The following is a 57671-nucleotide window of genomic DNA, read 5'->3' on the forward strand; positions in this document are numbered from 1 at the left end:
GTGTGAGTCCCCTTGTGTGGTGGGGTTTGAGGCCCGGCATGTCGTGAGGACGTGAAGGGGCCATCGGCGGGATCTTCGGTGTGTACGGCCAAGTACTCATCGAAGAGGAGCCACACCGATGGCCTTGCCCCAGTCTGCCCTGTCCGAGCTGCTCGAGGCGTTCCGCACCGGGGAGGGGGTGAACCTGATCCAGGACGCCGTGAAGCTGGCGCTGCAGGAGCTGATCGAGGCCGAGGCCACGCAGGTGATCGGCGCCGGCCGCTACGAACGCACCGAGGAACGCCGGACCGAACGCAACGGCACCCGGCCGAAGGTGTTGACCACCACGGCCGGGGACGTGCAGCTACGGATCCCGAAGCTGCGCAAGGGCAGCTACTTCCCGAGCATCCTGAACCCGCGCCGGCGGATCGACCAGGCCTTGTACGCGGTGGTGATGGAGGCCTACGTCCACGGGGTCTCGACCCGGGCGGTCGACGAGCTGGTCGCGGCGATGGGCAGCGACACCGGAATCTCCAAGAGCGAGGTCTCGCGGATCTGCGCCGGCCTGGACGAGATGGTCGCCGCGTTCCGGACCCGCACCCTCGGGCACACCCGGTTCCCGTACGTCTTCCTCGACGCGACCTACCTGCACGTGCGCGAGGCCTCCCGCGGGCAGGTCGTCTCCCAGGCCGTCGTGGTCGCCACCGGCGTCACCGAGGACGGCGCCCGGGAGATCCTCGGGCTGGACGTCGGCGACAGCGAGGACGAGACGTTCTGGCGGGCGTTCCTGACCTCGTTGCGCAGCCGTGGGCTCGGCGGGGTGCAGCTGGTCATCTCCGACCAGCACGCCGGCCTGGTCAAGGCCCTGACCCGCTGCTTCGCCGGCGCGGCCCACCAGCGCTGCCGGGTCCACTTCGCCCGCAACCTGCTCGCACTCGTGCCCAAGTCGCACAAGGACATGGTCGCCGCGGTGTTCCGCACCATCTTCGCCCAGCCCGACGCCGACGCGGTCGCCGCCACCTGGGACCACGTCCGCGACGAGCTGGCCGCTCGGTTCCCGAAGATCGGCCCGCTGATGGACGAAGCGAAGACCGAGGTCCTCGCGTTCACGGCGTTTCCCCGGGCGCACTGGACCAAGATCTGGTCCAACAACCCCATCGAACGGCTCAACCGCGAGATCAAGAGACGCGCCCGGGTCGTGGGGATCTTCCCCAACACGGCGGCCGTCGTGCGCCTCGTCGGGGCCGTTCTGGCCGACGCCCACGACGAATGGCAAGTCGCGGACCGCCGCTACCTATCTGAGGCGTCCATGGCGCTGCTGTACAAGACCAGCGATACTGACACCGCCGCCATCACCAGCGGCCCGTGAGCACCGAGGAACTACCCCTCAAAGCCCACCACCCACCGGGACGCTGTCCGACCGATCAACGGTCGCTCGCGGCCAGTCAGGGATTACGAGGCACGGGACAGGTCCGGCGAGTCGACCAATGCCGCAGGGCCGCGCGTCCCAGCGCGATCCCGATGGCCGCGGAAAGGAATCCGATCGACGAGGTGGCCGTCGATGTGCTGCATGGAGCCGAGTATGCCGCACGGCACCGACGTCCTTGACGACGCGGACGAGTTCTTCCGTCGTTGGCGCGCGCGAGCGTCCCAACAGATGTACGTTTCGTCCGGCGTGGCAGTAAATGGGGGATAAGTACCCCTTTCGGACTCGATGCAAGGGGCATCAAGGCGACTGCGCCACGCGAGGAGGATGTGTGCACAGCAATTCTCTGGGCCCGCGGCGACGCCGCGGGCTCCTCGGTTCCGTCGTCGGTGCAGGCGCCGTCACGGCTCTGGTCGCCGCCACGTTGGGGGCATCACCGGCCTCGGCGGCTGACCCCCACCCGTCCCTGAAGCATCGCAAGGACGCCTCGGTCCCCGCCGGCGTCAGGGGGACCGGCTCCGTCGGTCTGGGCACGCAGCGGGTGGCCGGCGACAAGGTCGACACCAGTCTGCGCAAGGCCACCGGGCCCGTCGACGTCATGGTCGAGCTCGACGTCGCACCTGCGACGACGGCCTTCGGCCAGGCACGCGGACGTGGACTCGCGGCAGCCAAGAGCGCCGCGCGGAGCCAGACCTCAGCCGTCAAGGCCGCCCAGTCGAGCGTCGAGGCGCGGTTCGGCGCCGCAGCGACGAGGGCACACACGCTCTACAGGCTCCACGCGGCATACGCCGGTATCGCGGTGCGCACCGACGCGAGCCGTCTCTCGGCTCTCGCCGCCGTCCCCGGGGTCAAGGCGATCCACCGCCTGACCCCCAAGGCCCCGAGCAACAGCTCGTCGGTGCCGCTCATCGGTGCACCAAAGGTGTGGCAGGCCAAGGGCCAGACCGGCATGGGCGTACGCGTCGGCATCATCGACACGGGCATCGACTACACCCACGCCGACTTCGGTGGCCCCGGGACGCCACAGGCCTTCCAGGACGCGAAGGCCAGCAACAGCTTCAACCCGACCGGCAAGGTCGTCGGCGGCTACGACTTCGCGGGCGACGCCTACGACGGTGCTGATCCCACGTCGGTTCCGGTGCCCGACGCCAACCCGCTCGACTGCAACGGCCACGGTTCGCACGTTGCGGGCACGACGGCCGGTCTCGGCGTCGCCGCGGACGGCTCTACCTGGAGCGGTGGCTACTCCTCACCCATCGACCCGAAGGCGCTTGCCATCGGTCCCGGTGTGGCGCCTGAGGCGAGCCTCTACGCCCTCAAGGTCTTCGGCTGCCAGGGCTCGACCAATGTCGTGGGCCAGGCGCTCGACTGGGCCGCGGACCCGAACGGTGACGGCGACCTCTCCGACCACCTCGACGTGGTCAACATGTCGCTCGGCAGCTCGTACGGTTCGCCGCAGGACCCTGACGCCGTCGCGGCCAACAACCTCGCGGCTCTCGGCACGGTCGTCGTTGCCTCGATGGGCAACTCCGGCGACGTCTACGAGGTCGGCGGTTCGCCCGGCAACGCCGCACGGGTCCTCGCCGTGGCGGCCAGCGACGACGGCAACGACGTCGTCGACGGCCTCAAGGTCAACGCGCCGTCGGGCATCGAGCCGGCCGACACGGTCGACGGGCAGCAGGACAACGTCTTCGCAGCCCTCAAGTCGGTCGCGTACGACTGGACGGACAAGCCGGGAGTCAGCGACACCCCGGTCGCTGTGGTCGGCGACTGGTCCGCGCCGCCGACCGCGACCAACAACACGGATGGCTGCTCGCCCTACTCTTCGGCCGACACCGCAAAGGTGGTCGGCAAGGTCGTGCTGCAGATGTGGCTCGACGGGAACGGCCGCCGCTGCGGGTCCGTCGCGCGCGCTGCTCAGGCCAAGGCCGCCGGCGCGATCGGTGTCATCTTCGGCAGCGACAAGAACGCCTTCTCCGCGGGTGTCACCGGTGACACGGACATCCCCGCCATGCTGACGGTCAACCAGGCGACCACGGCCATCAAGGCGCAGCTCGACGCCTCCGCGGAGGTGCGCGTCACGATGACCAACGCCCTGCGCAACAGCGTCAGCATCAAGAATGCCGGCGCCATCGACCAGCTCGCGGGTTTCTCGTCGCGCGGGGTCGGAGTCGCCGGAGGCGTGAAGCCCGACGTCGCCGCCCCCGGGGTGACGACGTTCTCCGTCGCCGTCGGCACAGGCAACGAGGGTGTTGCCGAGAGCGGCACCTCGATGGCCTCGCCCCACGTCACCGGTGAGGCTGCGCTCGTGCGCGGTGCGCATCCGTCGTGGTCCGTCGAGGAGGTGAAGGCCGCCATCATGAACACCGCCACCCAGGACGTCTACGTGGGTCCCAACCACACGGGCGACGTCTACGGTCCGGAGCGGGTCGGAGCGGGCCGCGTCGTGGCCGACGCGGCGGTCGACACCGCCACGTTGGCCTACGTCACGGACGACAAGGGCGCCGTGAGCGTCTCGTTCGGTCCGGTCGCGGTCACGGGGGCCACCCAGACGCTGACGAAGACGGTCCGGATCGTGAACAAGCGTCCGGTCACGTCCGCCTCCTACGTGCTGTCCTACGACGCCGCGCATCCGGCTCCGGGTGTCACGTACTCGTTCAGCCCGTCGCAGGTGCGAGTTCCGCCCAACGGCAGTGTCGACGTCCAGGTGACGGCGACGTTCACCCGGTCAGCACTACGCGCCGTGGCCGACCCGACCACCTCGCCCGACCCGCTCGCCAAGGGCTTCCAGCGCAACTACCGCGCCGACGCAAGTGGACGCATCGTCCTCTCCCCGGTCCGGGGCACGTCAGGTGGCGCCCTCCGGGTGCCGATCTGGTCCGCGCCGCGCGCGGCGTCGTCCATGGCGGCTCCGTCGAGCACGACCGTCAGCGGCGCCGGTGCTGTCAAGACCTCGTCGCTGCCCCTGACGGGCACCGGCATCCACACCGGTGACAGCTCGACGGACTACCTCTCGACCGTCTCGACGTTCCAGCTCCAGGGCACCAGCCCTGCCATCGTCGCGTGCAGCGCTACGCAGGTCCTCGACTGCATCGACACACCCGACGACCGGGGCGCCGACCTGCGGTACGTGGGCGCGGGCTCGGACTACTTCGGATGGCAGGACCCGCAGAGGGCGACGCTGTCGTTCGGCGTCAGCACGCACGGCCCCTGGCGCACCCCAGCCAGCTCGACCGAGTTCGACGTGTTCCTCGACACCAACCAGGACGGCACGGCCGACGCGGTCGTCTACAACACCCGCGCGGGCACGGCCACTGACGACTTCGACTACTTCCTGTCGGAGCTTGTCGACCTGCGTGGAGCCAAGCCCGCGGTCGTGGACGACCAACTGGTGAACGGCAGCGACGGCTCGTTCGACACGAACGTGTTCAACAGCGACTCGCTCGCACTCCCGGTCAGCGTGGGCGCCCTGCTCAAGGCCGGCCTCGTCTCGGGATCGTCGCCGAGGGTCAACTACTGGGTGAGCTCGTACAGCCAGAACGGCAAGATCGACGCCGTCGGTTCGGCGACCTCGCCGATGACCATCAGCGTCGCATCCCCGGGCCTGTCGGCCTTCGGTGACTCGGGCACCCTCCTCAACACCGACCTCCCGGGCCAGAACCTCGAGGTCCGGCGCGACGGGGCCACCGCCAAGGTCGACCACCCGCAGGGTCTGCTCCTGCTGCACCACCTCAACACCGACGGCTCACGGGCCCAGGTCGTCACGGTGCGCTCGGCGTCGACCACGAAGCTCACGGCCAGCCCGACGAGCTTCACGCAGGGCGGCAAGACCGTCCTCACGGCAACCGTCGACCCGTCGGACGTGACCGGCACGGTGACGTTCCGTCGCAACGGCGCCATCCTGACGACGGTCACGCTCTCCGGTGGCAGGGCGGCCACGACCGTGGCCGGACTGCCGCGAGGCAGCGCGTCGTTCACCGCCACGTACAACGGTGACACCGACACCGTCGGCAGCACCTCGCCTACGGTCACGGTCACCGTCCAGGGCGTGGTGTCCGCGACGTCACTCAAGGCGAGCAGCACGAGCTACCGCTACGGCGGCCGGCCGACGCTGACCGCCACGATCTCGCCGTCCGACGTCACCGGCACCGTCACCTTCCGTGACGGCACCCGCGTCCTCGGCACGTCCACCGTCTCGAGGGGCAAGGCGACGCTTTACGCGCCCGTCCTCCTTCGCGGGACGCACTCGGTGACAGCGACGTACAACGGGTCGATGCGCTACAACCCGTCGGCCTCCTCGAGGGTGACGCTCCGGGTGAGCTGAGCGATCGCCCGCACCACCCCGACGACGTATGCCGTCCGGCCGCCTTCCGGCCGGACGGCATACGTCTGCCAGTTGCACGGCGAAATCCGACCACTCGAGGCATCACGTTCACCTTGCCGGGGGCATGCCGGTTCTGACGATCCTCCTCGACACGCCACCCGGAGGGGGACCCGGGACTTGGCACCGTCATGGACGTCGACGAGGCCGAGCGGATCCATCACACTCCGCTGATGACACGCTCCGCCCGGGGCCCGTTCAGCACCAATGGATGAGGCAGCGGGCTCGCCCTCGCTCGATCCATTCGCGAGGCTCACGAAGGTCGGCTGACGCTCACCAGCGCTCAACCGGCAAGGTTCACTCTCGGGTTCCCGACCGTGGGTCCGCGGCGAGGGTCTGCTGACAGGGCGAGGGTCTGCTGACGCGCAGTGAGGATGCAGACGAAATCTCCTGAGCGGACGATCCGCAGGGTGCCGAAATCGCACTTCGGGTCGAAACGCCGCATTTTTCTCAGCGTGGGCTCAGCACCGATCCGTCATCGTCGTGTCGCCGGAAGGCTCCTTCCGGCGGCTCTGATGCACATCCTCGAGCGCCGGACGGTGAGCCTCCCCGGAGGATCCGACGGGCTGGAGAGGAAGTGCGTGATGCCCCAACCGCACGACGTGCGGCGTCGGTCGCAGACTCAGGGGCGCCGTGAGCGACACAGCCATCGACTGACCTCTCCCAAAGGAAATCTGCATGCCTGATGCCCAAACATCGACCTCGACCGGGACCCCGCCCGGTGTGGCACGTCATCCTGCCGCCACCCGGCTGCTCAACAAGGTGCCTGCCATCACGGCGACCTTCTGGCTCATCAAGGTCCTCTCCACGACCATCGGCGAGACGTTCGCCGATTACCTTTCCGTTCAGGTCGGGCTCGGGCCGCTCGTCACAGACGGCGCCATGGTGACCTTGCTGGTGATCGCTCTGGTCGCCCAGCTACGCACCCGACGGCTCGTGCCCTGGCTGTACTGGCTGACCGTTGTCCTGGTGAGCATCGTCGGCACCCAGATCACCGACTTCTTCACCGATGTCCTCGGCGTCAGCCTCTACGTCAGCACCGCGGTTTTCGCCGCGGTCCTCGCTGTGGTCTTCACCGTGTGGTGGCGTCAGGAGCGGACCCTCGCGATCACCGCGATCGACACGCCTCGGCGCGAGCGCTTCTACTGGGGCGCGATCCTCACGACCTTCGCCCTCGGCACCGCTGGTGGCGACCTCGCCACCGAGGCGCTCTCGCTCGGATTCCGCAACGGTGCCCTGATCTTCGGTGGCCTCATCCTCGCGGTCTGGGCCGCCCGTCGCTTCAGGCTCAACGCGGTCCTGGCGTTCTGGATCGCCTACGTCCTGACCCGGCCGCTCGGCGCCTCGCTCGGCGACCTGCTGACCCAGAGTCATGACTTCGGGGGCTTCGGTCTGGGCGCGAGCCTGACGAGCCTCATCTTCCTCGCCGTCATCGTGATCCTCGTGATCCGCGAGCAGGTCAACGTGAACCGTCACGGCATCCGCGCCAAGGGACAGGCTCCTGCGGTCAGCCCGAAGCACGACTACGCCTGGGCGGCCGCGGGTGCCGTCGCCGTCGTCGCTGCTGCGGCGGTCCTGGCGCCGTCACCCACCCCGGCGGTGGCCTCGCCCGTCACGGCGTCGGGAGGCGCCCACGGGAACCCGTTGGAGTCGGATGCCACCTCCCCGATCGGCGACCTGCGACCGATGGCGGTCATCGTCGACGACGTCGCTGCCAAGACGAAGGCAGGCGACCTGCCGGCTGCGACCGCTCGCGTCAAGGACCTCGAGGTGGCCTGGGACGACGGGGAAGCCGCGATGAAACCGGCGTCCCCGGATGACTGGCACACCATGGACTCGGCGATCGACGGCGTACTGACCGCGCTGAGGGCCACACCGCCGTCGAAGTCGGCGAGTGAAGCGGCGTTGACCACGCTTCAGACCACGATCGGCACGCTGGAGAAGAAGAAGTAATGACCCGATCGGGCAGAATCTGAGGCCGCAGCCCACGTTTGTAGCCATCATCGGAAGGAGCCGCATGAAGGCCCGCTTCCGACTGCCCACCGGCGTTCGAGGGCAGGCGACGGCCGCCGCTGCAGCGGTGGTGGCCGTCGCACTGCTCGTCGGCGGAGCCGTCCTGGTCCTCGTGCTTCAGGGTGCGCTGACACAGACACTGCAGGACAGCGTGACCTCCGTCGTGGACGAGGACGCGAGCGTCCTGTCCGTGCAGGGAACGGCCGGACTGGCCAGGAGCGAACGTAACGAGGGACCCGACAACGTCCTGGTTCAGGTGATCAGCCACGAGGACGGAACGGCGCACGTCGTCTTCTCCTCAAAGGCGTCCCGAACCCAGCCCGTGACGGACGTTCAGCCGGTCATCGGGCAGACGAAGGTCAGCGGTCGGTCGTGGTTCCCCCTTCCGATGGACCTACAGGACCCCCTCGTGGTGGCCCGCGCCATTGACCACGCCGGGATCACCTACGTGCTGGCCGCGCAGGCATCGCAGGAGGCGCGCGAGCAAGCGGTGCGCACGACCGCGATCCTCCTCGCGGTGGCACTGCCCTTCCTCGTGGCCCTCACGGCGATGATCACGTGGTGGCGCGTCGGCCGAGCACTGGGTTCTGTCGAGGCCGTCCGCAGTCACGTCGAACGCACGAGCGCTGCACGGCTGCAGGACCGGGTACCTGTCCCGGCCACCCATGACGAAATCGCCCACTTGGCGGTCACGATGAACTCCATGCTCGCCCGGCTTGAGGCGTCCCAGCGCGCCCAGCGTCGGTTCATCTCCGACGCCAGCCATGAGCTGAGGTCCCCTCTCGCGACGATCCGGGCCTCGCTCGAGGTGATCAGCCCGGGCGACCCGGAGACCTCGTGGGAGCAGCTCGACCCGATCCTGCGGGCCGAGACCGAACGGATGAGCCAGCTCGTCGACAACCTCCTGCTGCTCTCACAGGCGGACGATCACGCCCTGACGGTCAGTCGCCGCGACGTCGACCTCGACGACCTGGTCGACCGAGAGGCCCGCCGTCTGCGCCGGCTGACATCGTTGACGGTGCACGTCCGCACCGCTCCTGTCCGGGTCGAGGGTGACGAGCACCAGCTCCAGCGGGTGCTGCGCAACCTGCTCGACAACGCCGCACGGCATGCCGCCGACGCCGTGGTGATCACGCTTGCGCAGTCTGCTGGCCGCGCCGTCGTCCTGGTCGAGGATGACGGAACCGGCATACCACCGGGGGATCGGGAACGCGTGTTCGAGCGGTTCGTCCGGCTCGACGCGAGCCGGTCACGCCACGCCGGGGGAGCAGGACTCGGTCTCGCGATCGCCCGCGAGCTGGCCGTGGCAAACGGGGGGCAGCTCGTGGTCCGAGAGTCGAGGTCGGGGGGCGCGTGCTTCGCTCTGAGCCTGCCGTTGCCCGGTCCGTCGGACTAGCGGCTGTTCTGCGGCGACGGTCAGGCACTCTCGGACTCCAGCATTCGGTAACCCACGCCACGTACCGTCTCGATGCTGACAACGGCGAACGGCGTGTCGATCTTGCGGCGCAGATAGCCCACGTAGACCTCGACGATGTTGACGTCGCCGTCGTAGGCCGGATCCCAAACGGCATCGAGGATGGTGGCCTTCGTGACCACCTCGCCCACGTGCATCATCAGGAAGGTCAGCAGCGCGAACTCCTTTGGTGTCAGGGAGATCTCGGACCCGTGGCGCAGCACCCGGCGGCGTACGGGGTCGAGCGACAAGGAGCCGTTCGTCATGACCACGGGACGCTCGGGTGCTCCGCGTCGGATCAGTGCCCGCAACCGGGCGACGAGCACGAGGAAGCTGAACGGCTTCGTGAGGTAGTCGTCGGCGCCGAGGTTGAAGGCTTCAGCCTGGTCATGCTCGCCGTCGACGGCGGTCAGCATCAGCACGGGCGTCCAGACGCCGGCCTCGCGCAGCCGAGCAATCACCTGGTAACCGTCGAGGTTGGGCAGCATGATGTCGAGGACGATGACGTCGTATGCCGTCTCGCTGGCGGCCCAAAGGCCGTCCGGCCCATCGTGCATCACGTCGACGACGAAGCCCTCGCGGTTCAGCCCGCGACGGACGACCTCGGCGAGGGACACCTCGTCTTCCACCACCAACACGCGCACGTCAGCCCGCTCGTCCTGGCCGCGGGCAGAGCATCGGGGTCTCGGGCGTGGGAGCCATGCTTCGAAGGGTACGGCTCAATGCCTGAGTCTGGGCTGAGCGCGAAACTCAGCGTCCTCTCAGGGGGTAGGCACCACGATGAGGGCCACAGGACGCCTGGAGGAAACACGCATGGGTGGGATTGCTGGCCACTTCGGCCTGAAGATGGACCGTGGGTCGCTTGACCGGGTGTCGGCTGACCGACGACGCCGTCAACCGTGTCGCCAAAGGTCTGCGCATTCGAGCTGGTGCCGCCAGTTCGTGCTGTTTGAAGGAGACCACTCCAAGCATCAGCCGCAGCCTGAACTCCCTGAGGGGGCGCCCGCAGCCGCGTCGGCGCGTGTAGGCGGCACCGTCGAGGGACGCGCATGACGGGCGTACCCACACGTGAGGCAGGCCGAAACGAGGCCCGTTCGCACCGGATCGGTAGCGCCTTGGTCGGAATTGCCGTACTGGCCGTCGCTCTCGCCCTCGGTCTCACAGTCACGAAGGTCGGGGCCACGCGGACCGGGGAGCTCGCGCTCGATGAATCCATCGCGCAGCACCGCGACGCCGTCCTGACTGCCGTCGCAATGGTCATCAATGTCGGATTCGGCACACTCGTCGCACCGCTTCTGCTCCTCGTGACCTGCGGGACACTCTGGTTCCGAAACAGGTTCGCAGCACTGGCCATCGGCGTCCTGACCATCATCGGATGGTTCTCTGTCGAGGTGGGCAAAGTCCTGGTCCACCGGCCCCGGCCCCCAGCCGCGGCGGTCCACGCTCTCGTCAGCGAGACTGCCCCAGACAGCTATCCCAGCGGGCACACGGCGTTCGCGGCCTCTGCGTTGTTCGCCGTCGTCGCGGTCCTCGTGCTCACCCGACGTCCCACGAGAATCGCATGGATCGTCGGTGCGCCCCTCGTGGGAGCCGTGGCTGTCTCGCGGCTCTACCTCGGGGTGCACTACCTCACGGACGTCATGGCGTCTGTCGTCTTCGCCGCGGCATCCGTGCTGCTCGCGACAACCCTCGCTCTGCCCTGGCTGACACGCCTCAGGGACAGCGATTTGCGCAGGGCACAGCGCCCCCCAGCCTCACGGGACATAGGGCTTCGGCGATCGTGATCGCGCACCGTCCGATACGTCTGCTCACCGCGGATGCCAGGCGGCGTCTCATGACGGAGCCGATACTGCGCTCGAAGAAGGCAAGGGACACATCCCAGCGGTGCGTGCCTCTACCCGCTTGATGCCCGACGGCTGTATGCCGTTCCGGGGCTGACGGAGGCTCTCGTGCCACGGAAGGACGATACTCATGGCAGCACCGAGGAACCGGGAGGAGCTTCGGGGGCGAGCGATCAGAATGGCAATATGCCCGGCGTGACCCGGGCACGCGGTCCGGGGTGCCGAAGCGTTTCGTGATCGGCTCGGATCAACGAGGAGACGGTGCGCAACTGGGTCCAGCAGGCTGAGGTCGACGAGACCCACCGACCGGTTCGGGGCGAGTTTGATCTGCGCGGCCCTGTTGGGGCCACGACGCAGGTCGCCCCGAGGACGTACTGGCCGGCCAAATCCCGCGCGCCGTTGACGCAGTCCGTGCGCGAGGCGGCGACCCTGGCGCCGATCCACGCCATGCACTACGGCGTGTACGGCGTCCGCAAGTTCCATGCTCGAGCTGCGCCCGTCATGGTCGTCTGTGGCTGGCCGCCCACCCGCCGGCTCATGCAGAGGGTCGGGCGTGCCGAGCCGCGCAGAGGGGCCGCGCACGAGGATGCCCGGGCAGCGGACCGGGCACCCGCCCGGAACTGGTGCAGCGCGCGTTCACCGCCACGGCGCCATACCAGCTGTGGGTCGCCGCCATGACCTACCGCCGCACCTGGCCGGCTGGGTGCACGCCGAGTTTGTCATCGGCGTCTTTCCGAAGCGTCCTCGGAAGGCTGCTGGCGACGAACTTGCGCGTCGACATTGCGCTGAGCGCCCTGGAATTGCGTGTGGGACCGGGCCCGCGCCGGTGGGGCAGCACTGGCCTGGTTCACCACTCCGACAAGGGAGTTCCGTACGTCGCCCTGCCGTATACACACAGCGGCTGGTCGACGTGGGCGCTATCGCCGTGGTCGGCTCGACCGGCGACTCGCACGACCACGCCCTGGCGGGGGGCGTTCAACTCGCTGTTCAAGGCCGAGCTGATGCGCAGCCGTGGGCCGTGGCGATCCATCGTTGACATCGAGATCACGCGGTCGCGCAGTACGTCAACTGGTTCAACCATCGACGATTCCACGGCGAGATCGGGCTCATCCCACCCGTGGAGTTCGAAGACCAGGACTACCGCCGCGACCCCGGTGCTTACCCCGTCGCGTCGGTTCCGAGCCTCCATTAACCGGAACGGGACAGATAACCCATGTCGAGTTCGTGGCCAGCGGCTGGGTGTCGTAGTTCAACACCACCCGGCTCCACTTGAACACCGGGTGGTGCAGGCCGAGAAGTACGAGCACACCTGCTACCAAAGCCAGAACAAGCAGACGCAGCCGCAGCACGACGGCCACGACGCCCAGCCTCGTCACCTCAGAGACAGGGCACTCTGGGTCTGGTCTCACTGCGCGAGGTCGACCACTTTGTCTGCTGACTGGGGTCCGGGACGCGGGTAGCGTGGACTGGCAGGCGGCATTCGTTCGGCTCGCCCTCACTTGGTGAAACCGATCATCGATCCGGTTCATCGGCCGAGCCACCTTGGGGATACCAGCTGGCGCAGCGCTCACGTCTGCTCGCGCTGCATCGAAACCGTGGAGGTGGATCATGTCGGCGATTGACAGCGGCACAGTGACGGAACTGGCAACACAGCTACCCGGCAGGGTGTGGACGGCGACGGATGACGCGTTCGAGACAACGCTCGCTTCGGCTGTCTGGAACGGTGCAATTCGGCGGCAACCCGGGGTGATCGCACAACCCACGACCACAGCCGAGGTGGCGGAGGTGGTGAAGACATGCCGGCGAAACTCCGCGGATCTCACCGTCCGTGGTGGTGGGCACGGGTTCGCCGGTCATGCCGTGGCCGACGGCAGTGCGATGCTCGACCTTCGCCATCTGGACCAGATCGTCGTGGACGAGGAGGCGCGACGTGTGCGGTGCGGCGCGGGCACGACGTGGGCCGCCTTGGATGCTGCCACGGCCGAGCATGGGCTCGCGGTCCCAGGTGGTTTCATCAGCCACACCGGTGTCTCCGGGTTGACGTTGGGGGGAGGGATGGGATGGCTGAGCCGGTGGGGAGGCCTGAGCTGCGACAACCTGCTCGCGGTCGAGATGGTGACCGCCGACGGTCAAGTCGTCACGGCGTCGGCGGAGGAGCACCCGGACCTGTTCTGGGCCGTGCGCGGTGGCGGAGGCAACTTCGGTGTCGTCACACGTTTTGAGTTCGCAGCTCACGAGCTGAACCCCATGGCCAACCTCGGCCTCTTCTTCTGGCGCCCGGAGGACGCGAAAGACCCACTGAGGCGTGCCCGCGACCTCATCCCCGACCTTTCCGATGAGTTCAGTGGATTCATCGCCGGCCTCAGTGCCCCGCCGGCACCCTTCGTGCCGCCCGAGCATCACGGAACCCCGGGTTTCGCGGTCGCCCTGGTGAACTGGGGATCGAACGAGGAGCACGCCGAGCTGGTGGCGCCGTTCCAGGAGATGTCGCCGCTGTTCGAGTTGGTGACACCGATCCCACACGTCGCTCTGCAGCAGATGTTCGACGAGAGCTCCCCGTGGGGCGTCCTCGGCTACGAAAAGGCGATCTATCTCGAGACCCTGACCGACAGCGTCATCGACATCTTGATCGAACGCCTCCCCCAGAAGGAATCGCCGCTGAGCTTCGTACCGATCTTCTCCTTGGGTGGCGCGTACGCTCGCGTCCCGGAAGAGGAGACCGCCTTCGGTGGGGCCCGGTCCGTGCGATGGACGGTCAACGTCGTCGCCCTCGACACCGACGACGACATGCTGGTGCGCGACCGTGCTTGGGCGCGCGACTTCTGGGCGGCCCTGCGACCGCACTCGGACAGTTCGGGGGCCTACATCAACTTCCTCGCCGACGACGACGAGGATCGTGTCAGGGCCGCTTACGGGGCGAAGTACGGGCGACTCGCAGCCATCAAGACGGACTGGGACCCCGACAACTTCTTCCACCACAACGCCAACATCAGGCCCGTTGCTCATACCGCTGTTTGAAGGATCGCGTTCCCTCGTCGCAGCTCGCGTCCCCCCCGCTCCAGTGCGGCAATCCGGGCCTTGTCCTGCGTGGCGCCTGGCTGCTTGCTGGCATCGACCCAAGCCTGCTTGACCCAGGTGCGAAGCGTGTCGCCGTTGGCGCCGATCTGCTCACCGACGCGCAGGCACGTTCCGTTGATGCTCGGACCGTTCGGCTGCTCGACCAGGCCCATCAGCAGCCGGATCGCGCGCTCACACTGCTCGTCCGGATACTTCCTCGGTGCTGGCATGACCCCACCCTTTCGCGGGTTCGAGTCTCCCGGCATTCCGGGAGGCCTCTGTTTCTGTCAACGTGGTCGTGCCAAGGTGCGCGGCCGTCAGGGTCCGGTACAGCTGTCGGGTGATGTAGCGCATGAGCGTTCGCATGATCTCCTTCGTGGTGCGTCTCTCGGCACGGCGGCGGGCGACGCAGGAGCGGGTTCCGGGATCGACGCGCATCCGGACGATGACGATGGTCGTCAACGAACGGTTCAGGCGTCGGTCGCCGCCGCGGGTTTAGGCGGTCTCGGATCGTGTTTCCGGAAGAGGTGGGGATGGGCAGGTCCCCGCGAGTGAGCCCTCGGTCGCCTCGGACCGGACCCTGACGGGATGGGACCAGGCGATCACTACTGAAGCCGCGACGACGGGCCCGGCGCCGGTCAGCTGCAACAGCTCGGGTGCGTTCGTCGGTCATCTGGTCGCGGGCAATGACCAAGACTCGCAACGCCACACGTGAACCGCTCGAAGGGTCCGTCCCCGCGGAAAGGATTCGGGGAGAGCGAAGTTCGTGCTCGTGTAGCGCGAGCGCAGCTCGAGCGATTCGTGTCTTATCCAGCGCGTCGCTCTTACCGAGCCCGCGACGGTCCCCCGCCGGCATGCGCGTGGCTTCGACCATCCAGTAGCCAGGCGTGCTCGGCCCGCTCGGTGAAGATCGCACTGTAGGAGCCGCTTCCCTCGACGACAAGCAGGACGCCGGCGTCGGCGGGGCCACCGGTACGTCGAGCAACCCACACCACGGCCCGGTCCAGGCCTGGGTTCGTGGCGAGAGACGTGCCGGTGTCGACGGCCGCACTGGTGGCCGCAGTGACAACGGCGAAGGTGTGGGTGCGGCGGCACCGCAGAACCGCGAGCACCGCCGCGATCTGAGCCGGCGAGACCCCTGACGAGCCTGTCCGGCGTTCTTGCGAGACCGGAAGGACTGATCCTACATCCGCCGGTTCGTGTGGACTTGCGCTCCTGTTGCGCAACGTGGCTCTTCGACGACCGCGCCCTGGGCGGGGCTCAGCTTTCACCTCGTACGCTTTGGGGACGTCGGGGCGCCGGCCGCGGTCCCGGTCGCTGCATACGATCAAAGGCGGGCGTCGAGTTCGGTTCGGAGGGGCTCGAGGGAAGCGGGACCAAGAGGGTGAAACGAGTTGGCTGATGCCGGGTCAGGGCCAGCCGGCCGCCGTGGGCCTCGGCGATCGATCGACCCAGGGAGAGTCCGATTCCTAGTCCGTCGCCGCTGGGCTGGCCTCGGCGGAAGAGCTCGTCGCCGGTAGCTGGGACGGAGCCTTCGTCGGCGACGTCGATCGCGACGAACGAGCCGAGCTCTCGAAAGACGACGGTGACCCGCCCGGCGCCGTGCCGGGTGGCGTTGTCCAAGAGGATCTTCAGAACCTCCTTGACGAGAAAGAGGGGAAGGGCCAAGCCAGGGTCCGTCTGCGTGGTGACGACCAAGGGTCGCCCCGCCTGGGCCAGCGGGGCGTGCCACCGCCGCTCCAGCTCGGCGCAGAGGTCGGCGACAGGGCGCACCGGCCCCGTGCCCACGGCGCGCCCCTGGGGGCGGGCCAACTGGATGACGTCGTCGATGGTTCGCTCGAGATCTCGCACCTGCCCGAGCGCATCGACCAGCGCGGCGCGGGAGTCCGCGGCCGCTGCGTTGCCATCGGAGCTCAGCGCGTTCTGCAGTCCCAGGGCCAAGCCGGTGACGGGGGTCCGTAGCTGGTGAGAGATGTCAGCTGTGAGTCGGCGCTCCCGGGCGATGAGGTCGCATAGCCGGTCGAGCATCTCGTTCTGCGTCCGTGCCAGCCGGACGAGCTCGGGTGTCCCGACAGGTTCGGTTCGTCTCTGGAGGTCTCCGCTGGCGACGCGCTCGGCAGCCGACGCCAGTGCCTCGAGCGGGGTGCTGAGGTATCGCGCCTGATGTCGCGCCACGAGGACCGCGACGCCCAGAGCGAGCGCGGCGGACAGCGCCAACGCTGCCCAGGCCAGCAAGGTGGCAGTCAATGTTTGGCTCGTCGGCGCCGCCACCCGAACGACCGCGATGACCTTCTCGGCGACGGTGACCGGTACGGCGACCACGAGCTGCGCGCCGACCACACCGTCGGACTCGACCCCGCGGGCCGCTGCGCGGGTGACGGAGTCGGCCGTCGGGGGCCCCCCAGTGGCCGGGGAGCGGCGGGTGAGCGAGGCGTCATAGACGGCGACCTGCTTGTCGTCTTCCACGCGCGGGAGCTCGACAGGGTCACCGGCCAGGAAGTCTGGCCCCACCTGCCGGGAAGCGAGCAAAGCCGTGCGTTCGAGCTCGCTTCGTTCCTCGTTGAGGATCGTGGCCCTGGCGGCCAACGCCAACGGAATGCCGAAGAGGACCAGGGCGACCGAAACCGCCACGAGGGCCACGCGGATGATTCGTCGACGCATGCCTGTCATCCTCGCGCGCCCAGCGTCCAGTCTCGAGTGCCTCGCAGTCCCTGGCGTGATGGGCCGGGAAGTTTTGCCCTCCTCTAACCCAGAGTCGCATCACGCTTAACCACCGCATTTCTAGCGTGGTGTCCGAGATCGATTCGGGCGCAACCAGGGAGAGGCATCACATGACTGTCACCAGGATCCGGCTTGCAGCGGCGATGGGGACGGGAGCCATCCTGCTCTCCGGCTGCGCCACCACCGCCACCTCTCCGGCACCTGCCCCCACGCCTGCGCAGGTCACAGCGACTTCGACCAGCGGTCCGGGGCCGCAGCCCGCCGCGTCATCGCCAGGCTCCGCGGCCCCGGCCGCCACCGAGAGCAACCCTCCCGGAGACATCCCCGACACGCAGGTGTACGTCCCCTTCACACCCAGCGGCGCAAACGTCAGTGTCAAAGTCCCCGAGGGATGGGCCCGAGCGACGACCGGCGGCTCCACGGTCTTCAGCGACAAGCTGAACCGCATCGAGGTCCACATCACCAAGGCCACCACCGCGCCCACGACCTCAACGGTCAAGTCCGTGGACGTGCCGCGGCTCCAAGGCAGCGTGCCGAAGTTCGCATCACCGAAGGTGACCACGATCTTTAGGGCCGGTAGACCTGTCGTCCTGCTGACCTACCAAGGTGACTCGGCCGTTGACCCGGTGACGGGCAAGGTGGTCCGGGACGCATTCGAACGGTACTCGTACTTCCGCGCCGGGACCCGCGTGGACCTGACGCTCTCGGGTCCCGTGAATGCGGACAACGTCGACCCGTGGCGCACCGTGTCTGACTCCCTGCGGTGGACCCCGTGACCGCCCTGCGTGGGCCAGGCGCCGCCCCGTTGGAGTCATCCGGCACCGTGCCTGCGGGAGGGACACCGACCGGTTCAGACCCAGCGGCAAGCGCCCTCACTGCCGATCGCCTCTACCGGTTCTTCCGAACCGGGGATGAGGAAACTCTTGCCCTGCGTGGAGTCTCATTGACCGTCGCTCCCGGAGAGACCGTGGCGGTAGTCGGGCCATCGGGGTGCGGCAAGTCCACCCTGTTGGGATGTCTCGCCGGACTCGACGAGCCCGACGGCGGGACGGTGCGCGTTGGTGGGCAACGGCTCAGTCACCGCCCGGAGCCCGAACGCGCGCGGCTACGGGCCCGGCGCATCGGCGTCCTGCTGCAGAGCCGAAACCTGCTGCCGCACCTCAACATCCGCGCCAATATCGAGCTCGCCCGCACGGCCGGCCACGTACGCCCGCAGCTGCGGGGGGCGACCGAACGCCCGGGCGCACCCGTCGCGGTGATGGAACTACTGGAGCGCGTCGGTCTGGCACGGCGCGCTCAGGCGTACGCCTCGGAGCTCTCCGGTGGTGAGCTCGCCCGTGCGGGCCTGGCGGTTGCTCTGGCCAACGACCCAGACATTGTCCTGGCCGACGAACCCACCGGCGAGCTCGACGGAGACACCGAGCAACACGTGCTCGAGCTCCTGCGCGACCGGGCGGGGGCGGGCGCCGCCCTCCTGGTGGTCACCCACAGCCCACGCGTCGTCGCCATCGCCGACCGCGTCATCCACCTTCACGACGGGACGGTCACCTCATGAGCTCGCGCCCTCAACCGACGGCTCGTCCAGCGCTCGCCGTGAGCTGCGACAGTGTTGCCCGCACGTTCGGCCGCGGCGAACGAGCCGTCGTTGCGGTGCACGGCAGCAGCTGCGAGGTGCCCTTCGGCTCACGCATCGCGATCGTCGGACCCTCCGGCTCAGGCAAGTCGACGATGTTGCACATCATGGCCGGTCTCGAGACGCCCACGGCAGGACGCGTGTCCTGGCCCGGTCTCCCAGCCACGGAGACCGAACGGCGCGGACAGATCGGCGTCGTCTTCCAGAGCCCGAGCTTGGTGCCGGCCCTGACGGTGGCCGAGAACGTGGCGCTGCCTCTCGTGCTGGCCGGCGTGCCCGACGCGGAGGCTCAGGAACGCGTCACCGAGGCGCTGGAGCTGGTACAGGTGACGGAGCTTGCCACCCAGCTCCCCGAGGAGCTGTCCGGTGGACAGGCCCAACGCGTGGCCGTCGCACGTGTCCTGGCCAGCAGACCGTCCCTGATCCTCGCTGACGAACCCACGGGACAGCTCGACCGGGCGAACGGCCAACACCTGGTCGACGTGCTGCTCGCCACGGCCGAGGAGCTCGACGCGGCCCTGGTGGTCTCCACCCACGACATCGAGGTGGCCGACAGACTCCAGGAGCGGTGGCTGATGCACGAGGGACGACTGAACACGGCCGAGGCAGGGCTGAATCGCAAACCGGCGCCGCGCAGCACCCAGGCAGGCGCGACCACAGCGGGTGGCCGGCGATGACCGGCACCTGGACGATGGGTCTGCTGCGCCGCCGTGGCGGGCGGCTGCTGGCGGTCAGCGTCGGTATCGCCGTCGCTGTCTCCCTCATTGCCTCCCTCGGGACGTTCCTGACGGCCTCGCAGCAGACCATGACCGCTCGAGCCCTGCGATCGGTGGCCGTCGACTGGCAGGTCGAGGTCCAGCCGGGAGCCGACCCCGCCGCAGTTCGTGCCACCGTTGCCGGGTCCAACGGGGTCCGCGCAGCGTTGCCCGTCACGTTCGCGCGCAGCACGGGGCTGCAAGCCACCGCTGGAGGGACCACGCAGACGACCGGTGCCGCAATGGTGCTCGGGCTGCCGGACGGCTACCGCGCGCAGTTCCCCGCGGAGATTCGACAGCTCAGCGGCGCCCCGAGCGGCGTGCTCGTGGCCCAGCAGACCGCCTCGAACCTGCACATCCGCCCTGGCAGCCAAGTGGTCATCAGCCTCGGTGGGTCACGATCAGCCACAGTCACCGTCGCCGGGGTCGTCGACCTACCCCAAGCCGACTCACTGTTCCAGAAGGTCGGGGCTCCAGTTGGTGCCCAACCCTCTGCGCCGCCGGACAACGTGATCCTGCTGCCCGCGGCCACGTTCGCCAGAGTCGTCAGTGCTCAGCCTGCGGCGACGCCCACGCATGGGACCCGTCCCCCGGCGACCCCGCTGGTCCCGGTGACGACCCAGATCCACGTCGCCCGATCCGCGCCGCTTCCCAGCGACCCGGCCGGCGCCTACGCCGCAGTACTGGGAGCCTCGCACAACCTTGAGGCGACCTTGGCCGGTACCGGAGTGGTCGGCAACAACGTCGGCGCGGCCTTGGACGCTGCCCGCTCGGACGCCGCCTACGCCCAGATGCTCTTCCTCTTCCTAGGCCTGCCCGGCGCCCTGTTGGCCGCCATGCTCACCGCGGCCCTCGTCGGCGCCGGGGCACAGCGACGCCGCGACGAACAGGCACTGCTCCGCACCCGGGGACTCCCTCCGCGGGCGATCGGACGCCTCGCCGCCATCGAGGCGGCACTCGTCGCCGGCGGGGGAGCCGTTCTCGGGCTGGTCGCAGGCGCGATCGCTTCTCGGTGGGCCTTCGAATCGAGCAATGCAACCGCCTCAGGCGGCCTGCTCGGGGCTCTCGGGCTCTCCCCGGCGTGGGCGGTCATCGCGGTCCTGTTCGGCGCCGTCATCGCCGGAGCGACGGTGCTGGCGCCCGCCCTGCGGGACCTGCGCCACCTCACCGTCTCCCACGCCCGGCACGCCGTAGGCCGGGCCCGGTCCCCCTGGTGGATGCGATTCGGCCTGGACCTCGGCATCCTCGCCCTCGCCCTGGTCGTCTTCTGGGTCTCCAGTAGTGACAACTACACGCTCGTCCTGGCACCCGAAGGCGTCCCGTCCATCTCGGTCTCCTACTGGGCCTTCCTCGGACCGACCCTGCTGTGGCTGGGCGGCGCCATGTTCCTGTGGCGCCTGGCCACCATGAGCCTCACCTACGGCCGCGGCCCCATGGCCCGCTTCATCGCGCCGCTGACCGGTCGACTGGCCAAACCGGCAGCGGCCACCATGTCACGGCAACGGCGCCCCCTGACCCGTTCCGTCGTCCTGCTCGCCCTGGCGATCTCATTCGCCGCCTCCACCGCGACCTTCAACGCCACGTACCAGCAGCAAGCCGAAGCCGACGCGCAGCTGACCAACGGCGCGGACGTCGCGGTCACCCCGGCCCCAGGCACGCCCCTGACCGCGACGGCGACCACCGCGATCGCCCGAACACCCGGGGTGGCCCACGTCGAACCTCTCCAGCACCGCTTCGCCTACGTGGGCGCCGACCTGCAGGACCTGTACGGGGTGCACCCGAACACCATCGCCACAGTGACCGCGCTACGGGACGCGTACTTCCAGGGAGGCACCGCGCGCCAGCTGATGGCGACCCTCGCCGCCAAGCCCGACTCGATCCTCGTCAGCGACGAGACCGTCAAGGACTTCCAGCTGCACCCTGGTGACCTGCTCAACCTGCGCCTGGAGAACCAGAGCACTCACCAGCTGACCACCGTCCCCTTCCACTACGCCGGAATCGCCAAAGAGTTCCCGACGGCGCCCAAAGACAGCTTCTTCGTCGCCAACGCCGACTACGTGGCCAAGATGACAGGGTCCAACGCGGTCGGGACCTACCTGGTCGATACCTCCGGCACGAACCAGCCGGCCGTTGCTGCCGCGCTGCGCAACACCCTCGGCACCAGCGCCACCGTCACGGACATCACCCACACGCGGGCCGCCGTCGGATCGAGCCTGACCTCGGTCAACCTCGCCGGGCTGACCCGCCTCGAGCTGGCCTTCGCCGTCATCCTGGCCGCAGGGTCGGGAGGGCTCGTGCTGGCCATCGGCCTGGCCGAACGACGCAGGACCATGGCGATCATCTCCGTTCTGGGCGCTCGACGTCGGCAACTGCAAGGCCTCGTCATGGCAGAAGCGGCTGTCGTGGCAGTAGGCGGACTGCTCGGCGGCGCCCTCATCTCCTGGGCCCTGACGCAGATGCTCGTCAAGGTGCTGACCGGGGTCTTCGACCCGCCACCGTCCAGCATCGCCCTCCCCACGGTGTACCTGACCGTGACGGTGGTGACCGTGGTGGCCGCTCTCGCAGCAGCCGCGGCGTTCAGCGCCCGGTCATCAACCCGACCGGCAGTCGAGGAGCTGCGTGACGCGTAACGGTCCGGGCTGTGGCGGTGGCGGACCCGTCACAGCCGTCCGGATCTTCGGGCCCTAGCATCGAGGCCATGTCACCGACGTGGGGATCCTCCGGCGTCCCGGTCGTCATCGTCGAGGACGACGCCGTCATCGGCCGCCACCTCCAGCAGGCCCTCGAGAGCCACGGCTACCACACCAGCTGGTTCCGCACCGGTCAAAGCGCCCTCGAACACCTCCACACCTGCCCCTGCGAGGTGATGCTCCTGGACCTCGGGCTACCTGACTCGGATGGCGTCGACATCGCCCGGCAGGTCCGCGCCGAGTTCCCCGACCTGTTGATCATCATGCTGACCGCCCGCACCGCGGAAATCGACGTCATCGCCGGACTCGACGCCGGCGCCGACGACTACCTCACCAAGCCCTTCACCGCAACGGTGCTTCTCGCTCGCCTAAGAGCCCACCTGCGCCGCCAGGTCCCCAGCGACAACCCCCAGCCCGCCAGCATCGTGCTCGGCGCACTGACCCTCGAGCGGTCCTCCCGACGAGTCTTCGTCGACGGCCACGAACTACCCCTGCGCACCAAGGAGTTCGATCTCCTCGCGGCCCTGGCCGAACAACCCGACACCGCGGTGAGCCGCGCCGAGCTGATGTCCCGGGTCTGGGACGAGAACTGGTACGGCTCCACCAAGACCCTGGACGTCCACATCGCGCACCTGCGCTCGATCCTGTTCACCGCGGGAGCCGCGGCAACGGGCCGAATGCCGACCATAACCACACTGCGCGGGCACGGCTACCGCTTGGACGCGCCGCCCGGCATCGAGCGCGAAGCCCACGAAAGACGTGACCCGAAACTGCGGTGAGGCGCCCGACGCCCAAGGATGGTGCCCGGCACATGACCTGAGCCCTGTGCACGTGTCTTCGCCACACCTGGCTGGTCGGGCAAGGTGCTTCTGCTTCAGCGCTGTCAGATCCGGACCGGCCACGAAGCGCGTGGTGCGGACTCCGGCCAGTCGACGCTGCAGGGCGGCGGCCCGGCCCAGACGGCACTCTCTAGACGTCACCGTCACGACCTGGCCGATGCAGGGTGTTCGTTCCTCGTCTGTGCTTGGCGCAGGGCCCATGTTGCCGGTCGTGGAGACCTTTGTCGATGCGGACGCAGTCGGTGGTGGACTGCAATCAGGATGATGCAATGAGGCGCAACGACGGCGACATGCGCCGTTGGACGAGAGCTGACGACCCCGAGTCCGCAAATAGTCCGCACGAGGTTCGAAAACGGCCCACCCCTATCGTCCTGACCAACCAGCCAAACGTCACGTAACCGCAGTTCAGTGGCCTGGGGCAATATCGGCGGCACCACTCGACCGGGTCGTGGCAATACCCGGCCTAGAGTGGAGCGTATGACCCGCCTTCCCGACCCGAGCGTGCGACCGGCTGGGCTGGCCGACCAGTTCGGTCGGGTGGCCCGAGACCTGCGCGTGTCGGTCACCGATCGCTGCAACCTGCGCTGCACCTACTGCATGCCGGCCGAGGGGCTGCCGTGGATGCCCAAGGCCGAGATGCTGACGGACGAGGAGCTGCTGCGGATCATCGGCCTCTTCGTGCGCGACGGCGTCACGCAGGTGCGCCTCACCGGCGGCGAGCCCCTGCTGCGCCGCTCTCTCGTCGACCTCGTCGCCGGCATCGCGGCGCTCGAGCCGCGACCGAAGATCGCGATGACGACGAACGGCGTCGGCCTCGAGCGGGTCGCGATCGGGCTCAAGACGGCCGGACTCGACCGGGTCAACGTCAGCCTCGACACGATCGACTCCGAGACCTTCACGCAGCTGACGCGCCGCGACCGGCTCGGCGACGTCGAGGCGGGGCTCAAGGCCGCGTCCGACGCGGGCCTCACGCCGGTCAAGGTCAACGCCGTCGCGATGCGCGGCATCAACGACGAGTCGGTCGCCGACGTCCTCGCCTGGTGCCTCGAGCGGGGCTACGAGCTCCGGTTCATCGAACAGATGCCGCTCGACGCGCAACACGCCTGGGACCGTGATCAGATGATCTCTGCCGACGAGATCCGCGAGCGGCTGTCGCAGCGCTGGGAGCTGACGCCGCTGCCGGCGGCCGAGCGCGGCAGCGCCCCGGCGGAGCGGTTCCTCATCGACGGCGGCCCCGAGACCGTCGGCATCATCGCCAGTGTCAGCGCCCCGTTCTGCTCCGCCTGCGACCGCACAAGGCTGACCGCCGACGGGCAGGTGCGCAACTGCCTCTTCTCGACCACCGAGACCGACCTGCGCGGGCCTCTGCGCGAGGGCGCGACCGACGACGAGCTGCTCGGTCTCATGCGCGGGGAGATGTGGCGCAAGCGCCGAGGGCACGGCATCGGCGACCCGGACTTCGTCCAGCCCGACCGCCCCATGTCCGCCATCGGCGGCTGACCGCAGCCGTCGATGCTCCCCTTCCGCCGAAGGTGTCATGACGCACTCGCGGGGTGCCCGGCTGGTTGGATGAGGCCATGGATCCCGTGGTGCGCGTCTCTGGTGGCTTCGTCCGTGGCTCGAGCCGGAACGGGGTGAGCGCCTTCCTCGGCATCCCGTACGCCGCGCCGGCGGTGGGCGCCGACCGTTACCGCGCCCCGCAGCCGGTCGTCCCGTGGGACGGCGAGCGGACGGCGACCGAGCACGGCCCGACCGCGGCGCAGTCGGCCTACCCCGCGCCGATGGACTCCGTGCTCCCCAGCTCGGTCGACCCCGGTGACGACTACCTCAACGTCAGCGTGTGGGCTCCGGAGGGCGCGGACTCGCTGCCGGTCATGGTCTGGATCCACGGCGGCGCGTTCGTGCGTGGGGCCAACTCCGTCGTCACCTACGACGGGTCCGCGTTCGCGCGCGACGGCGTCGTGGTCGTGGGCATCAACTACCGGCTCGGTGTGCCGGGTTTCGCGGCGCTCGAGGGAGCCCCCACCAACCTGGGCCTGCGTGACCAGATCGCGGCGCTGGAGTGGGTGCGCGACAACGTGGCCGTCTTCGGTGGCAACCCCGACGACGTGACGGTGTTCGGTGAGTCGGCGGGCGGGATGAGCGTGGCCACGCTCATGGCCTCGCCCGCCGCGCGTGGCCTCTTCCACCGGGCCGTCATCCAGAGCGGCAACGGCGCGGCGGTCTGCTCGCTCGACGACGCTCGCCGGGTGAGCGCGGAGGTCGCCGCGCACCTCGGCGTGCCCGCGACCGCCGAGGCCTTCGGAGCCCTCGACCCGGAGGACGTCGTGGCCGCCCAGACCGCCGTGGCGCTGGCGATCCAGGCCGACCCGGACCCGCAGCGGTGGGGCGCGTCCGTGCTGCGCGGCGGCCTCGGCATCATGAGCCTCTTCCCGGTGATCGACGGGGAGATCGTGCCGGGGGTCCCGGAGGAGCTCATCGCCGACGGGGCCGCGGCCGGCATCCCGCTGCTCATCGGCACGACGCGCGATGAGTTCCGCCTCTTCCTCGTGCCCACGGGCATCGCCGGCGCGGTGACCACACCGGCCCTACCGGTGCTGGCGACCCGCTACGGCTGGCCTCACGGCGTCCTCGAGACGTACGCCGTGAACCGGCCGGCCGCTTCGCCGGGCGACGTCGTGTGCGCCATCCTCACCGACGCCGCCTTCCGGGCCCCGACGGCGCGCCTGGCCGCTGCGCACCACGCGTCCGGCGGCGTCGTCCAGGTGTACGAGTTCGACTGGGAGACGCCGGTCGCGGGGCTGGGCGCCTGCCACGCGCTCGAGCTGGCCTTCGTCTTCGACACGCTAGCGACCGGCGCACTCATGGCAGGCGAGGGCGCACCGCAGTCTCTCGCAGAGCAGATGCACCGCGCCTGGGTGGCCTTCGGGCGGGAGGGTGACGCGGGCTGGTCGAGGTGGACACCCGAGCACCCCGTCGTCATGACCTTCGGCGCCGAGTCGGGCGTCGTCGAGGGTCCGCGTGCGGACGAGCTTGCGCTCTGGACGTGACACCCTGCCCCGACGAGCCGGGGGTCAGCCGTCGGTGTCGACCAGCTGCTCGACGGGGACGACCTCGATGAGGAAGCCGCGGAGCGCGACGAAGTCCGCCAGTGACTTCTCGTGGCCGTCGCAGGCCAGCCACACCTTGCGACGGTCGCGCGTGTGCAGCTTGGGGTTGTTCCAGATGACGGCGTGAACGGCCTGCGCGCGGCAGCCCTTGGCGCTGCAGACGTGGTCCGTGTGCGTTCCGCCGGTCGGTGTCGGGGAGAGCGGTCCGCTCACTGCTCGAGTCGCTGCGTGTCGTCCTGGGGCACGACCGACTGGATGCTGCCCGGCTCACGGGGGCTCACGGCATTCGCGATGACGACGGCCACGTAGGGGATGAAGACGGCGGCGATGACGGCCGTCCAGCGGAGCCAGCCCGAGGTGACGAAGACGAGCCCGAAGCAGGCGATGCGGATGCCCATCATCGTGAGGTAGCGCTTGATGCGCTTGTCCTGGTCGTCCGTGCTGGACGACGAGGCCGAGGTGACGGAGTACACCACGGGTTCGTTCTTGGCTCTTGACACCCTTCCACCATAAGCCCGTGCCGCCCGCGTGCCGCGGTGCTGTCTACCCTTCGGTAGTCCGTTAGGTTTCGTGGCAGGGCAGCGACCCGGCAGCGACCGGACGGATGGAGGAACGCACTGTGTCAACGACCGAGGCGCGCAACGTGCTCGTGACCGGAGGCAACCGCGGCATCGGCCTGGCGATCGCCAGAGCCTTCGCCGACGCGGGCGACAACGTCGTCATCACCCACCGCTCCGGGGAACCGCCGGAGGGGCTGCAGGGCGTCCTGTGCGAGGTCACCGACTCGGCATCGGTCGACGCGGCCTTCACCGCCGCAGAGGAGATCTTCGGCGGCCCCGTCGAGGTGCTCGTCGCCAACGCCGGCATCACCCGCGACACCCTCCTCATGCGGATGAGCGACGAGGAGTTCGACTCCGTCATCGACACGAACCTCGCCGGCGCGTTCCGCTGCGCCCGCCGCGCCGCCACCGGCATGATCCGCAAGCGTCGTGGGCGGATCGTCCTCATCAGCAGCGTCGTCGGCCTCTACGGCTCGCCCGGCCAAACCAACTACGCGGCCTCGAAGGCCGGTCTTGTCGGTCTCGCCCGCTCCATCTCGCGCGAGCTCGGCGGTCGCGGCATCACCGCCAACGTCGTCGCGCCCGGCTTCATCGACACGGAGATGACCGCCGTGCTGCCGGACGACCAGAAGAAGGCCTACCTCGCCAACATCCCCGCGGGCCGCTTCGCGACGCCCGAAGAGGTCGCGTCCGTCGTGCGCTTCGTCGCGAGCGACGACGCCGCCTACATCACCGGTGCGGTGATCCCCGTCGACGGCGGGCTCGGCATGGGGCACTGAGCCCACACACGGCATACGTGCGTATGCCGTGAAACCCCTTGTGCAGCAAGCGTCCCCACCCACTCGAGAAAGTCGCAGGCATGGGAATCCTCGAAGGCAAGAAGCTCCTCATCACCGGTGTCCTCATGGACAGCTCGATCGCGTTCCACGTCGCGAAGATCGCCCAGCAGGAGGGCGCGACCGTCGTCCTCACCTCCTTCGGCCGGACGATGAAGATCACCCAGACCATTGCGAAGCGCCTGCCCGAGACGCCGGTCGTGATCGAGCTCGACGTCGCCGACCAGGAGCACCTCGACACCCTCGCCGACCGCCTTCGCGAGCACGTCGACAGCCTCGACGGTGTGCTGCACTCGATCGGCTTCGCCCCGCAGGGAGCGTTCAACTTCCTCGAGGGCACCTGGGAGGACGTGTCGACGGCGCTGCAGATCTCCGCGTACAGCCTCAAGTCGCTCGCCGTCGCGACCCTGCCCCTGATGTCCGAGGGGGGCAGCGTCGTCGGGCTCACCTTCGACGCGAAGTTCGCGTGGCCGGTCTACGACTGGATGGGTGTGGCCAAGGCGGCCTTCGAGTCGACCAATCGCTACCTCGCCCGCGACCTCGGCCCCAAGAACGTGCGCTGCAACCTCGTCGCGGCCGGCCCGATCCGCACGACGGCGGCGAAGTCGATCCCCGGCTTCGAGCAGTTCGAGAAGGTCTGGGACGACCGCGCGCCGCTCGGCTGGGACGTCAACGACCCGGAGCCCGCGGCCAAGGCCTGCGCGGCGCTGCTGTCGGACTGGTTCCCTGCCACGACCGGCGAGATCGTCCACGTCGACGGTGGCGTGCACGCCATGGGGCAGTGACCGCGCACGCCCCGGGCGGCTCTCGCTAGAGTCCTGCCCATGCCTCACGCCGGGACCGAGTCCAGCCCCTTGCCGACGACCGAAGCCGACGGGGCGCCGCAGGTCCGGGTCGACGAGGTGCGGGTGCTCGACGGGCCCAACCTCTACTTCGCCCGGCCCGCGATCAAGGTCATCCTGCACGTGCCCGGCTACCTCTCGCTCAAGCGCACTGACGCCGAGGCGCTGGCCCGGCGGCTCGGCATGCGCTCGGCCCGTCCCGGCAAGCGTGGCACCGCGTTGCGCCAGCGGTTCGTCATGCGCGTGATCCGCACCGTGACCCGCCGGGTCGGCGCAGAGATCGGCGCGGGACGGCTGGGCGTACGCGTGCGCGCGGGTCAGACGGTCGAGGACGTCGTGCTCGCCTTCCCGTGGGTGCACCGCACGCGTGGACGCGTCGCCGGGGAACAGGTCGGCGCCGTCATGGCCGGGCTGCTCGACCCGTCGCGCCGCGCCGACGCGGTCATCGAGGAGGCGGCCGCAGTCATCATGGCCGCCCCCGACGGTCCCGGCCCCAGCGTCATCACTCCTCGCGTCCCCGTCGCATCCGTCACCGGCACCAACGGCAAGACGACGACGACCCGGCTCATGGCCCACATGTGCATGGCCGCCGGCCTCACGACGGCCTGGAGCTCGACCGACGGTGTCGTCGTCATGGGCGAGACGAAGGAGGAGGGCGACTTCTCCGGACCCGCCGGCGCACGCGGCGTCCTCGAGACGCCGGGCCTCGACATCGGCATCCTCGAGACCGCCCGGGGCGGCATGCTCCTCAAGGGCATGGGCGTCACGGCCAACGACGTCAGCGTCGTCACCAACGTCAGTGCCGACCACCTCGGCCTGCAGGGCATCGACACCCTCGACCAGCTCGCCGAGGTCAAGGCGATCGTCACGACGGTCACCAAGCCCCAGGGCTGGGTCGTGCTCAACGGTGACGACCCGCGCGTCTGGGCCATGCGCTTCCGCATCAAGGCCAAGCCGTGGGCCTTCAGCCTCGACCCCGCGTCACCGGCCCTGTGGGAGTCCATCAACTCCGGAGGTCGCGGCATCACCGTCCTCGACGGAGAGATCGTCGTCCTCTCGCCGAACGGCGACCCGGACCGGCTGGTCAAGATCGTCGACGTCCCCATGACGCTGAGCGGCTTGTCCCGCAACAACATCGCCAACGCGCTGGCCGGTGCGGCCGCCGCGCTGGGCCTCGGGGTCCCGCGCTCGGCCGTCGTCGAGGGCCTGCGGACCTTCGCCCCCGACCCGGAGCACAACTGGGGCCGCCTCAACACGTACTCGGTGCCGCTCCCGAGCGGTGGCAAGGCCACGGTCATCATGGACATGGCGCACAACGAGGCCGGCCTCGAGGCCCTGCTCGACGTCGCCCGCGGACTGGCCGCACCCGGAGGCGCCGTGCGTCTCGGACTCGGCTGCGCAGGGGACCGTGCCGATGAGGCCATCATCGCGATGGGTGAGATCGCGGGCAAGGGCGCCGAGGAGGTCGCCCTCAAGGTGGCCCGGCACTACCTGCGGGGTCGCGAGGAGGAGGACCTCCTGGCCCTCTTCCGCGAGGGACTCGCCAAGGTCGGCGTCCTCGATGTGCCTGGTTACGAGACCGAGCTCGAGGCCCTGCAAGCCCTCGTCCCGCACGCTCTCGACGGCGACGTCGTCGCGCTCATGTGCCACGCGGAGCGCGCCGAGGTGGACGGCTGGATCCGCGAGCACGGGGGCAAGGTCGACGACGCACGGTCGATCCGGCGCAAGGTCGTCGCCGCGCGGGGCGAGCACGAGCTCGAGAGCGAGATCGCGGCCCTCTGGGAGACCGACGACGAGCAGGCGCGGCTCGTCTCGGCCCAGCGGCTCGTCGACGGTCACCCCGGGGACCCGCGCCTGGTCTTCGAGCTGGCTGGCGCGAAGGACGCGATGGGCGACGAGCACGGCGCCATCGGTCTGTACGAGGAGGCTCTGGCCGGCGGCCTGCGCGAACCGCACCGGCACCGCGCCCAGCTCCAGCTCGCGTCGAGCCTGCGTGTCGTGGGACGCGCGGCCGAGGCGCAGGGCCTTGTCGCCGAGGTGCTCGAGGCCCGTCCGCACAACACGGCGGCCCTCATGCTCCGCGCGCTGGTCCAGGCGGACCTCGGTCAGGAGCGCCAGGCCGTGGCCGACCTCATCCGGGCGACGCTCGAGGCGACGACCGATGTGGACACGCAGGCCTACCGCCGCGCGCTGCGCGCCTACGCCGACGAGCTGGCCCCGGTCGCCCACTGATCCAGTCCACCGCGCTCCCTGCGGCGGTGGCGGGCCTCCACAACTCCGCCCGGGCGGAGTTGTGGAGCACCGGCGGGGTGTTTCGACTGCCAAAGCTCCGCCCGGGCGGAGATGTTGAGCGAGCAGACGCGGGACCAGCCGCCATAAGTCCGCCGGGGCGGAGTTGTGGAGGGGAGGCGGGGTGTTCCGACTGCCATAAGTCCGCCCGGGCGGAGATGTTGAGCGAGCAAACGCGGGACCAGCCGCCATAAGTCCGCCGGGGCGGAGTTGTGGCGTGGTGCCGGGGTGTTCCGACTGCCATAAGTCCGTCCGGGCGGAGATGTTGGGCGAGCAGACGCGGGACCAGCCGCCATAAGTCCGCCCGGGCGGAGCTTTGGGATGTTGCGGCGTCGGTCGGGAGGCGTCGACCCCGGCGTCAGATGGCGGTGTCGTCTGCAGGCGTGGGCTGCGCCTCCGTCGGCACGGCTCCGAGCGCCTCGCCCTCGGCCTCCTCGCCCTCGGCCTCGGCCGTCTCGGTCAGGGTGCTGGGGTCGAGGTCGGGGTCGCTTGTGGCCGCCGCCGGCGTACCGATGCGGGCTCCGGCCTGGGCGTGCTTGGTGCGCTCCTCGAGCTCGGCGACGACGAGCGCATGCTGGTCGACGCACATGACGACGAGGTCGCCGGGGTTGGTGCGCGCGAGGACGTGCCTGGTGGCCTCGAGCTCGTCGAGGACGACCTCGACCTGCCGGCACCGGGCGCCCTCCTTCATCGCGGTCTTCGCGCCCTCCGCCACGAGCGCCGCCGTCGCCCCCGGCTTGCGCCCGCGAAGGCGCTCGTCCTCGCGGACGACGATGACGTCGAAGTGGTGGGCGGCCACGGCTCCGAGCTCGCGAATGTCGTCGTCGCGCCGGTCGCCCGCTGCGCCGATCATGCCGATGCGCGACGTGCGGCCCAGGTCGGACTGCCCCTCCTTCTGCGCGGCGTAGCGGTCGACGAACGCGCCGAGCTCCTTCATGCCGGCGGCGTTGTGGCAGTAGTCCACGAAGACGTCGGCGTTGCCCACCTGGACGAGGTTGAGGCGACCGGGGGAGAGGTAGTACGTCGTGGCGAAGGTGCGCAGGCCCTGTCGGATGTCGTGCAGCGGTGCCCCGGCGGCGAAGGCCGCGCCTGCAGCCGCGAGCGCGTTGGCGACGTTGAAGCGGGCCGCCCCACCGAATGTCGACGGCAGCAGGTGCGTCCAGGCGAGCTGCATGCTCCGCCGGCCGTGCTTGATGACGATCATCTCGCCGCGGTCGCTCGGCTCGAGCACGACGGCACGACCACCGCGACGGCAGTAGTCGTCGACGAACTCGCGCACCTCGCTGCCGGGCTCGGACATCGTGAACCAGACGATGCCGCCCGAGCAGCGGCGTCGCATGTTGCGCACGTGCGGGTCGTCGGCGTTGAGCACGGCGAAACCGTCGCGCGGCACGGCCTCGACGATGACGGCCTTGACGTCGGCCAGCTGGCGGAGGGTGTCGATCCCCTTCATTCCCAAGTGATCCGGCGCGATGTTGGTGACGACGGCGATGTCGTTGCGGTCGTAGCCGAGGCCTTCGCGGAGGATGCCGCCCCGGGCGACCTCCATGACGGCGAAGTCGACGCGCGGGTTCTGCAGCACCATGCGGGCCGAGCGCGGGCCGGACGCGTCGGCCTTGATGACGAGCCGCTCGTCGATGACGACACCGTCGGTCGACGTCATGCCGACCTTGCGGCCGAGGCCCTTGAAGATGTGGGCGATCATGCGCGACGTCGTCGTCTTGCCGTTGGTGCCTGTGACGGCGACGATCGGCACGCGCGACTGGGCTCCCGGCGGGAAGAGCAGGTCGACGACGGGCTTGGCGATGAACTGCGGCTCGCCGATCGTCGGGTGCGTGTGCATCCGGAAGCCGGGGGCGGCGTTGACCTCGCAGATCGCACCGCCCGTCTCGCGGACGGGGTAGGTGATGTCGGGGCAGATGAAGTCGATGCCGGCGACGTCGAGGCCGACGATGCGTGCGGCCTCCTCGGCGATCTCGACGTTGTCGGGGTGCGCGTCGAAGGTGCGGTCGATGGAGATGCCGCCCGTCGACATGTTGCCGGTCAGGGCGAGCTTGACCATCTCGCCCTCGGGCGGCACCGACTCGAGGGTGTGTCCCTGGCCGGCGAGGATGTCGAGCGCGTTGGCGTCGACCTTGATCTTGGTCAGCACCTTCTCGTGACCGACGCCGCGGCGGGGGTCCGCGTTCGTGATGTCGACGAGCTCGCCGACCGTGTGGGTGCCGTCGCCGACGACGTGCGCCGGCACGCGCTCGGCGATCGCCTGCATGCGGCCGCCCACGATGAGGCAGCGGTAGTCCCGGCCGGTCACGAACGACTCGACGATGATCGTGCCGCGCCGCGACTCTGCCTTGGCGATGTCGTATGCCTTCTCGACCTCCGCGTCGCTCTGCAGGTTGAGGCACACACCGCGACCGTGGTTGCCGTCGAGCGGCTTGACGACGACGGGGAACCCGATGCGCCGGGCCGCCTCGACCGTGCCGCGCATCGTGCGCGCGGCCTCCTGCTTGGGCACCGGCAGGCCGGCCGACCCGAGCAGCTTCGTCGTCAGGTCCTTGTCGCTGGCGATGTCGACCGCGAGGGCACCGGTCTTCGACGTCATCGTGGCGCGGATCCGCTGGGCGTGCACTCCCTGTCCGAGCTGGACCAGGGAGGCCGAGTTGAGGCGGATGTAGGGGATGTCGCGCGAGGCGGCCTCCTCGAGGATGGCCGCGGTCGAGGGGCCGAAGGCCACTCGCTCGGCCTGACGGAGGAAGGCGTTGAACTCCGTCTCGAAGTCGAAGCCGTCCTCCGCGTCGACGAGATGGTTGATGAGGCGCACCGCGAGCTTGCCCGCCGCGACGCCGACGGTCTCGTCGGTGTAGCTGTAGACGACGTTGTAGTGGCCGGGCCGGCCCTTGACGGCGCGGGTCTTGCCGCGGCGGGAGTCGTGGCCGGCCAGGGTCTGCAGCTGGAGCGCCACGTGCTCGGCGACGTGGCCGAGCCAGGTGCCCTCGTGGAGGCGCTCGATGAAGCCGCCACGGCGCCCGAGCGAGCAGGTGTGACGCTCGAGCCCGGGGACGAGCTCGACGAGGTGGTCCGTGAAGCCGGGGAGCGAGACGGTGGGGTAGTCCTCGAGGCTTCCGAGGTCGACGACGAGGTGGACGGCCGGCTGGTAGGACCAGACGTTCGGTCCGCGGTAGATCCGGGTCTCGAGGATCTTCAGGTCCGGACGAGCCGGTCCTGCGGGGGTGGGTACCTCGACGGCCATGGAAATCCTCCTACAGGGGTCGTGCGGGACGTGCGATGCGGCATACGCGCTCGGCCGTTGGTGCGGCGCGGGGTGTGCCGGACGGGCGGACGGAACTCAGTGAGCGGCGCTGCTCGTCGCCGAGCGCGCCGCGCGGACCTTGGCCGGGACGACCGCACCCTCGATGTCGGGGTGACGCTCGACGAAGGCGGTCAGCTCGACGTGGTCCAGGTCGAACGTACTGCCCGTGGGCAGCGAGTGCACGACTGCGCCCGAAACGAGCAGCGGGGCCCCCCGGCGCGCGTCGGCGGCGTCGGTGATGGCGTTGCGGGCGTTGATGACGAAGATCGACCCGGCGCCGATGACCGACATGACCTTGCCGTCCCGGATCTCGGCGGCGGTGTTCTCGTCGATGCCCATGCCGAGGAGGTTCGGGGAGGCGGCGACCATCGACATGAGCCGGCCGTAGCGGCCCCGCTGGTCGAAGTGCTGGTCGATGATGACGTCTTCGACGAGACCGAGCCCGGCGGAGATCTGGCTGGCGCGCTGCTTCGGGGTGAGCCCCTCCTCCCCGAGCGAGATCATGAAGCGGCTCATGATCGAGGCACCGGCCGACGTGCCCGCGACGACGGCGCCGCGCTCGTAGGCACGGATGACGGCGGCCCCCACGGGGGTGCCGACGATGTTCTGGGCCAGTTTGACCTGGCTGCCGCCGGTGATGAAGACGCCGGTCGCCGTGTCGAGCGCCTCGACCATCGTCGGGTCGTTGGAGTCACGGCGGGTCTCGGGGTGGACGACCGAGACGTCACCCCCGCGCAGCCGGGTGAAGACGTCGCGGTAGGCCTCGGACACCTCCCCGGCGTAAGACGACGCGGTGGGGATGACGACGATGTGTGACCGCCGTCCGCCCGCGAGCTTGATGAAGCGCTTGAGCACGACCGACCGCCCGATCCGGTCCTCTGCACCACCGATGATGAGCAACGTGCGGCGAACGCCGCTGGGGTTCAGGGGTTCGGACGATGGAGCGACGGACTGCATCGCGCCAGCCTAGTGACCGGCGTGCGGGACGGGCGGAGCCTGGGTCGGCGTGCCGTCGTCGAGATCGGCCTCCTCGATCTCCTCGCGCGAGATCCCGAGCAGGTAGAGGACCGAGTCGAGGTAGGGCACGTTGACCGCGGTCTGTGCCTGCTCCTGCACCACCGGCTTGGCGTTGAAGGCGACCCCGAGGCCCGCGACGTCGAGCATGTCGAGGTCGTTCGCGCCGTCGCCGATGGCGACGGTGCGGCTGAGCGGGAGCCCCTCCTGCTCGGCGAACTCGCGCAGGGCGCGGGCCTTCCCGGCCCGGTCGACGACCTCGCCGACGACGCGTCCGGTGAGGCGGCCGTCCTCGATCTCGAGCCGGTTCGCGCGGGCGTGGTCGATGCCGAGGTCGGCGGCGAGGGCGCCGACGATCTCGATGAAGCCGCCGCTGACGAGCCCGACGGTGAAGCCGAGCCGCTTGAGGGTGCGCACCAGGGTCCGCGCGCCGGGCGTCAGCTCCACGGCCTCCCGCACCTCGTCCAGGACGGAGGCCGGCAGGCCCGCCAGGGTCGCCACGCGGGCGCGCAGCGACTCCTCGAAGTCGAGCTCGCCGGCCATCGCCCGGGCCGTCACCTCCGCGACCTCGGCCTCGCGGCCGCAGTGCGCCGCGAGCAGCTCGATGACCTCCTGCTGGATGAGGGTCGAGTCCACGTCGAGGACGACGAGGCGGCGGCCACGGCGGGCCAGACCGCCCGGTGCGACCGCGATGTCGATCCCCTCGGACGTGGCGACGAGCGCGAGCTCGGTGCGCAGGGACGGTACGTCGGCGCCGGAGATGTCGAACTCCACGGTCGTCACGGGGTAGCGCGACAGACGACGGATGCGGTCGATGTTGGCGCCGTGGTCGGCGATCCGGGTCGTGACGAGGGAGACGGCGTCCGCGCTGAGCGGCGCTCCGAGGATGACGACGGCGGCGCGCCCGTGCCGCGAGCGCGCGTTGACGCCGGTGCCCTCGACGACGCTGAGCGTCAGGCCGAGGCGGTGGGCGGCGACCGCGGCTCTGTCACGCAGCTCGTCGACGTGCGCCCCCGGGCGCAGCAGGACGGTGAGCGTCAGGTGGCCGTTGACGACGACCTGCTGGATGTCGAGGACCTCCGCGTCGACCCCGGACAGGGCTCCCAGCAGCGTGCCGGTCACACCGGGCCGGTCGTCTCCCGTCACGGTGACGCTGAGGGTCTGGATGTCCGTTCCGTCCGTGCTGTTCGCTTCGGTCACCGGGTCAGGGTAGTGACGACGGCCGCGCGCCCGCGTCACCTTCCGGCATACGGCCGGTGAGAGTCCGCGGCAGCGGCGCTGGCGAGGGCAGCGGCAGTGGCACTCGGCAGATCACGCCGTGTGGCTCGGCCGGCTCACGCGTGCGGCGTTGACCTCGTCGCGCCACTGCAGCAGGTCACGCACGCGCGCGAGGTCGGGGTCCGCCGCGGCGACGCTGGCCGTGAAGAGACGCGTCCCGATGTCGTGGAGCTGCTGGGCGTTGCTGGCGTAGTCACCCGACTGGTCGGGGTTGCGGCCCGGCACGAACGCGACGCCCGCCGACCGCTCTATCTCCAGCGGGTTCCGTCCGCGGCGCGCGCACCACTCGTCGAGGACCCGGTGCTTGTGCTCGATCTCCGCGCGGTCGCCGAACCCGTGCCAGATGTCCGCGTGCTCGGCGACGATCCGCAGCGTCTTCTTCTCGCCGCCCCCGCCGATGAGGATCGGGATGTCGCGGGTCGGGGCAGGGTTGAGCCGCGTCCACCGGTCGCGGATCACCGGGAGGTCGCGTGCGAGGGCGTCGAGACGTCCGCCGGCCGTGCCGAAGTCGTAGCCGTACTCGTCGTAGTCCAGCTGCTTCCAGCCCGAGCCGAGCCCGAGGATCAGACGGCCACCGCTCATGTGGTCCACGGTTCGTGCCATGTCGGCGAGCAGGCTGGGGTTGCGGTAGCTGTTGCACGTCACGAGCGCGCCGATCTCGACGGCCTCGGTCGACTCGGCCCACGCCCCCAGCATCGTCCAGCACTCGAAGTGCAGCCCGCCCCGGTCACCGCTCAATGGGAAGAAATGGTCCCAGTTGAGCAGGACGTCGACCCCCATCTCCTCGAGCGTCGCCGCCGTCCGCCGGATCTGGGCCCACGTCGCGTGCTGCGGAGGGATCTGGATGCCGACGCGGGCGGGGCGCGGATCGCCCACGCTCGCAGGGGGATCGAGGTCTGTCGTGGTCCGGACGTGGTCGGACGGGCTCACTTGGTGACGACCTGGCCCTTGCCCACCACGACGATTCCCGTCTCGGTGACGTGGAAGCCACGGGCCCTGTCGTGCTCGTGGTCGATGCCGATCTGGCAGCCCTCCGGGACGATGACGTTCTTGTCGATGATCGCCCGACGGATCTGCGCGTGCCGGTTGACCTCGACGCCGTCGAGCAGCACCGAGCCCTGGATGCTGGCGTACGAGTGGACGTGCACGAGGGGCGAGAGCACGGAGGCGTAGATGTGGGCACCCGACACGACGACGCCGGGGGAGACCGCCGAGTTGAGGGCCTCGCCGATGCGGTCGCCGCTGCCGTGCACGAACTTCGCGGGCGGGTAGGGGCTGTGCTGGGTGTAGATGGGCCACTCGTAGTTGTAGAGGTTGAAGACCGGGTGGATCGAGATGAGGTCCATGTGCGCGTCGTAGTACGACTCGATGGTGCCGACGTCGCGCCAGTAGCCGCGGTCGCGGTCGGTCGCCCCCGGCACCTCGTTGTCCTTGAAGTCGTAGACGCCCGCCTCGCCGCGCCCGACGAAGTAGGGCACGATGTCGCCGCCCATGTCGTGGTTCGAGTCGGTCTCGCGGTCGGTCGTCACGGCCTCCTCGAGGGCAGCCGCGGTGAAGACGTAGTTGCCCATCGAGGCGAGCACCTCGTCGGGGTTGTCGGGCAGGCCCTTGGGGTCGCTCGGCTTCTCGAGGAAGGCGGCGATCTTCGACGGGTCGGCGTCGTCCACCTCGATGACGCCGAACTGGTTGGCGAGCGAGATCGGCTGGCGGATGGCGGCAACGGTGCAGGCCGCGCCGGACTCGATGTGCTGCTCGACCATCTGGCTGAAGTCCATGCGGTAGACGTGGTCCGCGCCCACCACGACGACGATGTCGGGTCGCTCGTCGTGCATGAGGTTGAGGCTCTGGAAGATCGCGTCGGCGCTGCCGAGGTACCAGTTCTTGTCGACACGCTGCTGGGCCGGGACGGTCGTGACGTAGTTGCCGAGGAGCGTCGACATGCGCCACGTCTTCGTCACGTGCGCGTCGAGGCTGTGCGACTTGTACTGCGTCAGCACGACGACCTTGAGGTAGCCGGAGTTGACGACGTTGGACAGGGCCAGGTCGATGAGCCGGTAGATGCCGGCGAACGGTACGGCGGGTTTGGCCCGGTCGGCGGTGAGCGGCATCAAGCGCTTGCCCTCACCGCCAGCGAGCACGATCGCGAGGACTTTCGGACCAGCTGCTGGGCTTCGTCGGGCCATGCACGCCACCCTAGGGCAGCGATCCGTCGCTCGGCAGGTTCAGCACGCAAGATGGACAGAGCTTTCCGCTCCTCGGGATCGCACCGGCACTAGGGTCGGAACGTGCGCGTCGACATCCTCAGCAAGGAGTACCCGCCGGCCATCTACGGAGGCGCGGGTGTTCACGTGGCAGAGCTCGTCCGGGCGTTGCGCTCGCGTGGCGACATCGACGTGCAGGTGCGCTGCTTCGGCGCCCCCCGCGACGAGGAGGGCACGACGGCGTATGCCGACCTGACCGAGCTCGCCGACGGCAACGCGGCGATGCAGACCCTCGGCGTCGACGTCAGCATGGCCGGCGACTGCGTCGGCGCCGACCTCGTGCACTCGCACACGTGGTACGCCAACATGGCCGGACACCTCGCCTCGCTCCTCGGCGGGATGCCGCACGTCGTGACCGCGCACTCCCTCGAGCCGATGCGGCCGTGGAAGGCGGAGCAGCTCGGCGGCGGCTACCGCGTGTCGTCGTGGGCCGAGCGCACGGCGTACGAGTCCGCAGCTGCCGTCGTCGCGGTCAGTGCCGGTATGCGCGCGGACATCCTCAAGAGCTACCCCTCCCTCGATCCGGCGCGGGTTCACGTGGTGCACAACGGAATCGACTCCCAGCTGTGGTCTGCCGACCGCTCGGCCGAGGCCACCGAGATCGTCCGCCGCCACGGCGTCGACCCCGACAAGCGCTCTGTCGTCTTCGTCGGTCGCATCACCCGCCAGAAGGGGCTGCCGTACCTGCTGCGCGCGTGCGCGCAGCTGCCACCCGACGTCCAGCTCGTGCTCTGCGCCGGCGCCCCCGACACCCCGGAGATCCTCGCCGAGGTCGAGGGACTCATGAACGAGCTGCGCGCCCAGCGCGAGGGCGTCGTCTGGATCCCGGACATGCTGCCCCGCAACGAGGTCGTCGCGCTGCTGAGCCATGGCACGGTCTTCGCGTGCCCGTCGGTCTACGAGCCGCTCGGCATCGTCAACCTCGAGGCCATGGCGTGCGAGCTCGCCGTCGTCGCGACCGCAACGGGTGGCATCCCGGAGGTCGTCGTCGACGGTGAGACCGGGTGGCTCGTGCCGATCGAGCAGGTCCAGGACGGCACGGGGACGCCCGTCGACCCCGACCGTTTCGTGGCCGACCTCGCCGGAGCGCTGACCGAGGCGGTGTCCGACGTCGACCGCGCCCACGCCTTCGGTCGCGCCGGTCGCTCGCGGGCCGTCGACTCGTTCTCGTGGGCCTCCATCGGCGACCGCACGCTCGAGGTCTACCGGGCGGTCCTCGGCCGCTGAGGTCCCGGCTCGGGCGCACCCCAAGGAGATCCGGTCAGCCGAGGAGGCGTCCGGTGAGCGAGTAGGGCACGCCGACGACGTCGGCGGGGCCGCCGAGGATCCTGCCGAGCAGGTCGGTGGGCTCCGGGTAGTCGGGCCCGAGCGCCGCGAGGTACGCCTGGTGGGCCGACAGCGACGCGACGGCGGCGTCGACGTGGTCCGAGACGTCGACGTAGTGCGTCGGCTCGGGATCCATGACGACGAGCACCTGCGCCACCTTCCACGGTTCGTGGCCCTCGTCGACGAGGTCGGCGAAGATCCACCGGTTGCCGGCATCGGACCTGGCGTCGACGACGGCGAGGCCCACCGCGCGGTGGTCGGCCTGGTTGACGGAACCGCGCGGGAAGCGGTCGGCATACGTCATCGTGACGACCAGGTCAGGTCTGCGGATCCGGATCTCGCGTGCGATGGCGCGACGCAGCGCAACGCCGAACTCGACGACACCGTCGGCAAATCCGTCGAGGAACTCCACGACGTCGACCCCCACCCGGGCGGCGCCGGCCCGCTCCTCCTGCTCGCGCAGCGGCCCGGCCTCCGCCGGCGGCATGGTGTCGATGCCGGCCTCCCCGCGTGTCACGAGCAGGTACGTCACGGCCTTGCCCGACCGCACCCACTTCTCGACTGCAGCGGCCGTGCCGTACTCGAGGTCGTCTGGGTGCGCGACGACACAGAGGACGGTCTCGAAGGTGCTCTCGTCCAGTGCTTCCAGCCCGGGGCGCTCCGTCATGGACCAAATCTAGGGTTGCTTGGCGATCTCTCGGGGGGATGTGACCATGGAGGACATGCTGACCATCGAGCTCGCCCGCCGGCTCTCCGACGCGGGACTGCGCTGGGAGCCCGTCTCCGGGGACCGTTTCGTCGTGCCCGTGAGCGGCATGGAGAACGACGTCTTCGTCATCAGTGAGATCACCGTCGACGTGCACCACTTCACGACCGGCGACGTCATCGGCTTCAACGGCACGACCGAGTGGGCCCTCGACAGCGTCGAGCAGGACAAGGTCGTGTGGCTGCCGCGCGAGGACCAGCTGCGCGACCTGCTCGGCGAGTCGTTCGTGTCGCTCGAACAGCTCGAGGGTGGGTATGCCGTGTCGGCCCGAAGGCGTGACGGCGCGGTCGAGCGCCACGCCGACATCGACGCCGAACGCGCCTACGCGCGTGCGCTGCTCGCACGTCTCGAGACGTCCGCCCCCGAGGGCGAGCAGACTGCCTGAGTCACGCCGGACGCCAGCCCGCGATCGACATGACCGCGACGTTCGTCGCGTCGGCGAGGGCCACGTCCGCGTCGGCTGCCAGGTCGCGCAGGAGCCGTGTGCGGGTGGCCGTGGTCCCGGCGTCGAGCCCTCCCGACCCGAGGGAGGTACGGGTGGCGTTGCGGTGGGCGACGCGGGAGAGGTTGGCCGCCAGCGACATCAGGCGCAACGCGCGGCCGGACGTGGCCGGTGGGATGCCCCACAGGCCGGTGTCGAGGTCGGCCTGCGCCTCGGCGCGTGCCTCGTGGCCCCACGGGTGTCCCCCGACCGCGTCGAAGCGCTCGGTGTGCTCGCGCAGGCGCGTCATGAGCTCGCGCTCGATCTCGCGCAGGTCGAGCATCTCCATCCGGTGCCGCGGCATCGGATCCGCCTCGTAGGCGGCCCAGTCCGCGCGCACGCCGACGTCGCCCTCGGGTCCGAACTCCGTGAGCGTCGGGACGAGGATCCCCCCGATGCCGGCCACGAAGACGCACTCACCGGCGTCGGCGGCCGCAGCGGTGGCAGCGGCCGAGCCACGCGGCATACGACTGAGGTCTCCCGGACGGGGGAGGGCCACGAAGAGCGCTCGCTCCCCGAGGTCACGCCAGACGTCCAGTCGGGCGAGGTCGCCGGCCACGTGGTCGAGGTCGGGAAAGGCGCGTCCCAGGGCATCGGTCGTCCCGAGGTCGCCGCGCCACGATGCGGTGATCCACAGCGCCAGGCGCACGGACGCGGGCAGCTCGGACACCACGCCATCCTAGGGTGCGCCGCGTCGGCGCCCCGGTGGTGCTTGCCATAGGGTCGAGCCATGAGCGACGTCCTCGCCTTCGCCGGAGTCACCGTTCGACGCGGTGCCTCGACGCTGCTCGACGACGTCACGTGGGAGGTCGAGGAGGGGGAGCGCTGGGTCGTGCTGGGCGCCAACGGTGCCGGCAAGACGACGCTGCTGCAGATTGCCGCCGCGCGCATGCACCCGTCCTCCGGGGTCGCGGGAGTCCTCGGGGAGGTCCTGGGAGCCGTCGACGTCTTCGAGCTGCGTCCCCGCATCGGCCTGGCGAGCTCGTCGATGGCCGAGCGGATCCCCGCCGGCGAGCTCGTCGGCAACGTCGTCGTCACCGCCTCGTACGGCATCATCGGCCGGTGGCGTGAGACCTACGACCACGTCGACTACGTCCGCGCCATGGAGCTGCTCAAGACGCTCGGCGCCGACCATCTGGCCGACCGTCCCTACGGGACCCTGAGCGAGGGTGAGCGCAAGCGCGTCCAGATCGCGCGTGCCCTGATGACCGACCCTGAGCTCATGCTCCTCGACGAGCCCGCCGCCGGGCTCGACCTCGGTGGCCGGGAGGATCTCGTGCGCCGGCTCGGCGAGCTCGCCGCCGATACGGAGGCCCCGGCCATGGTGCTCGTCACGCACCACGTCGAGGAGATCCCCCCGTCGTTCACCGACGTCCTCATGATCCGCAACGGGCGGGTCGTGGCCGCCGGCCCCATCCCCGTCACGTTGACGGCCGAGAACCTCAGCGCGACGTTCGGGCTCCCGCTCGTGCTCGAGCAGCACGGCGAACGCTGGTCGGCACGAGCCGAGTCCTGATCGCAACCTGTCCCAGTTGCCCGATCCGTAGGTCGGTGGAGGGAACTGAGGCAGAATCGAGAACGTCACTGGAGTGACGCACGGGACGTCGGCGTCCGTCGCCGGCTCGGATGAAGGCAGGGTGGCTACGTGGTCGAGGGACACGCGTGGATGGTCTGGGTGGCGGTGGCCCTCGTGCTGGTGGCCATCGAGACGGTCACCGCCGACTTCACGTTCCTCATGCTCGCCGGCGGCGCCGTCGGCGCCTCCATCGCGGCGGCCTTCGGGGCCCCTCCCGTCGTCCAGGCGATCGTCGCGGGCCTCGTCGCCGTCGCCCTCCTCGCGATCGTGCGTCCGTGGCTCAAGAAGCGCATCCAGGCCAGCAGCCCACCCCAGCTCATGGGAGCTGCCGCCCACGTCGGCCGTTCGGCCGTCGCCATCGACCGGGTCAACCCGGCCGGGGGCCAGGTCAAGCTCGCGGGCCAGACGTGGTCTGCGCGCACGCTCGGGGACGACATCGAGCCCGGCGAGGAGGTCGTCGTCGACTCCATCGACGGCGCCACCGCCATCGTGAGCCGCGCACGCGTCGTGGGGAGCTGAGCCCCTCACCGGCGCCACTGCTCAACCGACACCACCGAACGAACGAGCGGGTCGATCGGCCCGCTCGCACCAACCGTGCCTCCTCGGGGGAGCACGGACCACACAGGGAGAAGGTCGAGAAGGTCGTGGACCCGGTTTACATCATTCCGATACTCATCGTCGTCGTTGCGTTCGTCATCGTGCTGCGCACCGTGCGCATCGTGCCGCAGCAGACGGCACAGATCGTCGAGCGTCTCGGCGGCTACAACAAGACGTTGACCGCGGGGATCCACTTCCTCATCCCGTTCGTCGACAAGGTGCGCGCCAACATCGACCTCCGGGAGCAGGTCGTCACCTTCCCGCCGCAGCCCGTCATCACGAGCGACAACCTCGTCGTCAACATCGACACGGTCATCTACTACTCGGTCACCGACGCCAAGGCCGCGGTCTACGAGATCGCCAACTTCATCCAGGGCATCGAGCAGCTGACCGTCACCACCTTGCGCAACGTCATCGGTTCGCTCGACCTCGAGCAGGCCCTGACGAGCCGCGACCAGATCAACGGCCAGCTGCGCGGCGTGCTGGACGAGGCCACCGGCAACTGGGGCATCCGCGTCAACCGTGTCGAGCTCAAGGCCATCGACCCGCCGCACTCCGTCCAGGAGACGATGGAGAAGCAGATGCGTGCCGAGCGCGACCGTCGTGCCGCCATCCTCACCGCCGAGGGCTTCAAGCAGTCCGCCATCCTCACGGCCGAGGGTGAGAAGCAGAGCCAGATCCTGCGGGCCGAGGGTTCAGCCCAGGCCCGCATCCTCGAGGCCCAGGGCCAGGCCCGCGCCATCCAGCAGGTGTTCGCGGCTATCCACCGTGGGAAGCCGACCCAGAAGCTGCTCGCCTACCAGTACCTCCAGGTGCTGCCGCAGCTCGCCCGCGGCGACTCCAACAAGATGTGGATCATCCCGTCCGAGCTGACCGACGCTCTCAAGGGCATCGGCAACGCGCTGGGTGGCGGCGAGCAGGGCCCGATGGACGCCGGCGACGAGCAGTGGATCGACACCGGAGACGCCGACGACAACGCGTTTGCCGAGACGGTTCTCGAGGACCCGGCCAAGGCCCTCGCCGAGGCCCGGGGCGAGGCGGCTGCACTCAGTGCACAGTCGACGGAGCACTCCAACCCAGCGGGTCTTGCACAGCCGTTCATTCCGCCGGCCGGTGTGGAGCTGCCTCCGCCCCCGGCAGCTGCTCCTCCTGTGTCCGCCCCCGCGGTGGGTCCCGTCGATCCTTCGGCTGACCTCGCCGGGGGGCTGTCCGGGACGATGCCCGGGACGACGCCCGACGCCCCGCCGGAGCCTCCGGTCCAGCCCTGACGGACACCGTCCGACGACACCCGGTCACCCTCTGTAGGGTGACCGGGTGTCGTTCTGGTCCGCCGTCGCCATCGCGCTGGCCGGGACCGGGGCCGGCGTCATCAACACCATCGTCGGCTCGGGCACGCTCATCACCTTCCCGACCCTGCTCTTCTTCGGCATCAACCCGCTCGTCGCGAACGTGTCGAACAACATCGGTCTCGTCGCCGGCGGCGTGACCGGTGCCTGGGGCTACCGTCACGAGCTCGGCGGACAGGGGCGCACCCTGCGCCGTCTCATGCCGATGTCGTTCCTCGGCTCGGTGGTCGGAGCGGGTCTGCTGCTCGTCCTGCCGGCGGCGGCCTTCCGGGCCATCGTGCCGGTCCTCATCCTCATCGCGCTGGTCCTCGTCGTCGCCGGTCCGCGCATCCAGGCCCACGTGCACGCCGGCGGTGAGGGGGCGCGCACGCCTCGCTGGCACACTCCGGCCATGGCCGCCGGGGTCTTCCTGGCCGGGGTCTACGGCGGCTACTTCGGCGCTGCCCAGGGAGTGCTGCTCATGGGCCTGCTCAGTGCCCTGAGCCTCGAGCCGCTCCAGCGTCTCAACGGCTACAAGAACGTCCTGTCGCTCGTCGTGAACTTCGTGGCCGCAACGGTGTTCGTCCTCTTCGCGCGCGAGCACATCGACTGGCTCGTCGTCGTCCTCATCGGGGTCGGTGCCTTCGTCGGCGGGATGATCGGTGCGCGGGTCGGGCGCCGCATCCCGCCGAACGTGCTCCGGGGGCTCATCATCGTCATCGGCCTCGTGGCCATCGTCAAGCTCGTCTGGTTCCCCTGACCGTCGGCGCGGGCGTGGGCTCGACCCCACGATGTCGGGCGAGCGGCGCGCCAGCACTAGCCTGACGGCGTGCCGATCGAGATCTCCGACCCCACCGACCCGCGCCTGGCCGACTACGTGTCGCTCACCGACGTCGTGCTGCGCCGACGGACCGAGCCCGAGCGCGGGCTCTACATCGCCGAGAGCCAGAAGGTCATCCGTCGGGCGCTCCGGGCCGGGCACCGGCCCCGGTCCTACCTCATGGCGCGGCGGTGGCTCGAGGACCTCGCCGACATCGTCGCCGACGCCGAGGCGGACGGCATCCCGGTCTACTTCGGGGACCACGACGTCATCGAGCAGCTGACCGGCTTCCACCTGCACCGGGGCGCGCTCGCCGCCATGCAGCGACCGCCGCTTCCGAGCGTGGAGTCGCTTCTCACCGACGCGCGGCGGGTCATCGTCCTCGAGGACGTCGTCGACCACACGAACGTCGGCGCGATCTTCCGGTCGGCCGCCGCGCTCGGCGTCGACGCGGTCCTCATCACTCCGCGCTGCGCGGACCCGCTCTACCGCAGGTCGATCCGCGTCTCCATGGGCACGGTCTTCCAGGTCCCTTGGACCCGGATCGACCCGTGGCCGCAGGGGATGGGCCTGCTGCACGACGCCGGGCTGACCGTCGCCGCCATGGCGCTCTCCGACGACTCGGTGTCGCTCGACGACCTCGAGACGGAGCCGCCGGAGCGGCTTGCCCTCGTCGTCGGCACCGAGGGCGACGGCCTGTCGCACCGGACGGTGGCCGAGGCCGACCTCACGCTGCGGATCCCGATGGCGGGCGGTGTCGACTCGCTCAACGTCGCCGCGGCCAGCGCCGTCGCGATGTGGGCCCTGCGCCCTCGGGGCTGACGGGGTCGAGTCCGACGGGATCGAGTCGGACGTCGGCAGGTCAGGCGTGCGCGGGCCGGACGAGCCGGTCGAGGAGGCGTTCGAGCTCCACTGCGGGGTCGTCGCAGAGGCCCCCGTGGACCGGTCCCGGCTGCACCACGGTCGAGCGTGGCGCGATGATCCACCCGAATCGCTGACCGGCCTTGTCGAGGGTCGGCAGCCCGCGTCCCGTCTCGCCGCGGCACACCGCGCGCACGCGTTCGAGCATCGCCCGCACCCCGTCGAGGTCGCACGTCGGTGACAGGGCGGCCGCGCGACGCTCGTCGAGCTCCCATGCGGCGTCGAGGAACCCGGCGTCCTGTGAGTAGAGCACGACGCCGACGTTGATGAACTCCTCGCGGTCGACCCGGGGGACGAGCCGGAGCAGGACGTACTGGTACGCGTTCACGCCGCGACTCCCGTGGGCACCCACGTCAGTGGTCCCTCGAGACGGGCGCGGAGCATGAGGGCGTATGCCGCCCGCACCGCTGGAGCGTCAGCCAGGTCGGCCGTGGGCTCGATCCACTCGTCGGGCACGTCGGCGATGACCGCCTCCAGGGCCTCCGGGGTGAGCCGGGCAGCGAGCTCGTCGTGGCGCCGACCGACCTCGCCGGCGACGTCGCGCAGGACGTGGCGGCTCGCGTCGAAGGGCTGTGCGGCGAAGCGCTCGGGGGAGGGCGCCCTGCTCGGCCACGAGTGGTGGAAGTAGAGCGCGGCGCCGTGGTCGATCGCCCAGGTGCGGCCGTGCCAGACGAGCAGGTTGGGGTTGGACCACGTGCGGTCGACGTTGGCGGTCAGCGCGTCGAGCCAGATGATCCGCTCCGCGAGGTCGGCGTCCGGTGGGCGTGACCCGTCGTAGCCGAGCGAGCCGGGCAGGAAGTCGACGCCGAGGTTGGTCCCCACGGACGCCGTGAGGAGGTCCTGGACCTCCTCGTCGGCCTCGTACTTCGCGATGCGCGGGTCCAGGCGGACGACGGCGAGATCGGGCACGGGCACGTCGAGCAGCCGGGCGATCCCGGCCACGAGCACCTCGGCCACGAGGACCTTGAGCCCCTGTCCGGCGCCGCGGAACTTCAGGACGTACGTCCCGTCGTCGTCGGCCTCGACGAGGCCGGGCAGCGACCCACCCTCCTTGAGCGGCGTCACGTAGCGGGTGGCGGTCAGCTCCGGAAGCACGCCGTCAGCCTAGTGGCCGGGCGTGGTCGAGCTGGGTGGCCCGCGACCAGGCCCGTCCGAGCAGCAGTGCCATGGCGCCGTAGAGGCAACCGAACGCGACGAGGGGCCACCAGGCGAGCCCGCTCTCGGGCAGCACGAAGGCGCCGAGCGCAGCGGCCGCAACCATCCCCGCGTTGTAGACCACGTCGTACGCCGAGAAGGCCCGGCCGAGCAGGTGGTCGTCGACGTGGGCCTGCATGAGCGAGTCGACGGTGATCTTGACGCACTGCGACGTGAACGAGACGGCGAACGAGACGGCGATGATGCTCCACGGCATGAGGAAGGGGCCCAGCACCGCGCAGACGGCGCCGCCGATCGCGAGCATCCGGGCGGCATACGGCACGGCGGTCAGGCGCGGCGCGAGCCACGGCGTGACGAAGGCGGCAGAGGCGAAACCGACGGCGGAGGCGCCTGCGGCGATGCTGAAGCCGAGGGCGCCGTGACCAGCCTCGAAGGGCCCGCGGAAGAGCAGGAGGGTCTGCAGCAGCAGGAATCCGAAGGGGATCCGGGTGAGGAAGACGAGGACGAGCAGCAGCCAGGCGCGACGTGGCAGGGTCTGGACCGCCTCGACGAGTCCGGTCACGACCGAGCGGGCGATCTGCCCGACCGAGGGGGCCCCGCTCGCGTCGTCGGGGCCGATGAACGGCAGGCGTGTGGCGACCCACGCGGCAGCGAGCACGCCCACGGCACCCAGGAGCACGTCCAGCACGTCGCTACCGCCGAGGGCCACCACTCCGGTGCCGACCGCGCCACCGAGCAGATAGGCCAGCGAGCCGCACGTCGGGGCCACGGAGTTGGCGCTGACGAGCAGGTCGCGGGTGACGACGTGGGGCATGGCCGAGGAGAGACCGGCGAGGATGAAGCGGTTGACGGAGAAGACGAGCAGGACGAGGCCGAAGAACGCCGGGCCGGAGTCCGACGTGGTGACGAGCGCCGCGACGCCGAGCATGGCCCCGGCCCGGATGAGCTGGCTCACGACGATGACCCGACGACGCGGCCAGCGGTCGAGCAGGACGCCGACGAAGGGGCCGAGGGCGCTGTAGGGGAGCAGGACGACGGCGAAGGCGATCGCGATGCCCCGGGCGTCGGCGGCCTTCTCGGGATTGAAGAGGATGTGGCTCGCGAGCGCGACCTGGAAGACGCCGTCGCTGAAGGATGAGGTGACCCGGCTGAGGAAGAGACGCCGGAATCCGCGGACGCGCAACAGGGTCCACAGTGCGCGCAGGAAGGTCACGCGGCACAGCGTACGGTCCGGCGCGTCGGAGCCGGGGCAGGGCGGCGCGTCCGCGCGTCAGCACGCACCCACGTCGGCGCCGACCGGTCAGCGGGCCAGGCGGCCGATGAGGGCCGCGGCGCAGACGATGCCGGCGACGGCGCTGCCCACAAGGACGCCGAAGTCGACCCAGTAGCTCGTTGGGGTGCCGAGGAGGAGGCCGCGCAGGGCCGACACCTCGTAGGTCAGTGGGTTGACGTGGCTGATGACCTGGAGCCAGCCGGGCATCATCTCGATCGGGTAGAGCGCGTTGGAGGCGAAGAAGAGAGGCATGGTGATGGCCTGCCCGATGCCCATGAGGCGGTCGCGCTTGAGGGCGACCCCGGCGATGCTGAGGGACAGGCACGAGAAGAACGCGGCTCCGAGCATGACGACGACCACCACCCCGAGCAACCGGACCGGGTTCCACGTCATCGCCACGCCCATGACTGCGGCCACGACGACGACGATGACGGCCTGCGCCACGGACCGGACCCCGGCCGCGAAGGCCTTGCCGGCAACGAGCGCCGCACGCGGGGTCGGGGTCACGAGCAGCTTGGTCAGCACGCCCGCGTCGCGCTCCCAGATGATCTGGATGCCGTAGAAGATGGCGATGAAGAGGGCCGACTGCGCGATGACCCCCGGGGCGAGGAAGTCGAGGTAGGGGATGCCGCCCGTGGGGATCGCCCGGATCTGGCTGAAGGTCGTGCCGAAGATGACGAGCCAGAGGATCGGCTGGATCGCACGCGTCACGAGCTCGCTGCGGTCGTGGCGCAGCTTCTGCAGCTCCACGAGACAGAACGTGCTGATGCGCGAGGTGAGCAGCCCCACCCCCGTCCGGCTCTGCCGGTCAGCCCAGACGGCGGGCGGTTCGACGAGTCGCTCGGACACCGCGCAACCCTCCCTTCTCACCCTCCACGTCGTCGAGGGCCTCTCCGGTGTGGTGACGGAACACGTCCTCGAGGCTCGCGCCGGCTCCGGCGGCTGCCTTGAGCTCCTCAGGGGATCCGATGGCGCGCAGGGCGCCCCGGTGCAGGAGTGCCACCCGGTCGCACAGCGCGTCGGCCTCCTCCATGTAGTGCGTCGTGAGCAGCACGGTCATGCCGTGGTCACGTTGCATCTGCGCGACTCGCAGCCACACGCTGTCGCGCGCCACAGGGTCGAGCCCGACCGTCGGCTCGTCGAGGACGAGCAGCGCCGGCCGGTTGACGAGGGCCTGCGCCAGTTCCAGCCGGCGCACCATGCCACCCGAGTAGGTGGACGCCAGGCGTCGCTCGTCCTCCCGGAGGTCGACCATGTCGAGGACCTCGTCGACGCGCGCCGCGCGTTCGCGTCGTGGCACGTCGAAGAGACGGGCGAACCACTCGACGTTCTCGCGGCCGGTGAGGGCGCCCTCGATCGAGAGCTGCTGCGGCACGTAGCCCAGGAGACGACGCACGAGCATCGCGTCGGTGCGCACCGACCGGCCGAAGATCCTCACGTCGCCTAACTGCAGGGGCAGCAGCGTGTTGAGGAGGCGGATCGTCGTCGTCTTGCCGGCCCCGTTGGGCCCCAGCAGGCCGAAGCACTCACCCGGCTCGACCGCCAACGTCAGGTCGTCGACCGCGACGTGGGTGCCGAAGCTGTAGCTGAGGTCCCGGATGTCGATGGCGGCGGTCACGGACGGCCACCGGACGGAACGGGCGACGCGGGGGCCGCAGAGCTCTCCGGCAGGTCGGCGGCGATCCGGGCGATCGTGGCCAAGGCCTCGGACAGACGGGCACGCTCACCGGCAGGCAGTCGCGCCAGTACCGTCGCCGTCGCCTGGGTCCGCCGGTCGCGCCACCGCTCGAGGCCCTCGCGAGCGAAGGGCGTGAGGTCGAGGCGGGCCACCCTGCGGTCGGTCGCATCGCGCTCGCGGACGAGCACGCCGAGGGGGAGCAGCTGGCTCACGAGGGTCGAGACGGTGTTGGCAGCGAGCCCGAGCAGCTGGGCCGCCTCGGTCACCGTGATGCCCGGGTTGCGCCGCACGACGCGCAGCAGCTCGTGCTGGGCGCCCGAGAGCGCGAGCTCCGGCAGGGGAGCGCCCACGAGTCGTCGTGACCGGCGCCGCAGCAGCCCGATCGCGTCGTAGAGCTCGTCGGCCAGGCCGGCCACGTTCTCGTCGCTCACCATCGAAGATTACGTCTGTCGCAGAGGAGCGGCCAAGGGCCTGGGCAGCACCCGCCGACGCGGTCCGTGTGACGGCCGGGAGACGAGAAGACCCCCGGGTCCTGACCTGCAGGAACCCGGGGGTCTCATGGTGTCGAGGGGGGGACTTGAACCCCCACGCCCGTTAAGGGCACTAGCACCTCAAGCTAGCGCGTCTGCCATTCCGCCACCCCGACGAGGTGATGCAAGGGGCTCGTGGGATTCCCTTGCGGCGAGGCGAAACGTTACACGGGGCCCGACCAAAAGACCAAACGGGTGGGCGCGAGCGCCAGAAGGACGCGGCATACGCTGATCGGCATGAGCCACGACGACGCCGCGCGCACCGGGACACCCACACCGACAGCCGAGGCGGAGGTGGCGCGGATCTGTGCCGAGCTCATCCGGATCGACTCGTCGAACTACGGTGATGGGTCGGGCCCGGGGGAGCGCAAGGCCGCCGAGTACGTCATGGGTGAGCTCGCCGAGGTCGGCCTCGACGGCACCCTGCTCGAGAGCGAGCCCGGCCGCGCCACCGTCGTCGTCCGCCTCGAGGGCGAGGACTCCTCGCGGCCCGGCCTCGCGGTGCACGGCCACCTCGACGTCGTGCCGGCCAACGCCGCCGACTGGCAGGTCGACCCCTTCGCCGCCGAGGAGCGCGACGGCTGCATCTGGGGCCGCGGGGCGGTCGACATGAAGGACATGGACGCCATGATCCTCGCGAACATCCGGCACTTCGCTCGCACCGGGACCAAACCTGCACGCGACACGACCTTCGTCTTCTTCGCCGACGAGGAGGCCGGCGGCACCCACGGCAGCCACTGGCTCGTCGACCACCACCCCCAGTGGTTCGACGGGGTCACCGAGGCGATCAGCGAGGTCGGCGGCTACAGCGTCACCATGCCGACCCAGCAGGGCGAGAAGCGCGCCTACCTGCTCCAGACGGCCGAGAAGGGCCTCGCCTGGTTGCGCCTGCGGGCGCACGGCCGCGCCGGCCACGGCTCCGTGCCCAACGACGACAACGCCATCGTCCGGCTCGCCGCCGCGATCGGCCGCATCGCCGCCCACGAGTGGCCGCGCGAGTACATCGCCTCGGTCCGCGAGCTGCTCGACACGCTGAGCACGATGACCGGCCTGTCGTCGGCCGACGGCGACCTCGAGCCCCTGCTCGCGACCCTCGGCGGCGCCCAGGGCTTCGTGCGCGGCACCCTGCGCGACACGGCCAACGTCACGATGCTCGAGTCGGGCTACAAGCACAACGTCATCCCGCAGACCGCGTCGGCAGCGGTCGACTGCCGCTTCCTGCCCGGCCACGAGGACGCCTTGATGGCCACGATCCGCGAGCTCGCCGGGGAGCACGTCGAGGTGGAGGTCGTGCACCGGGACGTCGCCATCGAAGCCCCCTTCTCCGGCGACCTCGTCGAGTCCATGAAGCAGGCGCTGCTCCGCGAGGACCCCGAGGCGGCCGTGCTGCCCTACTGCCTCTCCGGCGGCACCGACAACAAGGCGTTGAGCCGGCTCGGCATCAGCGGCTACGGCTTCGCGCCGCTGCGGCTGCCCGCCGACCTGGACTTCGCGCCGATGTTCCACGGCATCGACGAGCGCGTGCCCGTCGACTCGCTGCGTTTCGGGGCGCGTGTCCTCGGCGACTTCCTGCGCACCTGCTGAGGTCGGGACGACAGGGTCAGGCTGTGCGCTGCACGCGCATGATCTTGCGTCGCAGCCACATCCGCCGCACGCCGCCCTCGTAGATCACCGTGCGCGAGAGCTCCCAACGGCCGTACTCCGCATGCTCACGGACCGCCTGCCGCGCCTGGGCCTTCGACGTGTGGCGGTCGAACGTGAGGACCCGGTACTCGTAATCCGTCATCGCCATCCATTCTGACACCAACCGTGACCCCACCGAGACCGTATGCGTGGCGTGGCGGACAGGTGCCCGCGATACCGTCGCTGGGTCATTCGACCGCAGACCCGGGACCGAGCGCGACCCCGTGCGGCGCGGCGCAACAGCGGAACCGCCCGGAACCGTCCGGCGTCAACGGCCCAGGAGGTCAACACACATGAAGTGGAACACCCGCCGCATCGCGGCAGCAGTCATCGTTCTCCCTGCCGTTCTCGGCGTCGCTGCCTGCGGCAAGAGCGAGAGCCCGGCCCCCGCGGCGGGGCAGACGCAGGCCAGCTCGGCTGCCGCGACGAGCGACGCTCCGGCCGCCGGTCAGCCGTACAAGGACAAGGCGTCCTTCGTCGCCGCCATGAAGGAGGCCGGCAAGAACGCCACGACCGCGCACGTGAACATGACGATGGATGCCGCCGGCCAGAAGATCGCTATCTCCGGCGACACGAAGGTCGACCCGGGCAACCCGGCCATGAAGATGTCGATGGACATGGGGTCGTCGATGAAGGTCGACATGATCCTCGTCGACAAGAAGGTCTACATGAAGGGCTTCCCCGGCCTGCCCGCGGGCAAGTGGGCAGTCATCGACAGCAGCTCGACCATCGGCAAGCAGCTGTCGCAGTCGCTCGACCAGGCCGACCCGACGAAGATGTACGACCAGTTCGGGGCGGCCGTGACCGACGTGAAGTACGTCGGCGAGGACACCGTCGACGGTGACAAGACGTGGAAGTACGACCTGACGCTCGACACCAAGGCCATGCAGGCCCAGCTGCCCACCGACGCCAAGACGCAGCTGCCCAGCACCATCGCGTACACCGCCTGGCTCGACGAGAAGAACCAGCTGCGGAAGGTCACCTTCGACCTGTCGGGCGTCAAGGCCGACATGACGATGAGCAAGTACGGCGAGCCGGTCGACGTCACCGCCCCGCCGGCGGCCGACACGGTCAAGGCGCCCATGTGACGCCGCGCGCCGCCGTCGGGTGAACGGCCCGACAATCGCGCGTGAACGGTCCCGCAGCGAGCACGGCTCGCTGCGGGACCGCCGTGTTTCCAGCCGATCCGGGCACGGATTCGGTTCTCTCGCCTGCGGGGGTCCACTACGGTCGAAGCATGACTGTCGACCCCCGCGCCGCCCTCGAGCAGCTGATCGCCGCCCTCGAACGCCACCTCGAGGCCGCGAACGCGAGCCGAGACCCCGACCACCCCAGGGTGATGGCCGCGGCGCAGGACCTGGCCGAGGCCTTCGACGACTACGACGAGGCCCTCTACGAGGCGACCGAGGTCGCCACGCCCCTCGCCATCTACGGCGACGACTTCGACGGTCACGAGGACGAGGACGGCACCGAGAACCGCGTCTACGCCGGCCTCGACTCGGACGACTACGACGAGGAGGAGGACGACGACGAGGACGACGACGATGACGACGACGAGGACGACGACGATGACGATGACGACGACTACGCGGACGACGAGGAAGACGACCTCGACGAGGAAGACGACCTCGACGACGTCGATGACATCGACGACGTCGGTGCGGTTGGCGTGACGGGCAGGACCGAGGGCAGGAGCTCCCGCGCCTGACGCGGGGCCGCGCCGGCTAGGCCGAGACGTCGTCCAGCGCAGCCACGATCTCCGAGGGCAGCGTGAGCTCGAGGCTCGCGAGCGCGGACCGCAGCTGTGCCGGCGTCCGCGCGCCGACGATGGGCGCGGCGACCCCAGGACGGTCACGCACCCAGGCCAGCGCCACCTCGGCCGGCTTGGCCGCCAGGCCTCGCGCAGCCATCGCGACCGCATCGGCCACGCGGGCCGTCTGCTCGTCGAGGAACCGCTCGGCGAAGCCCGGGAAGTCGGTGGACGCGGCCCGGGACCCCGACGGGATGCCGTGGCGGTACTTGCCCGTGAGGACGCCCCGTCCCAGCGGAGACCAGGGCAGCAGGCCGAAGCCGAGCGACGTCGCAGCGGGTGTGACCTCGTGCTCGGGCGTGCGGCATACCAAGGAGTACTCGATCTCGTTGGCCACCATGGGGATTCGCGCTGACTCGAGCACGCTGAAGGCGCGCGCGGACTGCCATCCGGTGTAGTTGGAGACGCCGACGTAGCGTGCGCGACCCGAGGCCGCAGCCCACTCGAGGGCCGACAGGGTCTCCGACAGCGGCACGTCGTCGGACCACGTGTGCACGAGCCAGAGGTCCACGTGGTCGGTGCCGAGACGGCGCAGCGACGTCTCGAGCTGGGACATGAGCCCTCGGCGCGACACGTCGACGCGGCGCTGGCCACCGGAGCGGGAGATGCCCGCCTTGGTGCAGATGACGACATCGTCGCGGGGCACCGTGCCGTCGAGAAGCCCGCCGAGGATGGTCTCGGCGTCGCCGCCGCCGTAGCCGTATGCCGTGTCGACGAGGTTCCCGCCGGCCTCGACGAACGCACGCAGGTGGTCACCTGCCTCGTGACGGTCGACGGCGTTGCCCCACAGCATGGTGCCGAGGGCCAGGGGGGTGACCGAGAGACCGGACGAGCCGAGACGCCTGCGCATGTCCCGAACGGTAGTGGGCGACACCGCACCCCGAGCGAGCGGCACGACGTGGGCGACGCCGATAGCCTGCCCAGCATGAGGATCGGTGTGAATCTCGGGTACTGGGGCCGCGGCACGACGGGCCACGACCAGGTCGCGATCGCCCAGGCGGCCGACCGGCTCGGCTACGACAGCGTCTGGGTGGCAGAGGCGTACGGCTCGGACAGCCCGTCGATGCTCGCCTGGATCGGGGCCCTGACGGAGCACGTCGCTCTCGGGTCCGCGGTCATGCAGATCCCGGGGCGCACCCCGGCGATGACGGCGATGACCGCGGCGACGATCGACACGATGTCAGGGGGTCGGTTCCGGCTCGGTCTCGGGGTCTCGGGTCCGCAGGTGAGCGAGGGGTGGCACGGCGTGCCGTTCCGCAGTCCGCTCGGCCGCACGCGGGACTACGTCGAGATCGTGCGGGCGGCCTTGCGCCGCGACACGGTCACCCACGCCGGGCCGCACTACCCGTTGCCGCTGCCCGGCGGTCCGGGCAAGCCGCTGAAGCTCTCCGCCCGGCCCGTGCGCCCGGACCTGCCCGTCTACCTCGCCGCGGTGGGTCCGAGGAACCTCGAGCTGACCGGGGAGATCGCCGACGGCTGGCTCGCGATCTTCTTCAGCCCCGAGCACGCCGGCGACCTGCTCGCGACGCTCGAGACCGGTCGGCGCCGGGGTGGCCGGGGTCCGGTCGACGCGCCGATGACGGGTTTCGACGTCGTGGCGACCACGCCCGTCGTGCTCGTCGACGACGTCGAGGAGGCGGCCGCCCACGTGCGTGACTACTGCGCCCTCTACATCGGCGGCATGGGCTCGCGCGAGCAGAACTTCTACAACCAGCTCGCGTGCCGGATGGGCTTCGAGGAGGATGCCGCGCGGATCCAGGACCTCTACCTCGCGGGCCTCCACCGGGAGGCCGCGGCGGCCGTGCCCCTGGAGTTCATCGACGAGACGGCCCTGCTCGGCTCGCCGGAGCGGGTGGCCCGACGACTCGGCCGCTACGAGGAGGCCGGCGTCACCACGCTCGCCGTCGCCGTCGGCGGGGGCATGACGCGCCAGCAGGCCGTGGCCAGCCTTGAGGTCGTGGCCGGGATCGCGGGACTCGAGACCCCCAGCCGCCGTTCAGGTGACGTCGCCCCGGACGTTCACTAGGACGTCGCCCACGCGCCTCTTTGACGGTCGCGGCTCCCAGCCCACGTTGCAGGTAGGGTGCGACATTGTGCCCCGCGGCCGATGACCCCGAGCGGGTCAGCGGCCCCCGTCCCGTCCCTCCTGCGCAGAAGGCCCACCTGACCCATGGCTGACCTCAGCTACCTCGACGCCGTCATCCTCGGCGTCGTCGAAGGCCTCACCGAGTACCTCCCGGTCTCCTCGACCGGACACCTGACCATCACCGAGAAGCTGCTCGGCCTCGAGGTGAACGACCCGGCCGTGACGGCCTACACCGCCGTCATCCAGCTCGGCGCCATCGCTGCGACGCTGCTCTACTTCTTCCGCGACATCATCCGCTTCGCCGTCGCGTGGTTCCGGGGGCTGGGCTCGGCCGCCGCTCGCACGGACCCCGACTACGGCCTCGCGTGGGCCGTCGTCATCGGTTCGATCCCGGTCGGCATCGTCGGCTTCCTCGCTCGTGACCTCATCTCGGGCCCGCTGCGCAGCCTCTGGGTCGTGGCCGTCGCCCTGCTGGTCTGGAGCGTCGCCATGGTGGTGGCGGAGCGCATCTACGCGCGCTACGAGGCTCGCGGGACCCTGCGTGATGAGCACTCGGTGCGGCCGGTCGACGGGCTCGTCATCGGTCTCGTGCAGTGCCTGTCCCTCATCCCTGGCGTCTCCCGCTCGGGTGCGACGATCTCCGCCGGCATCGCCCGCGGCATCGACCGGGTGACGGCGACACGCCTCAGCTTCTTCCTCGCGATCCCCGCCCTCACCGCCGCCGGCCTGTTCCAGGCCGTCCAGGAGAGGCACGGGCTGTCCGCCCTCGGCGTGGGGCCCGTCCTCGTCGGCGTCGTGGTGGCCTTTGTCGTGGCCTACGCCACGATCGCCTGGCTGCTGCGCTTCGTCGCGAACCACACCCTGCTGCCGTTCGTCTGGTACCGCGTCGCCCTGGGCCTCGTGCTGGTCGGTGTGCTCGCGGGCGGGGTCATCAGCGCGACCTGACGACGCCTCTCTGCCGCGAACGGCCGGTCCCACCTCGGTGGGAGCTGGCCGTTCGTCGCCTCGCTACAGCCAGCCCGAGCGCTTGAAGGCCCGGTAGAGACCCAGACAGGCGCCGGCCATGACGGCGAGGGCGACGAAGTAGCCGTAGTAGAACTCGCCGCCGCCGACGTGGAAGCTCACCTCGAGCTCCGGGATGTGCTGGAAGTTCATCCCGTAGATGCCGGCGATCATCGTGGGCACGGCCGCGATCGCGACCCACGCGGAGATGAGGCGCATGTCCTCGTTCTGCTTGACGGACACGCTGGCGAGGTGCGCCGACAGGACGTCGGTCAGGAGCCGGTCGTAGGACTCGACGTGGTCGTTGACGAGGCGCAGGTGGTCGGCGACGTCGCGGAAGAAGGGAAGCAGCAC

At 70.1% G+C, this 57671-nt stretch carries 49 protein-coding genes, 1 tRNA gene and 1 pseudogene (1 of these 51 running past the window's edge); 29 read left to right on the forward strand and 22 right to left on the reverse strand.

Going from position 1 to position 57671, the window contains the following annotated elements; genetic code table 11:
* The first annotated feature begins 118 nt into the window (after positions 1–118).
* The 4 genes from AB4030_RS12055 (at position 119) to AB4030_RS12070 (ending at position 9195) form a co-directional block, all read left to right on the forward strand.
* Positions 119–1348, forward strand: coding sequence for an IS256 family transposase (locus AB4030_RS12055; protein WP_442279462.1), 1230 nt, complete (start codon positions 119–121; stop codon positions 1346–1348).
* Positions 1349–1736: 388 nt separating this feature from the next.
* Positions 1737–5729 (forward strand): S8 family serine peptidase, encoded by a 3993-nt coding sequence (locus AB4030_RS12060; protein ID WP_442279463.1) that lies wholly within the window; start codon positions 1737–1739, stop codon positions 5727–5729.
* A gap of 735 nt (positions 5730–6464) precedes the next feature.
* Positions 6465–7739, forward strand: coding sequence for a COG4705 family protein (locus tag AB4030_RS12065; RefSeq protein WP_442279464.1), 1275 nt, complete (start codon positions 6465–6467; stop codon positions 7737–7739).
* Positions 7740–7803: 64 nt separating this feature from the next.
* Positions 7804–9195 carry a sensor histidine kinase gene (locus AB4030_RS12070; protein ID WP_442279465.1) on the forward strand — a complete coding sequence of 464 codons (1392 nt, stop codon included), beginning with the start codon at positions 7804–7806 and terminating at the stop codon, positions 9193–9195.
* Positions 9196–9215: 20 nt separating this feature from the next.
* Here AB4030_RS12070 and AB4030_RS12075 read toward each other — a convergent pair whose 3' ends face one another.
* A complete protein-coding gene (locus tag AB4030_RS12075; RefSeq protein ID WP_442279466.1) occupies positions 9216–9896 on the reverse strand; it encodes a response regulator transcription factor in 681 nt (226 codons plus the stop codon).
* A 471-nt stretch (positions 9897–10367) separates the two neighbouring features.
* Between AB4030_RS12075 and AB4030_RS12080 the strand changes: the two genes are divergently transcribed.
* The 3 genes and pseudogenes from AB4030_RS12080 to AB4030_RS12090 all read left to right on the forward strand — a co-directional run bounded on the left by AB4030_RS12080 (position 10368) and on the right by AB4030_RS12090 (position 14111).
* Positions 10368–11036: a phosphatase PAP2 family protein gene (locus tag AB4030_RS12080; RefSeq protein WP_442279467.1), complete on the forward strand. Its 669-nt coding sequence runs from the start codon at positions 10368–10370 to the stop codon at positions 11034–11036.
* Between the two features lie 1114 nt (positions 11037–12150).
* Positions 12151–12285 (forward strand): annotated as a pseudogene (locus AB4030_RS12085) (IS3 family transposase); the annotation flags it as partial.
* A 416-nt stretch (positions 12286–12701) separates the two neighbouring features.
* Positions 12702–14111, forward strand: a complete 1410-nt coding sequence (locus AB4030_RS12090) for an FAD-binding oxidoreductase (RefSeq protein WP_442279468.1) — start codon at positions 12702–12704, stop codon at positions 14109–14111.
* On the opposite strand, the gene AB4030_RS12095 is transcribed toward AB4030_RS12090, so the two are convergent.
* Together AB4030_RS12095 and AB4030_RS12100 are read right to left on the reverse strand one after the other, a co-directional pair.
* Positions 14096–14380: a hypothetical protein gene (locus AB4030_RS12095; protein ID WP_442279469.1), complete on the reverse strand. Its 285-nt coding sequence runs from the start codon at positions 14378–14380 to the stop codon at positions 14096–14098. The genes AB4030_RS12090 and AB4030_RS12095 overlap by 16 nt on opposite strands.
* 1030 nt (positions 14381–15410) lie before the next feature.
* Positions 15411–16811 carry a HAMP domain-containing protein gene (locus AB4030_RS12100; RefSeq protein ID WP_442279470.1) on the reverse strand — a complete coding sequence of 467 codons (1401 nt, stop codon included), beginning with the start codon at positions 16809–16811 and terminating at the stop codon, positions 15411–15413.
* 125 nt (positions 16812–16936) lie between these two features.
* On the opposite strand from AB4030_RS12100, the gene AB4030_RS12105 reads away from it, so the two are divergent.
* The 7 genes from AB4030_RS12105 to AB4030_RS12135 all read left to right on the forward strand — a co-directional run bounded on the left by AB4030_RS12105 (position 16937) and on the right by AB4030_RS12135 (position 25838).
* Positions 16937–17647 (forward strand): hypothetical protein, encoded by a 711-nt coding sequence (locus AB4030_RS12105; RefSeq protein ID WP_442279471.1) that lies wholly within the window; start codon positions 16937–16939, stop codon positions 17645–17647.
* A 47-nt stretch (positions 17648–17694) separates the two neighbouring features.
* A complete protein-coding gene (locus tag AB4030_RS12110) occupies positions 17695–18426 on the forward strand; it encodes an ABC transporter ATP-binding protein (protein WP_442279589.1) in 732 nt (243 codons plus the stop codon).
* Positions 18423–19181, forward strand: a complete 759-nt coding sequence (locus tag AB4030_RS12115) for an ABC transporter ATP-binding protein (RefSeq protein ID WP_442279472.1) — start codon at positions 18423–18425, stop codon at positions 19179–19181. The genes AB4030_RS12110 and AB4030_RS12115 overlap by 4 nt, the downstream gene beginning before the upstream one ends.
* A complete protein-coding gene (locus AB4030_RS12120) occupies positions 19178–21889 on the forward strand; it encodes an FtsX-like permease family protein (RefSeq protein WP_442279473.1) in 2712 nt (903 codons plus the stop codon). The genes AB4030_RS12115 and AB4030_RS12120 overlap by 4 nt, the downstream gene beginning before the upstream one ends.
* Before the next feature lie 68 nt (positions 21890–21957).
* On the forward strand, positions 21958–22728 hold the full coding sequence (locus AB4030_RS12125) for a response regulator transcription factor (protein ID WP_442279474.1): 771 nt from the start codon (positions 21958–21960) through the stop codon (positions 22726–22728).
* 537 nt (positions 22729–23265) lie between these two features.
* A complete protein-coding gene (gene moaA / locus AB4030_RS12130; protein ID WP_442279475.1) occupies positions 23266–24288 on the forward strand; it encodes a GTP 3',8-cyclase MoaA in 1023 nt (340 codons plus the stop codon).
* A gap of 77 nt (positions 24289–24365) precedes the next feature.
* Entirely contained in the window at positions 24366–25838 is a 1473-nt protein-coding gene (locus tag AB4030_RS12135) for a carboxylesterase/lipase family protein (RefSeq protein WP_442279476.1), read from the forward strand.
* A 24-nt stretch (positions 25839–25862) separates the two neighbouring features.
* Here the strand turns inward: AB4030_RS12135 and AB4030_RS12140 are convergent, their stop codons facing one another.
* The gene (locus AB4030_RS12140) at positions 25863–26111 is read right to left on the reverse strand and encodes a hypothetical protein (protein WP_442279477.1); all 249 of its coding nucleotides are present in this window, start codon (positions 26109–26111) and stop codon (positions 25863–25865) included.
* A complete protein-coding gene (locus AB4030_RS12145) occupies positions 26108–26374 on the reverse strand; it encodes a DUF3099 domain-containing protein (protein WP_442279478.1) in 267 nt (88 codons plus the stop codon). Before AB4030_RS12145 ends, AB4030_RS12140 begins: the two co-directional genes overlap by 4 nt.
* Positions 26375–26502: 128 nt before the next feature.
* On the opposite strand from AB4030_RS12145, the gene fabG reads away from it, so the two are divergent.
* From fabG to AB4030_RS12160, 3 genes are all read left to right on the forward strand, one after another.
* Positions 26503–27237, forward strand: coding sequence for a 3-oxoacyl-[acyl-carrier-protein] reductase (fabG, locus tag AB4030_RS12150; RefSeq protein WP_442279479.1), 735 nt, complete (start codon positions 26503–26505; stop codon positions 27235–27237).
* 80 nt (positions 27238–27317) lie between these two features.
* Positions 27318–28079, forward strand: a complete 762-nt coding sequence (fabI, locus tag AB4030_RS12155) for an enoyl-ACP reductase FabI (protein WP_442279480.1) — start codon at positions 27318–27320, stop codon at positions 28077–28079.
* 39 nt (positions 28080–28118) lie between these two features.
* Positions 28119–30368 carry a tetratricopeptide repeat protein gene (locus AB4030_RS12160; RefSeq protein ID WP_442279481.1) on the forward strand — a complete coding sequence of 750 codons (2250 nt, stop codon included), beginning with the start codon at positions 28119–28121 and terminating at the stop codon, positions 30366–30368.
* Positions 30369–30783: 415 nt separating this feature from the next.
* Here AB4030_RS12160 and cphA read toward each other — a convergent pair whose 3' ends face one another.
* The 5 genes from cphA to glgC form a co-directional block, all read right to left on the reverse strand.
* Positions 30784–33675 (reverse strand): cyanophycin synthetase, encoded by a 2892-nt coding sequence (cphA, locus tag AB4030_RS12165; protein WP_442279482.1) that lies wholly within the window; start codon positions 33673–33675, stop codon positions 30784–30786.
* A gap of 96 nt (positions 33676–33771) precedes the next feature.
* Positions 33772–34692 (reverse strand): cyanophycinase, encoded by a 921-nt coding sequence (locus AB4030_RS12170; protein ID WP_442279483.1) that lies wholly within the window; start codon positions 34690–34692, stop codon positions 33772–33774.
* 9 nt (positions 34693–34701) lie between these two features.
* Complete coding sequence (gene serB / locus AB4030_RS12175) at positions 34702–35949, reverse strand: phosphoserine phosphatase SerB (RefSeq protein WP_442279484.1); 1248 nt, start codon at positions 35947–35949, stop codon at positions 34702–34704.
* A gap of 111 nt (positions 35950–36060) precedes the next feature.
* Positions 36061–36903, reverse strand: coding sequence for an LLM class F420-dependent oxidoreductase (locus tag AB4030_RS12180; RefSeq protein ID WP_442279485.1), 843 nt, complete (start codon positions 36901–36903; stop codon positions 36061–36063).
* Between the two features lie 50 nt (positions 36904–36953).
* Positions 36954–38210 (reverse strand): glucose-1-phosphate adenylyltransferase, encoded by a 1257-nt coding sequence (glgC, locus tag AB4030_RS12185; RefSeq protein ID WP_442279486.1) that lies wholly within the window; start codon positions 38208–38210, stop codon positions 36954–36956.
* A gap of 102 nt (positions 38211–38312) precedes the next feature.
* Here glgC and glgA point away from each other — a divergent pair, with 102 nt between their 5' ends.
* The gene (glgA, locus tag AB4030_RS12190; protein ID WP_442279487.1) at positions 38313–39515 is read left to right on the forward strand and encodes a glycogen synthase; all 1203 of its coding nucleotides are present in this window, start codon (positions 38313–38315) and stop codon (positions 39513–39515) included.
* Positions 39516–39549: 34 nt separating this feature from the next.
* On the opposite strand, the gene AB4030_RS12195 is transcribed toward glgA, so the two are convergent.
* Positions 39550–40281 carry a PIG-L deacetylase family protein gene (locus tag AB4030_RS12195; RefSeq protein WP_442279488.1) on the reverse strand — a complete coding sequence of 244 codons (732 nt, stop codon included), beginning with the start codon at positions 40279–40281 and terminating at the stop codon, positions 39550–39552.
* A gap of 46 nt (positions 40282–40327) precedes the next feature.
* Here AB4030_RS12195 and AB4030_RS12200 point away from each other — a divergent pair, with 46 nt between their 5' ends.
* Positions 40328–40765: a pilus assembly protein CpaE gene (locus AB4030_RS12200; RefSeq protein ID WP_442279489.1), complete on the forward strand. Its 438-nt coding sequence runs from the start codon at positions 40328–40330 to the stop codon at positions 40763–40765.
* A gap of 1 nt (position 40766) precedes the next feature.
* Here the strand turns inward: AB4030_RS12200 and AB4030_RS12205 are convergent, their stop codons facing one another.
* Positions 40767–41531: a hypothetical protein gene (locus tag AB4030_RS12205; protein ID WP_442279490.1), complete on the reverse strand. Its 765-nt coding sequence runs from the start codon at positions 41529–41531 to the stop codon at positions 40767–40769.
* A gap of 60 nt (positions 41532–41591) precedes the next feature.
* On the opposite strand from AB4030_RS12205, the gene AB4030_RS12210 reads away from it, so the two are divergent.
* The 5 genes from AB4030_RS12210 (at position 41592) to AB4030_RS12230 (ending at position 46001) form a co-directional block, all read left to right on the forward strand.
* The gene (locus AB4030_RS12210; protein WP_442279491.1) at positions 41592–42377 is read left to right on the forward strand and encodes an ABC transporter ATP-binding protein; all 786 of its coding nucleotides are present in this window, start codon (positions 41592–41594) and stop codon (positions 42375–42377) included.
* A gap of 129 nt (positions 42378–42506) precedes the next feature.
* Positions 42507–42956 carry an NfeD family protein gene (locus tag AB4030_RS12215; protein WP_442279492.1) on the forward strand — a complete coding sequence of 150 codons (450 nt, stop codon included), beginning with the start codon at positions 42507–42509 and terminating at the stop codon, positions 42954–42956.
* Positions 42957–43081: 125 nt separating this feature from the next.
* Positions 43082–44302, forward strand: a complete 1221-nt coding sequence (locus tag AB4030_RS12220; protein ID WP_442279493.1) for an SPFH domain-containing protein — start codon at positions 43082–43084, stop codon at positions 44300–44302.
* Between the two features lie 46 nt (positions 44303–44348).
* Complete coding sequence (locus AB4030_RS12225; RefSeq protein ID WP_442279494.1) at positions 44349–45119, forward strand: sulfite exporter TauE/SafE family protein; 771 nt, start codon at positions 44349–44351, stop codon at positions 45117–45119.
* A gap of 69 nt (positions 45120–45188) precedes the next feature.
* A complete protein-coding gene (locus AB4030_RS12230; protein ID WP_442279495.1) occupies positions 45189–46001 on the forward strand; it encodes a TrmH family RNA methyltransferase in 813 nt (270 codons plus the stop codon).
* Positions 46002–46041: 40 nt separating this feature from the next.
* On the opposite strand, the gene AB4030_RS12235 is transcribed toward AB4030_RS12230, so the two are convergent.
* From AB4030_RS12235 to AB4030_RS12265, 7 genes are all read right to left on the reverse strand, one after another.
* Entirely contained in the window at positions 46042–46428 is a 387-nt protein-coding gene (locus tag AB4030_RS12235) for a DUF3037 domain-containing protein (RefSeq protein ID WP_442279496.1), read from the reverse strand.
* On the reverse strand, positions 46425–47195 hold the full coding sequence (locus AB4030_RS12240) for a HipA family kinase (protein WP_442279497.1): 771 nt from the start codon (positions 47193–47195) through the stop codon (positions 46425–46427). The genes AB4030_RS12235 and AB4030_RS12240 overlap by 4 nt, the downstream gene beginning before the upstream one ends.
* 4 nt (positions 47196–47199) lie before the next feature.
* Positions 47200–48468 (reverse strand): MFS transporter, encoded by a 1269-nt coding sequence (locus AB4030_RS12245; RefSeq protein ID WP_442279498.1) that lies wholly within the window; start codon positions 48466–48468, stop codon positions 47200–47202.
* 87 nt (positions 48469–48555) lie between these two features.
* A complete protein-coding gene (locus AB4030_RS12250) occupies positions 48556–49377 on the reverse strand; it encodes an ABC transporter permease (RefSeq protein ID WP_442279499.1) in 822 nt (273 codons plus the stop codon).
* The gene (locus AB4030_RS12255; RefSeq protein WP_442279500.1) at positions 49337–50146 is read right to left on the reverse strand and encodes an ABC transporter ATP-binding protein; all 810 of its coding nucleotides are present in this window, start codon (positions 50144–50146) and stop codon (positions 49337–49339) included. Before AB4030_RS12255 ends, AB4030_RS12250 begins: the two co-directional genes overlap by 41 nt.
* Positions 50143–50640 (reverse strand): MarR family winged helix-turn-helix transcriptional regulator, encoded by a 498-nt coding sequence (locus AB4030_RS12260; RefSeq protein WP_442279501.1) that lies wholly within the window; start codon positions 50638–50640, stop codon positions 50143–50145. The genes AB4030_RS12255 and AB4030_RS12260 overlap by 4 nt, the downstream gene beginning before the upstream one ends.
* 125 nt (positions 50641–50765) lie before the next feature.
* Positions 50766–50852, reverse strand: a tRNA-Leu gene (locus tag AB4030_RS12265).
* 121 nt (positions 50853–50973) lie between these two features.
* Here AB4030_RS12265 and AB4030_RS12270 point away from each other — a divergent pair.
* On the forward strand, positions 50974–52320 hold the full coding sequence (locus AB4030_RS12270; RefSeq protein ID WP_442279502.1) for a M20/M25/M40 family metallo-hydrolase: 1347 nt from the start codon (positions 50974–50976) through the stop codon (positions 52318–52320).
* A gap of 16 nt (positions 52321–52336) precedes the next feature.
* Here AB4030_RS12270 and AB4030_RS12275 read toward each other — a convergent pair whose 3' ends face one another.
* Positions 52337–52522 (reverse strand): DUF5703 family protein, encoded by a 186-nt coding sequence (locus AB4030_RS12275; protein WP_030146024.1) that lies wholly within the window; start codon positions 52520–52522, stop codon positions 52337–52339.
* 190 nt (positions 52523–52712) lie between these two features.
* Here AB4030_RS12275 and AB4030_RS12280 point away from each other — a divergent pair, with 190 nt between their 5' ends.
* Both AB4030_RS12280 and AB4030_RS12285 read left to right on the forward strand, forming a co-directional pair.
* Positions 52713–53507 (forward strand): LppX_LprAFG lipoprotein, encoded by a 795-nt coding sequence (locus AB4030_RS12280; protein WP_442279503.1) that lies wholly within the window; start codon positions 52713–52715, stop codon positions 53505–53507.
* A 149-nt stretch (positions 53508–53656) separates the two neighbouring features.
* A complete protein-coding gene (locus tag AB4030_RS12285) occupies positions 53657–54127 on the forward strand; it encodes a hypothetical protein (protein ID WP_442279504.1) in 471 nt (156 codons plus the stop codon).
* 16 nt (positions 54128–54143) lie between these two features.
* On the opposite strand, the gene AB4030_RS12290 is transcribed toward AB4030_RS12285, so the two are convergent.
* The gene (locus tag AB4030_RS12290) at positions 54144–55079 is read right to left on the reverse strand and encodes an aldo/keto reductase (RefSeq protein ID WP_442279505.1); all 936 of its coding nucleotides are present in this window, start codon (positions 55077–55079) and stop codon (positions 54144–54146) included.
* 75 nt (positions 55080–55154) lie between these two features.
* On the opposite strand from AB4030_RS12290, the gene AB4030_RS12295 reads away from it, so the two are divergent.
* Both AB4030_RS12295 and AB4030_RS12300 read left to right on the forward strand, forming a co-directional pair.
* Positions 55155–56255: an LLM class F420-dependent oxidoreductase gene (locus AB4030_RS12295; RefSeq protein ID WP_442279506.1), complete on the forward strand. Its 1101-nt coding sequence runs from the start codon at positions 55155–55157 to the stop codon at positions 56253–56255.
* A 144-nt stretch (positions 56256–56399) separates the two neighbouring features.
* Positions 56400–57260, forward strand: coding sequence for an undecaprenyl-diphosphate phosphatase (locus tag AB4030_RS12300; protein ID WP_442279507.1), 861 nt, complete (start codon positions 56400–56402; stop codon positions 57258–57260).
* A 63-nt stretch (positions 57261–57323) separates the two neighbouring features.
* Here AB4030_RS12300 and corA read toward each other — a convergent pair whose 3' ends face one another.
* A protein-coding gene (gene corA / locus AB4030_RS12305) for a magnesium/cobalt transporter CorA (protein ID WP_442279508.1) crosses the window boundary here: on the reverse strand, positions 57324–57671 show its final stretch. The gene runs 654 nt beyond the window's last position; only the last 348 of its 1002 coding nucleotides appear in the window; its start codon lies beyond the right edge, outside the window; the stop codon is at positions 57324–57326.

The organism is Terrabacter sp. 2YAF2 (genome assembly GCF_052114705.1).
Classification (GTDB): Bacteria; Actinomycetota; Actinomycetes; order Actinomycetales; family Dermatophilaceae; genus Terrabacter.

Excerpts from the sequence above, each read along its gene's own strand:
- AB4030_RS12055 (WP_442279462.1), top strand. The coding sequence starts at position 119 with ATGGCCTTGCCCCAGTCTGCCCTGTCCGAGCTGCTCGAGGCGTTCCGC.
- AB4030_RS12065 (WP_442279464.1), top strand. The coding sequence starts at position 6,465 with ATGCCTGATGCCCAAACATCGACCTCGACCGGGACCCCGCCCGGTGTG.
- AB4030_RS12070 (WP_442279465.1), top strand. The coding sequence starts at position 7,804 with ATGAAGGCCCGCTTCCGACTGCCCACCGGCGTTCGAGGGCAGGCGACG.
- AB4030_RS12090 (WP_442279468.1), top strand. The coding sequence starts at position 12,702 with ATGTCGGCGATTGACAGCGGCACAGTGACGGAACTGGCAACACAGCTA.
- AB4030_RS12095 (WP_442279469.1), bottom strand. The coding sequence starts at position 14,380 with ATGCCAGCACCGAGGAAGTATCCGGACGAGCAGTGTGAGCGCGCGATC.
- AB4030_RS12100 (WP_442279470.1), bottom strand. The coding sequence starts at position 16,811 with ATGCGTCGACGAATCATCCGCGTGGCCCTCGTGGCGGTTTCGGTCGCC.
- AB4030_RS12115 (WP_442279472.1), top strand. The coding sequence starts at position 18,423 with ATGAGCTCGCGCCCTCAACCGACGGCTCGTCCAGCGCTCGCCGTGAGC.
- AB4030_RS12120 (WP_442279473.1), top strand. The coding sequence starts at position 19,178 with ATGACCGGCACCTGGACGATGGGTCTGCTGCGCCGCCGTGGCGGGCGG.
- AB4030_RS12125 (WP_442279474.1), top strand. The coding sequence starts at position 21,958 with ATGTCACCGACGTGGGGATCCTCCGGCGTCCCGGTCGTCATCGTCGAG.
- moaA (WP_442279475.1), top strand. The coding sequence starts at position 23,266 with ATGACCCGCCTTCCCGACCCGAGCGTGCGACCGGCTGGGCTGGCCGAC.
- AB4030_RS12135 (WP_442279476.1), top strand. The coding sequence starts at position 24,366 with ATGGATCCCGTGGTGCGCGTCTCTGGTGGCTTCGTCCGTGGCTCGAGC.
- fabG (WP_442279479.1), top strand. The coding sequence starts at position 26,503 with ATGGAGGAACGCACTGTGTCAACGACCGAGGCGCGCAACGTGCTCGTG.
- fabI (WP_442279480.1), top strand. The coding sequence starts at position 27,318 with ATGGGAATCCTCGAAGGCAAGAAGCTCCTCATCACCGGTGTCCTCATG.
- AB4030_RS12160 (WP_442279481.1), top strand. The coding sequence starts at position 28,119 with ATGCCTCACGCCGGGACCGAGTCCAGCCCCTTGCCGACGACCGAAGCC.
- cphA (WP_442279482.1), bottom strand. The coding sequence starts at position 33,675 with ATGGCCGTCGAGGTACCCACCCCCGCAGGACCGGCTCGTCCGGACCTG.
- AB4030_RS12170 (WP_442279483.1), bottom strand. The coding sequence starts at position 34,692 with ATGCAGTCCGTCGCTCCATCGTCCGAACCCCTGAACCCCAGCGGCGTT.
- glgC (WP_442279486.1), bottom strand. The coding sequence starts at position 38,210 with ATGGCCCGACGAAGCCCAGCAGCTGGTCCGAAAGTCCTCGCGATCGTG.
- AB4030_RS12195 (WP_442279488.1), bottom strand. The coding sequence starts at position 40,281 with ATGACGGAGCGCCCCGGGCTGGAAGCACTGGACGAGAGCACCTTCGAG.
- AB4030_RS12200 (WP_442279489.1), top strand. The coding sequence starts at position 40,328 with ATGGAGGACATGCTGACCATCGAGCTCGCCCGCCGGCTCTCCGACGCG.
- AB4030_RS12210 (WP_442279491.1), top strand. The coding sequence starts at position 41,592 with ATGAGCGACGTCCTCGCCTTCGCCGGAGTCACCGTTCGACGCGGTGCC.
- AB4030_RS12260 (WP_442279501.1), bottom strand. The coding sequence starts at position 50,640 with ATGGTGAGCGACGAGAACGTGGCCGGCCTGGCCGACGAGCTCTACGAC.
- AB4030_RS12270 (WP_442279502.1), top strand. The coding sequence starts at position 50,974 with ATGAGCCACGACGACGCCGCGCGCACCGGGACACCCACACCGACAGCC.
- AB4030_RS12275 (WP_030146024.1), bottom strand. The coding sequence starts at position 52,522 with ATGACGGATTACGAGTACCGGGTCCTCACGTTCGACCGCCACACGTCG.
- AB4030_RS12280 (WP_442279503.1), top strand. The coding sequence starts at position 52,713 with ATGAAGTGGAACACCCGCCGCATCGCGGCAGCAGTCATCGTTCTCCCT.
- AB4030_RS12285 (WP_442279504.1), top strand. The coding sequence starts at position 53,657 with ATGACTGTCGACCCCCGCGCCGCCCTCGAGCAGCTGATCGCCGCCCTC.
- AB4030_RS12290 (WP_442279505.1), bottom strand. The coding sequence starts at position 55,079 with ATGCGCAGGCGTCTCGGCTCGTCCGGTCTCTCGGTCACCCCCCTGGCC.
- AB4030_RS12295 (WP_442279506.1), top strand. The coding sequence starts at position 55,155 with ATGAGGATCGGTGTGAATCTCGGGTACTGGGGCCGCGGCACGACGGGC.
- AB4030_RS12300 (WP_442279507.1), top strand. The coding sequence starts at position 56,400 with ATGGCTGACCTCAGCTACCTCGACGCCGTCATCCTCGGCGTCGTCGAA.